Origin of the sequence: Chromohalobacter sp. HP20-39 (genome assembly GCF_033052815.1) — a bacterium.
Lineage (GTDB): Bacteria > Pseudomonadota > Gammaproteobacteria > Pseudomonadales > Halomonadaceae > Chromohalobacter.
The window spans coordinates 342923-399364 of record NZ_JAWHTP010000001.1 but is presented as its reverse complement, the minus strand read 5'-3'; the positions used below and the strand labels follow the sequence as shown (position 1 = coordinate 399364).

Genomic DNA, 56442 nt, shown 5'->3' with positions numbered 1-56442 from the left:
TCAATACGTCATCTGGTCGGGCCACGTTCTGTGCCGCGCCGCTGCCCGAGGCGGTGATGCACCAACGCATGCACGCACGCCGCGAGGATGGCTGGCTGACACTGCAGACGCTGCGTAGCCACGATCAGTACAACACCACCGTTTACGGTTACGACGACCGTTATCGAGGCGTCAAGGGCCAGCGGCGGGTGGTATTCGTCAATCCCGCCGACCTCACGCGATTGGGGCTCGAAAGTGACCAATGGGTCGATCTGGTGGGACTCGACCACGAGGGTGAGCCGCGTCGCGCTCCGGCCTTCAGGATCGTATCCTATGAGACACCTGAAGGGTGCGCCGCCGCCTACTATCCCGAAACCAATGCGTTGGTGCCCTTGGAAAGTGTCGGCGTGGGTACCGATACGCCTACCTCCAAGGCGGTCGCGGTACGCCTGGAACCGAGTCAGCGGATCGTCTGATGTGTTGGCGATACGTGCCGTACGACCAAAGTTGAGACGCATAACCGGTGTCGCGGCGCTATGCTGTTAAATACTACATAAGCGTCGCCACATAAGTTGGCATTACACAAAATATTCGGACGACGCCTTTAACGCCCCTCCTGCACGCAGGGGGCACGCCGCTCAACTCAACGGGATTGCCCGGGAGGTGCTGTCATGGAACTCTTCATCCAGACTGCATTGGGGTTTCCTTTCGTCTTTTTCCTCGGTTTGCTGGCACTGGTGGCAGTCTACTGGTTGCTAGTTGGGCTGCGCGTAATACGCGTCTCATGTTTCGACCATGACAGCCTGCGTGACGACCACCTCGCCAGTACCTTGGTTTCCTTGGGGTTTGCAGGGGTGCCAGCGTCATTCGCGCTGAGTGTCTTGATCGTCACTGCCACGCCCATCGCATTCGCGTTGAGCTTGGTGCTGCAATGGCTGCCGCTGGGGCTGGTGCGTTTGCCGCTGGGCTTTTTGGCTATTTGGGCGGCGTTCGCGCTGGCGTCATCGCCGAGTGTCGCCGCGTGTCATGCCCTGGCGCGGCGTTTCCATCATTCGCGTCGGGCTTCTCCGCGCTGGCTGCTGGGCGAAACCGTCATCGTGCGCGAGGCCAGCGACAATGAAGGGCGTTGTCAGGCGACGCTGGAAAGTGACTCCGATGTTGTCGTCACCCTGCATGGCAAGGGAGCCGGCTGCAGTGCTGGCGAGCGCCGTGTGCTGGTGAAGCATGTCGCCCGTGAGGATGCGTACCGTGCGGTGCCCGCCGAGGAGTATCTAGACGCCCATTCACGCCTGCGTAAGTTGCATTTGTTGCCGCGTCACGATATCTGAGCGCTTCACCTCCGCCGCCGCCCCTGCTCGCGGCGGCGGGCAAACGCAGAAAAACGAGCGCAGAAAAAAACGCCTTTCCTGAGGCGTGACTCGAAAAAAACCGATACCGACCAGCCCGCCGGACAAAAACTCTCCTACCCTGTGCTGCTTTATCCTATGCATATCGGATGAGCGCCATCCGCCATGACATGTCCGGGCCAATGTTTGTGAATCCTGGCCCGGTTCGCTTTTTAGGAGAAGTAGCGCATGAAACTCAACGATCCGCGTCTATTGCGTCAGTACGCTTATATCGACGGAAAATGGACCCATGGCGATGCCGGTCGCGAAGAGGCGGTCGTCGATCCTGCCACGGGTGAAGTGCTGGGGCACATCCCTTGGCTCGAGGCCCCGCAATTGCGGGAGGCGGTAGATGCCGCAGATGCCGCTTTCGCCCAGTGGCGTGCGCTGCGTGCCGATGAGCGTGCCGAGCGTCTTCAGGCATGGTATGACCTGCTCATCGAGCATCGCGAAGATCTGGCGGTCATCATGACGCGTGAACAGGGCAAGCCGTTGCCCGACTCACGCGGCGAGGTCGAATACGGCGCCAGCTTCATCAAATGGTTCGCCGAGGAGGGCAAGCGTACCTTCGGGCAGACCATCCCCAGTCACATTCCCAACGCCGCCCTGGGATCGCTCAAGGAACCGGTGGGGGTGGCCGCATTGATCACGCCCTGGAACTTTCCGCTGGCGATGATCACGCGCAAGGCCGGTGCCGCGCTGGCGGCCGGCTGCACGGTCATCGTCAAGCCCGCCGGCGAGACGCCGTTCTCGGCGCTGGCGCTGGTGGAACTCGCCGAACGCGCCGATATCCCTGCCGGGGTCTTCAACGTGGTGCTGGGCGAACCCGCCGAGGTGTCCAAGCTGTTGTGCGAAGAAGAACGCGTCAAGGCGTTGTCATTCACCGGTTCTACCCGAGTCGGGCGGCTGTTGCTGGAGCAGTCGGCCAATAGCGTCAAGCGTGTCTCGCTGGAACTGGGTGGCAATGCGCCGTTCATCGTCGGCCCCGACATGGACCCGGCCGAGGCCGCGCGCGCTGCAGTCGCCGCCAAGTTTCAGACCGGTGGGCAAGATTGTCTGGCTGCCAACCGGATCCTGGTCCACGAGTCGATCCATGACGAGTTCGTCGAGCAGTTCGTCGCTTGCATGGAAACGCTCAAGGTTGGCAACGGCTTGGTAACCAATATCGATATCGGGCCGCTGATTCATCAGCAGGCGGTGGAAAAGGCATCAAGCATCGTCGATGACGCCCTTTCGAGGGGCGCGAGGCTGGTGCATGGCGACCAGTCCATGGCACCGGGGCCCAATTTCTTCATGCCCACGCTACTGACCGGCGTGACGCCGTACATGAAGGCCTGGCGCGAGGAGAGTTTCTCGCCGGTAGCGGGCGTCACCGCCTACAAGGATGACGATGAAGTCATCAAACTGGCCAACGATACCGAATACGGCCTGGCGGCCTATGTCTATACCCACGATATTCGCCGTATCTGGAAGCTCCTGCGTGCTCTGGAGTACGGCATGGTGGCGATCAACTCGGTGAAGATGACCGGTCCACCGGTACCCTTCGGCGGGGTCAAGCAGTCCGGTCTCGGTCGTGAGGGCGGCACTGCCGGCATCGAGGAATATCTGGAGACCAAGTTTTATTGTCTGGGGGCCATGGGCTCTGTCTCCGGGAGCTAGGCGCCTGCCCACGAGCCACGAGCGAACAAAGTGCTCGTGGCTTAATAAGTCGTGTTTGACGTTCGGTTTTATCGGCGTGAGCCGAGACAGTTAAGGGAGAATGATATGAGTCAGCACCAAGACCTGATCGATCGTGATCGCAAGGTCACTTTTCATGCGTCCACGCATCTGCGCGATTTCGCGCATGGCGAGGTGCCAGGGCGCGTGATCACCAGCGGCCAGGGCATCAATATCGTCGACAAGGACGGCCGCGAGTTCATCGACGGTTTCGCCGGCCTTTATTGCGTCAATATCGGTTATGGCCGCACCGAAGTCGCCGAGGCGATCTATCAACAGGCGCTGGAGCTGTCTTACTACCACACCTATGTCGGCCATTCGAACGAGCCGCAGATACAGCTTTCCGAGAAGATTCTCGAGCTGGCCGGGCCGGGCATGTCCAAGGTTTACTATGGCATGTCGGGCTCTGATGCCAACGAGACGCAGCTCAAGATCGTGCGCTATTACAACAACGTGCGTGGTCTGCCGCGGAAGAAGAAAGTGATCTCGCGGCAGCGTGGGTACCATGGCTCGGGTATCGCCTCGGGTTCGCTGACCGGTCTCAAGGCATTTCATGATCATTTCGATCTACCCATCGACGGCATCCTGCATACCGAAGCGCCGTACTATTATCATCGAGCCGCCGAACAGGAAGGCATGAGCGAGCGCGAGTTTTCTCGCCACTGCGCGGCCAAGCTCGAGGAGATGATCCTCGCCGAAGGCCCGGACACCGTGGCGGCCTTCATCGGCGAACCGGTGCTGGGTACCGGCGGTATCGTGCCGCCGCCCGAGGGCTATTGGGAAGCGATACAGTCGGTCTTGAGCAAGTATGACGTGCTGTTGATCGCCGATGAAGTGGTCTGCGGTTTCGGGCGCATCGGCACCGATTTCGGCAGTCATCACTATGCCATCAAGCCCGACCTGATCACCATCGCCAAGGGGCTGACCAGCGCCTATCAGCCATTGTCCGGGGTCATCGTCGGCGATCGCGTGTGGCAGGTACTGGAGCAGGGCGCCGGCGAATATGGCCCCATCGGCCACGGCTGGACATATTCGGGACATGCGCTGGGTTGTGCTGCAGGGCTTGCCAACCTGGCCATCATCGAGCGCGAAGGATTGACCGCCAACGCTGCCGAGACCGGCGCTTATCTGCAGCAGCAAATGCAGCAGACATTCGGCGAGCATCCACTGGTGGGGAACGTGCGTGGTGTGGGTATGCTGGCGGCGCTGGAATTCTCGCCGGATCCGGCACGACGCGCGTTCTTCGATCCCGCGCTCAAGGTTGGGCCGCGCGTGAGTGCCGCCGCGTTGAGCGAGAGCCTGATCGCACGCGCCATGCCGCAAGGTGACATTCTCGGCTTTGCGCCGCCGTTGGTGACGACTCGCGCTGAAGTCGACGATATCGTCGCCCGCGCCAAGCGCGCCGTCGATAAGGTGACCGACGAGTTGTCTCGTTCGGGAGACTTGAAGGCCTGAGCGGATCCCGCCATCCTCGCTGTGGAGGCACTCGCTTCCACGGCGTTGCCGCTTCCTCGCCTGACATCCCGAGCGCGTCCGACACCTCGATGGGAGGTTGTATGTCCGATGCCCACTCCGCTATCGATCTCGCCTCGATCTATGCCGCGCGCGCCCGCCTGCACGGGCAGGTCGTGCGTACCCCGCTGGTGCGTTCGTCGGCGTTGTCGCGACGCTTCGAGGCCGATGTGTTCCTCAAGCTGGAAACCTGCCAGCCCACGGGAGCGTTCAAGTTGCGCGGCGCGACCAACATGATCACCGCGTTGATCGAACGTGACGGCCGCGAAGCGTTGGCGCACGGCGTGACCACGGCCTCGACGGGCAATCATGGCCGGGCAGTGGCCCACGCCGCGCACCAGTTGGGGATCCCTGCCGTCATCTGTCTGTCGCGGCTGGTGCCCGACAACAAGGCCGCAGCCATCGAGGCCCTGGGTGCCGAGGTGCGGCGAGTCGGGGAGAGCCAGGACGACGCCTTCGACGAAGTGGAGCGTCTGGTGGCTTCGGGCATGACGGCGATCCCACCTTTCGACGATCCGTTGATCGTGAGTGGGCAGGGCACCATCGGGCTCGAGTTGATGGAGGATCAGCCCGCGCTCGACCGGGTCCTCGTCGGGCTTTCCGGCGGTGGTTTGTTGGGCGGTATCGGCGCAGCGGTAAAGGCGGTTCGTCCGGCGACGCGGGTGACCGGCATCAGCCTCTCCCAAGGCGCGGCGATGTGGGAAAGCCTTCAGGCCGGGCATCCGGTCAACGTGGCGGAGGTCGAGAGTCTCGGCGATTCGCTGGGCGGCGGCATTGGGCTGGACAATCGCTGCACCTTCGCGCTGGTGCGCGAGGTGATGGATGACCATTACCAAGTCTCGGAATCCGCTATCGCCCGCGCCATGGTCGACTTGCTCGACACTGAGAAGATGTTAGTCGAGGGTGCGGCGGCCGTGGGGCTGGCGGCGCTCGACGAACATGGCCTCGACATTCGTGGCCAGCGGGTGGCATTGATCGTCTCCGGCAACGGTGTGGCGCTGGAAACGTTTGACCGCGCCCGGTCGTTGGCGGGAGCCTGATCCCACTTCCTTTCTTCATCTTTCTCTCTTCCGTCTGGAGGACGTCATGCAGCTCCATCAACGCGACGCAATCGAGGCCGCCGTTCAACTGGATACGGACGCCCTGGCTGTCATCGAAGCGGGGTTCGCGGCCCTGGGGCGTGGCGAGGCCGTGCAGCCGCCGATCCTGTCGATGACCATCGAAGAGGCCAATGGCGAGGTCGATGTCAAAACCGCACACATTCGTGGTTTCGAGCGCTTTGCCATCAAGGTAAGTTCAGGGTTCTTCGACAATCCCAAGCAGGGGTTGCCCAGCCTAAATGGCCTGATGATGATGTTCTCGGCCCGCACTGGGCTGGTGGATGCCGTGCTCTTCGACGAAGGTTACCTGACGGCGGTGCGCACGGCACTCGCCGGCGCCTTGGCGGCCAAGTATCTGGCGCGTGAAAACAGCCGCCGTGTGACGGTCCTCGGCGCCGGCGAACAGGCCGAGCTGCAGATCGATGCTCTGCGCCTGGTGCACGGTATCGAGACCGTCGATGTCTGGGCGCGTCGGCGCGAGGCTGCCGAGTCTTATGCCGAACGGCTGCGACAGCGCGACCTGACGGTCAACGTTCACGACGATGTCCACGCGGCGTGTCGTGAAGCAGATATCATCGTCACCGCGACGCCTGCGCAACAGCCGATTCTCGAGGCCGCCGATCTCCCCGAGGGCGTGCATGTCACGGCGATGGGGGCCGACAGCCCGGACAAGCGCGAACTTGACGATAGCGTGATGACGCGTGCCGATGCCTTCGTCTGCGATACCCGTGCGCAAAGTGAGCACAACGGCGAACTCAAGGCCTTCGTCAAATCCGGCGAGACGGCGGCCAACGTTCCCTTCAAAGTGTATGAACTCGGTCAGGTGATCGATCGGGAGCTAACGCTGCGTCTCTCGGACGCCGGCATCACGGTCTGTGACCTCACCGGCACGGGCGTGCAGGACACGGCGATTGCCGATTACGCCTTGCGGCGCCTGGAAGGCTGAGCCTCGAGGTAGTGGCGCGATTTCGTGCGTCGTGCCATTCAATCGTCATCCACTCGCCATGTGGTCGTCATCGTCTTGCGAGACGCTGACGTCATCATGGACATGCAGTGGAGAGTCGACGATGCGATATTCCCGTCGTGATGTATTGGGATGGGGCGTCAAGGCAGGCGCGGCATTAGGCGCAGCGTCGGTGGCGCCGTCGATCGTGCTGGCCGAGTCACGTCGCCCGCAAGTGACCTCGGGGGTGATGAGCGGTGACATGCTGCGCGACCGCACGATGCTCTGGTCGCGCAGTGATCGCCCCGCGCGGATGTTCGTCGAACTGGCCGACAATCCCGCGTTTCGTGACGCCCGCCAGGTGCGAGGCCCCGAGGTGCTGCCGAGCGATGGCTTGGTCGGCAAGCTGGACGTCGCGGGGCTCGGTGACATCGATACATTGCATTACCGCGTGCGTTTCGCTGCGCTGGATGACTCGCGTGCCTTGAGTGAGCCGGTCGAAGGGCGTCTACGCTTGCCGCCGTCCGCCAAGCGTGACGTGCGCTTCGTCTGGTCCGGCGATACGGTCGGGCAGGGCTGGGGCATCGACGAGTCGCGGGGTGGCATGACGATCTACGATACCATGCGCCGTCAGCAGCCCGACTTCTTCATTCACTCCGGCGATACCGTCTATGCCGACGGCCCCCTGGAGGAGCGCGTGGCGCTGGCTAACGGCGATACTTGGCACAATCTGGTCACCCCGGCCAAGCGCAAGGTGGCGGAAACACTGGACGAGTATCGCGGCCAGCATACCTACAATCTGCTGGATACCAATCTGCGGCGCTTCAATGCCGAAGTGCCCATGCTCGCCCAATGGGACGATCACGAGACGACCAACAACTGGTATCCCGGTGAGTGGCTCGAGGACGAGCGCTATACGGAAAAGAACGTATCGCTACTGGCGGCTCGCGCTCGCCAAGCCTTTCTGGAACACACGCCGCTACGCCAACTGCCGACATCGCCAGGGCGTATTCATCGGCGTTTTGCGTATGGGCCGTCGCTGGAAATGTTCATGCTCGATATGCGCACCTATCGCGGTGCCAACAGTCGCAACCGACAAGCCGAGCGTTCCCCGCAAACGGCGTTTCTCGGCGAGGACCAGTTCGCCTGGCTGCGACGTTCGCTGAAAGAGTCCACGGCGACATGGAAGGTCATCGCCTCGGACATGCCTATTGGCCTGGTGGTCAGCGATGGTGACGCGTATGAAGCCATCGCCAATGGTGACGCGGGCGGGCCGTTGGGGCGCGAACTCGAAATCGCCAGGCTCTTGCGGGCGATCCGCGATGACAACGTGACAAACGTGGTATGGCTGACGGCGGACGTGCACTACACGGCGGCGCATCACTATTCACCCGAACGGGCCAGCTTCCAGGAATTCACGCCCTTCTGGGAATTCGTCAGCGGTCCGCTGCATGCCGGCACCTTTGGGCCCGGCGAGCTGGACACGACCTTCGGCCCCGAGGTGGTCTTTCAAAAAGCCCCGCCCGAAGGCGAGGCGAACCTGCCGCCGTCGCGGGGCTATCAATTTTTCGGCCAGGTCGATCTCGACGGCGAGAGCGAAACGTTGACGGTGAGTCTGATGGACGCCGCCGGCAACACGCTGCATCGCCAGCAGCTGACGCCGGAGACGGCGTAATACGAGCCTCCGGCCCGCATCGCCGCGTTCCGACATTGAGGCTTGAGAACGGTAGGGAAATGCTATGAATCGATAAGCGGTAAGACGGCGTATTCATACCCGATGATCAGGCCTGTAAGAGCCAAAAGAAGCGCCAGGATACGATTGATGAGTAGCAGCAGGGCGTGATCATGAATGGCTTTTCCCATCGCGCTACCCAGTAATGCGTAGCTTCCTGGCGCGCCGGTCGCCAGTGCGCCGATGAGCAGCGCCACCATGATGAGGTCTGGCCCTTCTATATGCATTGCGGGTAGCTGGATGGTCGCGATAGGTAGTGTGGCGACGATGCCCTTGGGGTTGAGTAATTGCATCAACAACCCTTCCTTGAAGCGCAAGGGACGCGATACCGCATCCACATCGTTCCTGTGAGGAGTGGATCTGGCTATCTTGATCGACAGGTAAAGAATGTAAAACGTGCCGAGCGCACTGATGATCAGGAGTGTCTTTCCCTGGATGAACACGCCTCCCAGCCAGCCAAACAGTAGAAGCATCAACCACATCGCTGTGCCGACTCCGATGAAAAATCCTGTCGATTCCTTGGCTTGACCGTTGATTCCGGCATTCAGGCCAAGCAGGTTCACCGGCCCGGGCGTGTACATCACGCTTATGGCATAGGCGAGCATCGCGAGCATGAGGGTTTCCTGTCTTGCTAGGTAAAAATATGGGCTTGGTATTGTCGTGGTGTCATGCCGTAAATACGCTTGAAACGGCGGTTGAAATGACTGAGGTCAGAAAAGCCACAGCATAAGGCAGCCTCCATGACACTCTCGCCGTTTTCGAGGTGGCGCCGGGCGGCATTGACCCTGCAGTTCAATACATATTGGTGCGGCGTAATGCCGTACTGTGTCCTGAACGCTCTCAGGAAGTGATACTTGGAAATGTGGGCGGAATGGCTGATGTCATCCAGGCTGATATCGTATCTGGCATTTTCATGGATGAAGTCCTTCGCCCTTTCGAGCAGCGAGTCCGGCCGCCTGGCCCGCTCGTTTGGGGCAAAATTTCCGGCGCGCTCGGCCAGGTGAGCCGCAATGCGATACAGAGCATATTCTTGCTCGATCTGACTCGTCTCCTGTTCCTCGATCATGCGTGACAGGGCGATGATCTCGTCGCGCAAGGGGACATCTTTCATGAGGGTGGGGGCCAGGCGAGTGGCCTGCAGGCCTTGCACGCCCATGGCATTGGCAATGAGCGGGTCGAGCTCGTCGGGGTGAATATAGAGCATGACATAATCGAGGGCGTCGCCGCCCCCGGCGTGGCCGTCGTGCACCTCATCGGGATGCAGGGTGATCACGCTACCTGGTGGGCTGCGGTGAAATTCACCGTTGCTGAAGAAATCCTGACGTCCCGCCAGTGTGACACCCAGTGCATATTCTTCATGCGCATGGCGGTCGTACTGGAAGTCGTTCATCGTGGCATGCAATGCCGTGATGCGTGCCACATGCCGGCTTTTCATGAACCGGAAACGACTCGTGGATTGCATGTGGTGTGCTCCTTACGTCCCGGTCGTGCCATGACAACGCCACTTTAGCGCGTCACGAGGGAGCGGGCTTGAACGATATTGCGCACTTTGTGCTTTCGGCGTGCCGGATGCGCGCACCCAGGACCATGGCGGTCCTGTACGCTGCACCTCGGCATGACGAGCGCGTCCTGCTAGGCTGCAAGCTCGGTTCATGGAAGGGCAGGGGACGCGGATGGCGGAAGATCGGCGGGAGGAACTAGCGGGATTGGATCACTTGCTCGAGCGGATCGGGCAGGCGCCCCGGCGCGATGAGCGTGTCCAGCTTGGCGACATGCTGACGGCGGTAGGGCAGGGGTCGTTTGGCTCCTTGCTGCTGGTGCCTGGGGTGATCACGCTATTGCCGCTGGTGGGCGATATCCCCGGCGTGCCCACGCTCATGGCGTTGTTGGTACTATTGGTGGCGGGACAACTGTTGCTTGGGCGCCGCACGTTCTGGTTGCCGCAATGGCTTCTGAAGCGTTCGGTCTCACGGTCCAAGCTGGACAAGGCGGTGGCCTGGATGCGTAAGCCGGCCCGGGCCATCGACCGCTTGTTGAAACCGCGTCTGACTTGGCTAACCCAGCGCGCAGGCACCTATCTCGTGGCGATTTTCTGCTTTCTCATTGCCCTGGCCATGCCGCTGATGGAAGTGGTGCCTTTCTCGGCTAATGGCGCGGGCCTGGCCTTGATGATGTTCGGCTTGTCGCTGATGGCCAATGATGGCCTCTGGGCGCTGCTGGCGCTGATCCTCACCGGGGGGACGGTCGGCGGCGTGGCATACGCCCTGCTGTGATATGGCACTTTCAAAAGGCTGCTTCACCGCCATGATCGGCGTGAAATTCGTGTTGCAGCCAGTCCAGCAGTGCCAGCGTTTCCACTCTCGATTGAGCGCCTTGTCGTGTATACACCGAGAGCGCGTCGCTGAGCGGCAGCGACGCATCGACCGGGCGTACGAGCTGGCCGTTTTGCACCAGGCGCTCGGCCGTGCGCGGGCATCGGCCTGGGTCAGCAGGGCCATGTCCTCCAGGCGCTCGGTCAGTTCCTGGGTCAGGCGGGACATGAAGGCGCCACGGCAGTCTTCGTGGTTCAGGCTCTCCCGGCAACGGCTGACGCCAATCGCCAGGACGTGGGTACGGCGCAGCGCCTCGGCGGGATAGGGGTACGTGGTCTGCTGCGAGATCAGACTCAACTCGCCCAGCGTGCCGCCGCGCTCGACGCAGCGGATCGTTCCAGGTGGCCGTCGTCGGTGGCACGCAAAAGCCGCACGGCGTCAGATGGCGAATTGTGCAACGGGCAGGAATGCATAGTCGTTTCCTTCCATCACCGGCGTGTCGCCGGGCACCATGAGATAGCCGTCCGCCTGGCAGGCCGCGCCGAGCATGGCCGACCCCTGGCCGCCGGCCAGCCGGGCCATTGGTTCGAGTTCGGCATGATCGAGAACGACGCGCAGCAACTCGCGGCGCCCGTGCGTGGCGCGACGGCTGAAACCCGCCTTGACGAAAAACTGCTGAAGCGGGCGTGGATGCCGGCCCTGGCAGGCCTGTACGAAGGCTTGCCCCAGCACCTGCCAGGTCACTAGTGCGGCCACCGGATTGCCGGGCAGACCGAGCAGCGGCACGTCGCCTTCGGCCCCGTGAAGCCGGCCGAAGGCGAAGGGCTTGCCGGGTTTCATCGCAACACCGTGGAAGAGCAGTTCGCCGAGTTCGGCCAACACCGGGCGGACGTGGTCCTCTTCACCGGCCGAGACGCCACCGGTGCAGATCACCACGTCGGCACGATCGCGCGCCTGACTTAGTGTTTCGCGTAGGGCGGCGGCGGTATCGGCAACGATGCCCAAATCGATGACGGTGCAGTCCTGCTGCTGGAGCAGGGCACTGAGCATGACGCGGTTGCTGTTGTAGAGCTGACCAGGCGCCAGGGGCATACCCGGCTCGACCAGCTCGTCGCCGGTGGAGACCAGCGCCACCTTGAGGCGAGCGAAGACCTCTACCTCGACGATGCCCTGGTTGGCCAGCAATGCCAGGGCAGGGGCATCGAGACGCTGACCGGCGGGCAGTAGCGGCGTGCCTTCGAGGGACTCCTCGCCACGCCGACGGATATTGGCGCCGGCCAGCGCCTCGCCCTGGACATGAACGCGGCCCTGGTCATCGATGCGGCAGCGCTCCTGAGGGACGACGCAGTTGGCGCCGGGCGGAATCGGCGCGCCGGTGAAGATACGTGCACAACCGCCCTCGGCAAGTGGGGCCGGCGCACAGCCTGCCGGAATGCGCTGGATGATCGGTAGACCGTCGGGAGGACTGACGAGATCGGCAACCCGCAGGGCATAGCCGTCCATGGCGCTGTTGTCGGCGCTGGGTATGGCCAGGCGGGCGCTGACCGGCGCGGCGAGGACGCGTCCCAGGGCGGCATCGAGCGGGCAGGGCTCGCTTGGGGGCAACGGCCGTGCGGTCGCCAGCAGGCGCTGACGTGCGTCCTCCAGGTCGAGCAGGCCGGGAGTAAGGGTGGCACAGCTTACGCAACTCATGGCTGTTTCTCCTCGCCGTGCTCTGCGGTCACTGGCGTTGTGGTGGGCTGCCGGCTGGCACAGGGCGCGGCATCGGGGCGCACCATGGCGACAAAATTGCAGGGCCGGGTGCGGGCGTCGAGCTGCGAGGCGAGGATGCCGTCCCAGGCGGTGGCGCAGGCCCTGGGCGAACCTGGCAGGGCGAACATCAGGGTGCGGTTGGCCACCCCGCCGATGGCTCTCGATTGGACTGTCGAAGTGCCGATATCGGCATGGGAGATCTGCCGGAACAGCTCGCCAAAACCCTCGATGGTCTTGTCGAACAGTGGCACGAGAGCCTCGGGGGTGGTGTCGCGTGGGGTGAAACCGGTGCCGCCGTTGACCAGCACGGCATGGATGCCGTCACGGGCGATCCACTCGGAAACTACCGCACGGATGCGGTAGATGTCGTCGGCAACGATGCGCCGGTCGCCCAGCCAGTGACCGGCCTCGACAAGGCGTGTGCTGAGCAGGTCACCACTGCCGTCGTAGTCGAAGTCGCGGGTGTCCGAGACCGTCAGCACCGCGAGGTTGAGCGGCACGAAGGGCGCATCGACGTGTACGTGGGCCATGAAACTCTCCTCGGCCACCCGCGGGTGGCGGTAATATGATGTTACGGAACGCGTCTGTAATGGCTTACTGCATCAGCGCGCCGGCGGCGTCGTCATCCAGTGCCACGCCATTCACCCCCAGGCGCGCTTCCAGCGCCAGCAGGTAGTGGCGCAAGGCACGTCGTGTGGCCTGTTCGCGCAGGGTGTGACGGACCCGGTCAGCGGCCTCGGCATAGGGCTGGGCGTGGCCACCCTCGCGGCAATCGAGGCTCACCACATGCCAGCCGTAGCGCGAGGCCAGCGGCCGATCATGCAGTCCTTCGGGCAGGCGCTGCAGTGCGCGATCCAGTTCGGCGACGGTCTGCCCCGGTGTCAGCCAGCCTAACTCGCCGCCGTCATCCTTCGACGGGCACGCGGAGTGGCGTTGGGCGAGTTCGCTGAAGCGCTCGGGGGTCGACTGCAACTCGGCGATGAGCGTCCGGCCCAGACGGTACTGACGATCGCGGGCCTCGGCATCGTCCGGGGCGGCGGCCAGCAGAATATGGCGTACCGCCAGGCGCAGCGGTTCGCTGAAGCGCTCGGCGTTGGCCTCGAAGTAGCGTTGACAGTCGGTTTCGGCGGGCTCGGGTACCTCTAGTTCCGTGTCCAGTAGGGCGGCCAGGGCCGCCTCTTCGCCATCCTCGACGTCCCAGCCCAGCTCGTCGCAGCGCTGGCGCAGCAGCTCGCGCACGACCAGGGCGCGCGCCGCCTGCAATTGGGCTTCTTCCACGGAGTCGGCCTGATGGTACTGCATCTCCCGGGCGATCTCGTCGGCGGGGATGTTCACGTCGCCGACCCACACCGGCGGGATCGCCATGGTCTGCGCGTTGTCGGGCAGGGTTTCGAGTGAAATCAGTTGCATGGGATTGCCCTCATTCATGCTTTACGACGCACGATTTGATAACGGCGACCAATGTAGCCCAGCGGCGCACTCCACACGTGCACCAGACGGGTGAACGGGAACACCAGCACGATGGTCAGGCCGAGCAGGATGTGCAGCTTGTAGACCAGCCCGATCTCGGCCAGATGCTCGGCGGCGCCACCCTTGAAGAACACGATGGACTGCGCCCACTCGGCCAGCTCCAGCATCGCGCCGCCATCCAGATGCCCCATCGCCGGGATGATGGTCAACAGCCCCAGCGACACCTGGGCGACCAGCAGCGCCAGGATCACGATGTCGGCACGGCTGGAGGTGGCCCGCACACGCGGGTTGGTCAGGCGGCGATGCAGCAGCATGGCGCCGCCGGTCAGGCACATCAGCCCAGCGATGCCGCCGACGATGATGGCGATGATCTGCTTGCTGCCGGCGCTGATGAACGGTGCATAGACCCAGTGCGGGGTGAGCAGGCCGACCAGGTGCCCGAAGAAGATCACCAGGATGCCGATGTGGAACAGGTTGCTGGCGAGGCGCATCTGTCGCTTGGAGAGCATCTGGCTGGAGCCGGTCTTCCAGGTGTACTGGCCATGGTCGAAGCGCAGCAGGGAGCCGGCCAGGAAAATGGTGCCCGCCACGTAGGGATACAGGCCGAACAACAGTTCATTGAGATAGTTCATGACGGCAGGCTCCTGACTTAGTGACCTGGGGCGGCGTTGACGGTGGATGGAACGATGCGGATCGGCACGTCTTCCTGGAACTGGCGCTTGAGCTCCGCCTGACGACGGCCGGTGGCGGACTGCAGTGCGCAATCCTCATCGGAGGTCGCGTTGAAGCGTACGGCTTCTTCTTCCCACACCGCGTCGAGGGCGGCGGGGGTATCGTCGCGCGCTTCCTGGCTGACGGCCTCGGTGTGCTCGTCGATGGCGGCGTCAGCGCCGACCATGGCCAGCAGCGCGGTGGGCACTAGCGTATAGTCGGACTCGCGTTCGCGCAGGCGGGCGGCGAGTAACCCGAGAATGTGGGCGATGTCGCTGAGTTGCTGGGCTATGTCGGCCTCGTCACGGGTCGACAGGTATTCGAGGAATACCGGCAGGTAGTCCGGCAACTCGCGGGCGCGGAGTTCGAAGCCGGCCTGACGGTACTGTTCGAGCAGGTCGACCATGGCCTGGCCACGGTCGCGGGACTCGCCGTGGACGTGCTCGAACAACAGCAGCGAGGTCGATCGGCCCTTGTCGAACAGCGCCACGTAGTCGGCCTGCAGGTCGAGCAGGTCGGTGGCGGCGATGCGCCCGATCCAGCCATGCAACGCGGCGCGCTGAGGATGGCTCAGGTGGTCTTCGTTGGCGATGACGCTCTGCATTTCAGCGGCGGCCAGCTGCAGCTCACCGGTGGGGTAGTCGAGCAGACGGGCAAGGACGATCAGACTACGCATTGGACTCTTCCTCCGGCGCGGGACGTTTCGGTGTCGGCGTGTAATGGTTGACGGCTTCGGGCGTGGCCGGAGCCGTGGGCTCGTCATCTGGATGTGTCATCGGCTTGACCAGCGTGGCGGTTTGCTTGCGTGCGCCGAACAGGCTGGCATCGCTGTCGCCGCCGTGGCAGCCGTTGCCGAACGAGAAGCCGCAGCCGCCGCGTTCGGGGAAGGCTTCGCGGGCCTGCTCACGGTGGCTGGTGGGGATCACGAAGCGGTCCTCGTAGTTGGCGATGGCCAGGTAGCGGTACATTTCCTCGACCTGGGCTTCGGTCAGGCCCACGGCGTCGAGCACCTCCTCGGCTTTGTGGCCGTCGACCTGCTGGGCACGCTTGTACAGACGCATCGCCATCAGACGCTTGAGGGCGAGCACCACGGGTTCTTCCTCGCCGGCGGTGAGCAGGTTGGCGAGGTAGCGCACCGGGATGCGCAGCGACTCGATGTCGGGCAGCACGCCGTCGCTTTCGATATACCCGGCTTCGGCGGCGGACTGGATCGGCGACAGCGGCGGCACGTACCACACCATCGGTAGGGTGCGATATTCCGGGTGCAGCGGCAGCGCTAGCCCCCAATCCATGGCCAGCTTGTAGACCGGCGAGGCCTGGGCGGCCTTGAGCACGTTCTCGGGGATGCCGTCACGCTTGGCCTGGGCGATCACTTCGGGGTCGAAGGGGTCGAGGAAGATCTCGCGCTGGCGGTGGTAAAGGTCGCGCTCGTCGGGAGACGACGCCACTTCCTGGATACGGTCGGCGTCGTACAGCAACACGCCGAGATAGCGGATGCGGCCCACGCAGGTCTCGGAGCAGACCGTCGGCATGCCGGACTCGATGCGCGGGTAGCAGAAGATGCACTTCTCGGATTTTCCGGTTTTCCAGTTGTAATAGATCTTCTTGTACGGGCAGCCCGAGATGCACATACGCCAGCCGCGGCATTTGTCCTGATCGATCAGCACGATGCCGTCTTCCTCGCGCTTGTAGATCGCGCCACTCGGGCAAGATGCCACGCATGTCGGGTTGAGGCAGTGCTCGCATAGGCGCGGCAGGTACATCATGAAGGTGTTCTCGAACTGGCCGTAGATATCGGCCTGGATCTTCTCGAAATTCTTGTCCTTGCGGCGCTTGGAAAACTCGGTGCCGAGGATCTCTTCCCAGTTGGGGCCCCACTCGATCTTGTTCATGCGCTGACCGGTGATGGCGCTGCGCGGGCGCGCTACCGGCTGATGCTGGCCTTCGCCGGCCTTGTGCAGGTGCTGGTAGTCGAAGTCGAACGGCTCGTAGTAGTCGTCGATCTCGGGCAGGTCGGGGTTGGCGAACAACTTGGCCAGTACCCGGTAACGCCCGCCGATACGCGGCTGGATGGAGCCGTTCCTGTTGCGCAACCAACCGCCTTTCCACTTCTGCTGGTTCTCCCATTCCTTGGGGTAGCCGACGCCGGGCTTGGTCTCGACGTTGTTGAACCAGGCGTACTCGACCCCCTCGCGGCTGGTCCAGACGTTCTTGCAGGTCACCGAGCAGGTGTGGCAGCCGATACACTTGTCGAGGTTGAGGACCATGCCCACCTGTGAGCGAATTTTCATATCACGGTCTCCGCGGTAGTTATGTCTTCAACCAGTCGGCAGCGTTGCATCAGGGCCAGGCAGTTTCGCCGGCTCAGCCCGCTGCACGATGTCTCCCTGGACCCGTTGAAGCGTCTTTTCGAAAGCCACTTTGGGCTTTTCGGTGAGGCGGGTTTTTGACTCGAATCAAGTCGTCGAGCCCGCCGTTCGGTGCCGGGGTGCTGGGTACTCCCTTGGAGGTAGAATCGCCGTTCACAGCAAGTTACTGTTTCCTCGATGTTTTATGCCGGTATCTATACCTTGGGGGGTAGGCGATAAACGAGGGGAGCTCTTTGGGGGTAGGGAGAACTGCGGAAAGAGCGGGCGGGCAGCAGCAATGAAGAGAGCCGGCGGATGCCGGCTCTCTTAATCCACGCGTTTGATCAGACTGGGATCAGCACGGTGTCTCGGCATTCCTGCGGGTGTAATAGAACCAAGTCAGGCTCATGCAGATCACATAGAAGACGATGAAGCCGTAGAGTGCCGCTTCCGCTCCGCCGGTCAATGCGATGGAACTGCCGAAGGTCTTGGGGATGAAGAAGGCACCGTAGGCGGCGATCGCCGAGGTGAAGCCGATGGTTGCCGCTGATTCCTTGTCGCCCTGTTGGCGTTGCGCCGCACTATCAAGATTCGGCATAAGGCGCGCCACCTCCTGACGGAAGATCTCGGGAATCATCTGGAAGGTGCTGGCATTGCCCACCCCGGTAAAGAAGAACAGCAGCAGGAACATGGCGAAGAAGCCCCAGAAAGCGCCCGGCTGGTCCTTGATGCCGAGGAAGAACAGCACCCCGGCGACACAGGCGATCATACCGGCGAACACCCACAGTGTGACCCGGGCGCCGCCGAAGCGATCCGAGACCCAGCCGGTGCCGGCACGCGACAGCGCCCCCACCAGTGGCCCCAGGAAGGCGAATTTGAGTACGTCGACCTCGGGGAACTGATTGGCTGCCAGCAACGGAAAACCAGCCGAATAACCGATGAAGCTGCCGAAGGTACCGGTATAGAGCATGCACATCAGCCAGTTGTGCTTGCGTTTGAAGATGACTGACTGATCCTTGAACGAGGAGCGCGCGCTGGCGATATCGTTCATGCCGAACCAGGCTGCCGCGGTACCGAGCAGGATGAACGGCAGCCAGATGAAGCCGGCGTTCTGCAACCACAGGCGCTGGGTGTCCCCCAGCGTCTGCGGCTCACCGCCCAGCGCACCGAAGACCCCGGCGGTGATCACCAGCGGCACCACGAACTGCATGACGCTGACCCCCAGGTTGCCCAGCCCGGCATTGAGCGCCAGGGCGTTGCCCTTCTCGCGCTTGGGATAGAAAAACGAGATGTTGGCCATGCTGGAAGCGAAGTTGCCGCCGCCGAACCCGCATAGTAGTGCCACAATCAACATGACCAGATAGGGGGTGTCCGGGTTCTGCACCGCAAAGCCGATCCACAGCGCCGGCAGCGCCAGCGAGGCGGTCGACAGCGCGGTAAAGCGTCGGCCGCCGACGATTGGCACCATGAAACTGTAGAAGATGCGCAGTGTGGCGCCGGACAAACCCGGTAGCGCGGCCAGCCAGAACAACTGGTTGGAGGTGTAGTCGAAACCCACCTGGGGCAGTTTGGCGACCACCACCGACCAGACCATCCATACGCAGAAGGCCAGCAGCAGACAGAAAATGGAGATCCACAGGTTGCGGGTGGCAATGGACTTGCCGACGCTCCCCCAGAACTCGGTGTCCTCGGGTCGCCAGTCGGTGAGTACCCGCGACTGCTCACCTTTGTGTAGCGTGTTGTCCATGGACATGCTCGTTATCTCCTGATAGTTGCTCTTGGCGACCGGGGCCCAGCGCTCCGGTTGCACCGTTTTCGTGGTTAGGTTCGGGCATCCGTCTCCCCGGTCTTCCGACGGTTTCCGCCCGGCGATTCCTGGACTTCCGGCAGGTATCGATAGCGCTCCTCCGAGAGCTCGGGGATGCGCCGGCGCTCCATGCGCCGGATCGCCATGTGCATCCAGACCAGGGAAACGGCGACGAGCACGAACATCACCATGTAGGAGGTGGTCCACACGCCCGTGAGGTCGAGTACGATTCCGAAGGTAATGGGCAGGAAAAAGCCACCCAGGCCGCCGATCATACCCACCAGACCACCGACGGAGCCGACGTGATTCGGGTAGTAGACGGGGATGTGCTTGTAGACGGCCGCCTTGCCCAGGGACATGAAGAAACCGAGCAACACCGTGAGCACTACCACGCCCCACAGAGGCATCGCCAAACTGAACTCGATCAGGCCTTCCTTGCCCTGAATAGCGTATCGAGTCTCCGGGTAGGCGAGCAGGAACAGGCATACCAGCGAGACAATGAAGGTCAGATACATTACCGCGCGGGCACCGAAACGATCGGAGAGGTAGCCGCCAAAGGCCCGGAACACGCTTGCCGGCAGCGAATACAGCGCCGTGAGAGTGCCGGCGACCGCGATGCTCACGTCGTAAGCGCCGACGTAGTAGCGCGGCAGGTAGGAGGCGAGGGCGACGAAGCCGCCAAACACGAAGAAGTAGTAGAGCGCGAAGCGCCATACCTGGGGGTGACGCAAAGGCTCGAGTTGGGTGAGTGCGGAGGTGCCATGTGCGCCGGCACGGCGACGGGCCATCGTCATCGGGTCTTCCTTGGTGAATACCCAGAAAACCACCGCCATGATCGCCAGGACCACGGCGTAGATCACCGCCGTGTGCTCCCAGCCGAGGGCGATCAGCAGAAACGGGGCACCGAAATTGGTGATCGCCGCGCCCACGTTACCGGTGCCGAAGATCCCCAGTGCGGTGCCTTGGTGCTCTTCCTCGAACCAGTAGGAGGTGTAGGCAATCCCTACGATGAACGACCCGCCGGCCAGACCCACACCGAGCGCGGCGATCAGGAACATCCAGTAGGTCTCCACATAGGAGAGCAGGAATACGCACACCGAGGTCACGAGCATGAGGATGCTGAACACCCGGCGGCCGCCGAGTTGTTCGGTCCAGATACCGAGGAAGATCCGGCTGATGGAGCCGGTCAGCACAGGGGTTGCGACCAGGATGCCGAACTCCGTCTCGCTGAGGCCGAGATCCTGCTTGATCCTCACGCCGATAATCGAAAAAATCGTCCACACCGCAAAGCACACGGTGAACGCTACAGTGCTCAGCGACAGTGCCCGATACTGATCGGGCCTCGTTACGCCTTCCAGATTCTTCATGATAGCCTTCCTGACACGAAAGAAATGATCGAGTGGGATTCAGGACGAGAACGGATAATATGCTTGACTTGTTGGCTTGCCATCGCGAGCCCTCCCGCTGGAACCTGAGGCCACCATAGGCACGGTGCACTCGACCGTTGTTGACGCGAATCAAGGGAGCTCATGGGGCGGGCGGGGTAGGCTAGCGTGGCTACCCCCTAAGAGGTAGCCAGATATTTTTATTCATCGTTTTGTTTTATAAGCATTTTTAACAAGCATGGGGTCACGCTGAGGTCCGCTGAAGCGGTAGCGAGGCATAGGTGGTAGTCCCGTCTGGAGCGCGCATGCCTCAGTCCATTACACGTTCATTGATCTTCCGGGCCGGCCTGGCCATGGTGGGGATCGTCGTTCTCGCCCTGACTAGCATGCTGGGCTCGATCATGATCGCCGAGACCGCCGGCGGCGATGCCGCTGCCATCAACCAGGCCGGCACCCTGCGCATGCAGGCCTACCGTCTGCTGAGCACGCACCTGCAGGCCCCAGTGGATGGCGAGGTGCTGCGCCAGCGGATCGAGCGCTTCGATGCCGACCTGACCAGCCCGGTCATCACTGCATTGATTCCCGACGGTCCGCAGCATCCCCTGGCCCAGCGCTATGCCAGCGTGACCGAGATGTGGCAGGACATGCTGCGTCCGGCCCTGCTGGATACCGAGGCACGTCCTCCCCAGGCGCTGGCTGACCAGATCGTCCAGTTCGTCAGCGAGATAGACAATCTGGTCGGCCAGTTGCAGCGGGAAGCCGAATCGCGCATCCAGATGCTGCGCCTGTTGCAAGGTATCGTCCTGTTCCTGACCCTGGTGCTGGTCCTCGTGGCCATGTACAAGCTGGTCAACGACGTGGTGCCGCCACTGCGCGAGCTGTTCCACGTGGTCAATCGGGTGCGTCACGGCGACTTCGCGGGACGATTGGCTTATGAAAACAACGATGAACTGGGTCTGATCTCGCGCACTATCAATCAGATGAACGAAAGTTTGTCGCGAATGTATGCGGAACTCGAGCAGCGGGTGGAGGCCAAGACAGCCGAACTCAAGCGCAGCAACGAGTCGTTGCGACTGCTCTACGAGGCCGCCCGACAGCTCAACAGCTCGACCCCGGGCAGTGAGGATTTCCGCGACGTGCTCGAGCGTCTGGAGCAGGTCACGGGCCTCGGTCCGATTACCCTGTGCTTGTCGCAGGGCGAGGCCGAGCGCGCCTATCAGCGTATTTCCACGCAGCTGGGCGATCGCCCCGATTTCTGCCAGGCCCCGGACTGCGGCCCCTGCCTGAGTGGCGAGCGTGTTCCCCCGCGGGTGCGACCGGTGGTGGTCAGCGAGTCCGACCGCCGCTATGGCGTGTTGTTGATGCAGCACCCGGCGGGAACTCCTCCACTGCGCTGGCAGATGGACCTGGTCGAGACCGTGGCGGGGCTGATCGCCACCGCTCTCTCGCTGGCGCAAAACAACGACGAGCAGCGCCGGCTGGCCCTGATGGACGAACGTGCGGTGATCGCCCGGGAGCTGCACGACTCGCTGGCCCAGTCGCTCTCTTACCTGAAGATCCAGGTGGCGCGTCTGCAGTCGCTGATCCGACAGCAGGCTTCACCGGCCGATCAGGATGCGGTCATCGATGAGCTGCGCGAAGGTCTCAGCTCGGCCTACCGCCAGCTGCGCGAGCTGCTCAACACTTTCCGCCTGAAAATGGTCGAGCCAGGGCTCGAGGCTGCGCTCAACGAGACGGTGCGCGAATTCGCCCAGCGCGGTGAAGTGAAAATTCTGTTCGATTACGAGCTGCGGCATTGCCCGCTGACCCCCAACGAGGAGATTCATGTGCTGCAGATTGTGCGCGAGGCGCTATCTAACGTGGTTCACCACGCCAGGGCAGAGAACTGCGATATCCACTTGCAGACCACCGAATCGGGGCAGGTCAGGGTGTCTATCCGTGACGATGGGGTGGGCTTGCCCGAACAGCACGCGCGGCTCAACCACTATGGCACCACGATCATGGACGAGCGTGCGGTCGGCCTGGGCGGCACGCTCGAGATGCACAATCGCGCCGAAGGGGGCACGCAGGTAGTGCTGTGTTTCACCCCGCAGGTCACCGCCGGGAGCGAATCGGTTACTCTGCTGGGAGGCGTCCAATGAGCGAAACACGCATCCTGATCGTCGACGATCATCCGCTGTTCCGGCGCGGTGTGCGCCAACTGGTCGAGATGGACCCGGGCATGACCATCGCCGGCGAGGCATCCAACGGTGTTGAGTCTGTCGAGGCGGCAGGCCAACTCGATCTCGACCTGATCCTGATGGATCTGAATATGGCCAATATGGACGGGCTCGAAGCCCTGCGCCAGATGCGCAGCAACGGCGTCGATACGCGGATCGTGATGCTCACCGTTTCTGATGCCGACGACGACGTGGTTGCCGCGCTGCGTGCCGGCGCTGATGGCTACCTGCTCAAGGATATGGAGCCCGAGGACTTGCTTGCACGTATCAAGGAGGCCGCCGAGGGCAAGCTGGTGATCAGTCCGCAGCTCGCCGCGATCCTGGCGGGTATCGTCAGTGGCGGCCGTGCGGCGCCCGCCGATGCGTTGTCGTCGCTGACATCGCGTGAGCTCGACATCCTGCGGGCGCTGGCCCGCGGCATGAGTAACAAGATGATCGCGCGGCGGCTCGATATCACCGAGGGCACGGTGAAGGTCCACGTCAAGAACCTGCTCAAGAAACTCGGCCTGCGTTCGCGGGTGGAGGCGGCGGTGTGGGCGGTCAATCATGAGGTTTCGTAAGCCAGCTACTCCTCGACCTTGCTCAGTGCCGAGTCCTTGTGCATGGCGATGTGATCGGTCTTGTCGCTCTTGATCTCGTACTGCGGTTCGTCCTCGCTGGCATGACGCCTATGTCCCTTGTATTCGGTATCGCGGGTGTGAACACGGATGACCCGACCGCTGACATGGCCCGCCTCCGAGTTCCAGCGGACGCGATCGCCTACCTTGAAACGTTTAGCCATGTTGGCCCTCCATTGCGAGGATTAGTGGAGTCGCTGCATCCAGCATAGACCTCTGTCGGATTACTGAATATCGACGGCATCGCCACGGCGGTCGAACGCCAGGAAGTTATCGATGCTGCCCATCTGCAAGGCTTCGACCATGCGCTGAAGGGGGCGTTCGGCCTCTTCGCTGGTCGGCGGGTTCGTGCCGTCACCGGCCAGGGCGGCGACAAAGACGATGTCCCAGGCCACGCCAGTGAGTCGGGATTCCACGACCAGCGATTCCATGTCGCTCAGTTCATCCAGCGTCTTGTCGACGCAAAGGGCCGGTGTCAGCACGCCGCCTTCACCCTGTTCGAAGCGTTCGCGCTGCTGGGCGTCAGGGTTGTCGGGCAGTTCGGCCCTGGCGAAGACGAACAGCAGGCGCTGGGGAGCGGGCTGGCTGTGCACCTCGGTTAGAAGCTCTGTGTAGCTGGCAATCGCCATATGGCTTTCCTCAAGAGAATGTTGGCTGGCAGCGCTCGAGCCGATCCACCGGGAAGGTGCTCGAAGCAGTATTCTGGTGGGTACTGTGCGGCTTTCATGGAGATGAGGGATTGACTCGAGTCAACTGGTGGCCCGACGGGCGGCAAGCGCAACCTCTTGGCACGTCCCGGCCGCGTTCATTGCGGCCAGGGGCGCGTATGAATCGACTGGCTACGCCGGATCGGTGATGTCCTCGATCCAGGTCAGCGCCGCCACGGCCCGGGGGAAACCCAGGGTGGGAATCGAGAGCAGGGCGACCTGCTTGAGCGCCTCGGGAGGCACCGACTCTTCCAATCCCCGGCGCGCATGAGAGTGCACGGCGCCTTCGGATCCCGCGCCAATAGCCAGGGCCAGCTTGACGAGCCGGGTCGTCGTCGCGTCAAGCGGGCCGGCCTCGGCACAGGCCTTGCCGAGTTCAGCGTAGGCCTTCCAGATCTGCGGGTGACGTTTGGCCACGGCACCTGCTTCCGAGGGTAATTGCTGTTCATCCATGGTGTAGGCTCCCGGTCGTTTCCTGAATATTGGCTAGCGCATGGCTCGCTCCTACAGCATAGCGTTTACCATTCGACACGCGACACAGCTCCACACTGACCGGTCCGGCTCATGGCCTTGATGACTTCAATCAATATCGGGTGAATATCCAACGATACTGCGTAACAAAACACTGTTTTAGGAGTAAGATATGCAGCAATTCTCCTGCGCGCCACTTATGCGCGACAGGGGGCACCAGGGCAACGACGGCGAACGTGGCTCTCTTGGAGGATTGCCAACGGATTGTAGAGACGCCGCATGGCAGCCGAGAGCTACTGGTGACAACTTTCTTAGTGACCTATCCGGCCCCGCCAACACCATGGACATACTCAATCTCGTTTTTCTGCTCACCCTGGCCGTCGGCGTCAGCCGAATACTGGCCAACATCATCCCCTTGCCCCTGCCTATCCTGCAGATCCTGATGGGCTGCCTGCTGGCTTCACCGCTTTTCGGGATGGAAGTCGAGCTGGACCCCGAGATCTTCATGATGCTGTTCATTCCGCCGTTGCTGTTCTACGACGGCTGGAAGATTCCCAAGAAGGAGTTCACCGATCACGGCGGGCAGATCGCCGCCATGTCGCTGTTGCTGGTGCTGGTCACTGTGGTGGCGGTCGGTTACTTCATCCACTGGCTGTTGCCTTCGATTCCGCTGGCGGCCAGCTTCGCGCTGGCCGCGATCCTGTCGCCCACCGATGCGCTGTCGGTGATCGCCATCGCCCAGGGGCGCCTGCCGCGCCATATGTCGCACCAGTTGGAAGGAGAGGCGATGATGAACGACGCCACGGGGCTGGTCTCGTTCAAGATAGCCATCGCGGCCGCCATGACCGGCGGCTTCTCGTTGCTCTCCGTGTCCGGCGAGTTCCTGATGGTGGCGTTGGGTGGCCTGCTGATCGGTGGCGCGCTGAGCTGGACGGTTGGCAAGATCAAACAGTGGATGACCGCGCGCAACCTCTATGATCCGGCCACCTACGTGGTCACCATCCTGTTGCTGCCGTTCGCGGCGTTCTACCTTGCCGAGCATGCCGGCATGTCGGGCATTCTCTCGGCGGTGGCCGCCGGCATGGTGCAGAGTCGTGTCGACATGCTGCCGGTGAAAACCAGCACCCGCATCCTAAATCGCAGCATCTGGGAAATGCTCGACTTCACCTTCAACGGCGTGGTGTTCCTGCTGCTCGGGCTGCAGTTCCCCGGGATCGTCGAGCGTGTGTGGGCGGATTCCGCCACGCAGAGCTACGCGATGGGTACGCTGGTGCTCTACGCCGTCGTGCTCATGGCGCTGCTGCTGGCGATCCGCTTTGCCTTCATCTATGCCTACCACTGGATCGAGACCCGCCTGCTCAAGCCGCGAGCCAAGGGCGGAGAGAACCAGCCGCTGCTGTTGATCACCACTCTTAGCTCGGTGGCCGGCGTGCGTGGGGCAATTACCCTCGCCGGCGTGCTTTCGGTGCCGTTGTTCATCAATGGCGCGTCTTTTCCCGGGCGCGACCTGATGATCTTTCTGGCGGCCGCGGTGATTATCCTGTCGTTGCTGATCGGCGCGCTGGGCATTCCCTACTTTTTGAAATTCCTGTCGCTGAACGACCTCAAGGAGCACGAACGCGAGTTGCTGAAGGCACGGCAGATCGCCTCCCAGGCCGCTGTCGACTGGCTGGAAGAGTGGTCAAAGGCACAATCGAGCGACGAGCCCGAACCGAAAGGATCGGTGACGGCCCGGATCATCGATTCCTATCGTCAGGAAATGCAGGCGATGGCGATGGAGCGTGACGATCGGGCCGACCAGGCGCATCAGCTTCACCAACTGGAAACGGATTTGCGCATCCGAGCCATTCAAGCCCAGCGCAAGGAACTCTATCGGTTGCGCAAGCGGCGGCATATCGATGAACAGATGCTGCAGACCCTGATTCGCGAACTGGATTACGAAGAGGCTGCGCTTCAGTAGGCATGGGAAAGCCAGTCGCCATGGCGACTGGCTTTTTCGTCAGGATCAGCGGCCGTGTGTCGATGGCCGGCGAGGGGAGAGTGGCTCAAGCCGCATGAAGCGGGCGTGCCCGAAGTGCTCGTAGTGACGCCGCTCGGCGGGCACGCCGAGTTCTTGCAGCGCCTCGTCGATCGCGGTCATGAAGCCCTGTGGACCGACGAAATAGCATTCGGGCGAATCGTCGGGTAGGTAGCGTCCAGCAACTCGCGGTTGACGCGGCCGATGTGGTCGGCCCGGTCGTCCCGTTCCCCCCGTTCCCCCCGTTCCCCCCGTTCGTAGAGTGTCACCGATGTCGATGTGCCGGGGTAACTGGTCGGGTGGTAAACCGTGCCGAACGAAATTGCCCCACTGATGTGGGGCAATTCGTTGGCAGGTGAGTCGCTGGCTTCAGCCTTCCACTTTGGCCTGCACGCTGTCGTTGCCTTCGTCGTCCAGCCAGTCGATGTGGTGCATCTTGCGCACGATGACGAACTCGTCACGGTTGGAGCCCACGGTCCCGTAGTAGTTGAAGCTGTAGGACAACTGGGCGTAGCCGCCGATCATGTGGGTTGGTTTGGGGCAGACGCGGGTCACCGAGTTGTGGATACCGCCACGGGTGCCGGTCACTTCCGATCCGGGCACGTTCACGATGCGCTCCTGGGCGTGGTACATCATCGCCATGCCGTTCTTGACCCGTTGGCTGACCACCGCCCGGGCGGCTATCGCGCCGTTGGCGTTGTACAGCTCGATCCAGTCGTTGTCCTCCACGCCGATGGCACGTGCATCGTCCTCGGACAGCCAGACGATGGGGCCACCGCGCGACAGCGTCAGCATCAACAGGTTATCGCTGTAGGTGGAGTGAATGCCCCACTTTTGGTGCGGGGTGATCCAGTTCAGCGCGATCTCCGGGTTGCCGTTGCTCTTGTGCTCCGTGATGCCGGTCATCGCCTTGGTGTTGATCGGCGGGCGGTAGACCAGCAGGCTCTCGCCGAAGGCACGCATCCAGGGGTGGTCCTGATAGAACTGCTGGCGGCCGGTCACGGTACGCCACGGAATCAACTCGTGGACGTTAGTGTAGCCCGCGTTGTACGACACGTGCTCGTCCTCGAGGCCCGACCAGGTGGGACTGGAGATAATCTTGCGCGGCTGAGCGACGATGTCGCGGAAGCGGATCTTCTCCTCGTGCTTGGGCAGCGCCAGGTGGGCGTGCCCGCGGCCGGTGATCTTGGACAGCTCATTCCAGGCCTTGACCGCCACGTTGCCGTTGGTCTCGGGGGCCAGCGTCAGAATCATCTCGGCGGCATCGATGGCCGTCTCGATGTTCGGACGGCCTGCGGCCGGACCCTCGGTCTTGCGCTGGTTGAGCTTGCCGAGCAACTCGACCTCGGGCTGGGTCTGCCAACTGATGCCCTTGCCGCCGTTGCCCAGGGTGTCGAGCAGCGGACCCACCGAGGTGAAGCGCTCATAGGTCGCCGGATAGTCACGCTGCACCGCGATCAGGTGCGGCAGGGTCTTGCCGGGAATCGGCTCGCACTCGCCTTTCTTCCAGTCCTTGACTTCGGCCTGGGCCAGCTCGGCCGGGGAGTCGTGCTGCATGGGCAGGGTGACGATATCGGTCTCTTGGCCCAGGTGGCCCTCGCAGGCCTTGGAGAAGGCCTTGGCGATGCCCTTGTAGATGTCCCAGTCGCTGCGCGCTTCCCAGGCAGGGTCGGTGGCGGCGGTCAGCGGGTGGATGAACGGGTGCATGTCCGAGGTGTTGAGGTCATCTTTCTCGTACCAGGTCGCCGTCGGCAATACCACGTCAGAGTACAGGCAGGTGGTGGACATGCGGAAGTCCAGGGTCACCAGCAGGTCGACCTTGCCCTCCGGGGCATCATCGTGCCAAGTGACTTCCTCGGGCAGCGTACCGTCCGTGTCGCCCAGATCCTTGCCCTGCAGGCCATGCTTGGTGCCCAGCAGGTACTTGAGCATGTACTCGTGGCCCTTGCCGGAGGAGCCGAGGAGGTTGGAGCGCCACACGAACATGTTGCGCGGGAAGTTCTGTGGGCTGTCCGGGTCCTCGGCGGCGAAGCGCAGGTTGCCGCTCTTGAGCTGGGCAACCACATAATCGGCCGGCTCGAGGCCGGCGACGCGGGCGGCCTCGGCGAGCTGCAGCGGGTTGGTGTCGAGCTGCGGCGCGGAGGGCAGCCAGCCCATGCGCTCGGCGCGCACGTTGAAATCGACCAGGCTTCCCGTGAAGTCCTCGCGACGCGCCATGGGCGAGAGCAGCTCGCTTATTTCGAGCTTCTCGTAGCGCCACTGGCTGGAGTGATTGTAGAAGAACGAGGTGCCGTTCATGTGGCGCGGCGGACGCTGCCAGTCGAGGCCGAAGGCCAGCGGAGTCCAGCCGGTCTGCGGGCGCAGCTTCTCTTGGCCCACGTAGTGCGCCCAGCCGCCGCCGCTCTGGCCGATACAGCCGCACAGGATCAGCATGTTGATCAGGCCGCGGTAGTTCATGTCCATGTGGTACCAGTGGTTCATACCGGCACCAACGATGATCATGCTGCGCCCCCGGGTCTTGTCGGCGGTATCGGCGAATTCGCGCGCAAGGCGGATGGCCTGGGCGGCGGGCACGCCGGTTATCCGCTCCTGCCAGGCGGGGGTGTACGGACGCACCTGGTCGTAGGCGGTGGCGCCGTCGTCCTTGCCCTCGGTGCCCAGGCCGCGGTCGATACCGTAGTTGGCGACCATCAGATCGAACACGGTCACCGCCAGCACCTCGCGACCGTCGGCCAGGGTCAGGCGCTTGGCCGGCAGGTTGTGATAGAGCACGTCGTTGCCAGCGACATGATCGAAATGTTCGTGGGCAATGCCGCCGAAGTAGGGGAAACCGACCCTGGCGACGCTGTCGTGGCTCTCGTCCAGCGACAGCTGCAGGGAGACCTCATTGCCCTCGGCGTCGAGCGGCTCGAGGTTCCAGCGACCCTTGCCGCCTTCCTTTTCACCCCAGCGGAAGCCGATGGAGCCGCGCGGTACCACCAGGCGATTGCCGGTCTCGTCCCAGGCCACGGTCTTCCAATCCGGGTTGTTGTCCTGGCCCAGGTTGGCGTCGAAGTCGCTGGCGCGCAGCTGCTTGCCGGGCGCAAAGCTGCCATCCTCACGGGCCTCCAGCTCGACCAGGAACGGCATGTCGGTATAGCGACGCACGTAGTCGGTGAAATAGGCGCTGGGCTTGGCGAGGTGGAATTCCTTGAGGATCACGTGGCCCATGGCCATCGCCAGTGCCGCGTCGGTGCCCTGCTTGGGGCTCAGCCACTCGTCGCACAGCTTGGCGACCTCGGCGTAGTCCGGGGTAATGGCCACGGTCTTGGTGCCCTTGTAGCGCACCTCGGTGAAGAAGTGGGCGTCGGGTGTGCGCGTCTGCGGGACGTTGGAGCCCCAGGCGATGATGTAGCTGGAGTTGTACCAGTCGGCGGACTCGGGCACGTCGGTCTGCTCGCCCCAGGTCTGCGGCGAGGCCGGCGGCAAATCGCAGTACCAGTCGTAGAACGACAGGCACACCCCGCCGATCAGCGACAGGTAACGTGCGCCGGCGGCATAGGAGACCATCGACATCGCCGGGATCGGTGAGAAGCCGATGATGCGGTCGGGGCCGTACTGCTTGGCGGTGTAGACGTTGGACGCCGCGATCAGGGTTTCCAGCTCGTCCCAGTCGGCGCGCACGAAGCCGCCCATACCGCGAACCTTCTTGTACTGCGCGGTCTTCTCGGGGTTCTCGACGATGGAGGCCCAGGCCAGCACCGGATCGACGTGCTGGGCCAGCGCCTCGCGCCACAGCTTGATCAGGCGCTTGCGCACCAGCGGGTACTTGAGACGGTTGGCGCTGTAGATATACCAGGAGTAGCTGGCCCCGCGCGGACAGCCGCGCGGTTCGTGGTTGGGCAGGTCGGGACGGGTGCGCGGATAGTCGGTCTGCTGGGTTTCCCAGGTGACCAGGCCATTCTTGACGTAGATCTTCCAGCTGCACGAGCCGGTACAGTTCACCCCGTGGGTGGAGCGCACGATCTTGTCGTGCTGCCAGCGGGCGCGATAACCGTCTTCCCAGTCGCGGGTTTCGTCACGGGTCTCGCCATGGCCATTGGCAAATGCCTCTCGGGGCTTGCCCAGATACTGCAGTCGGTCGAGGAAATGGCTCATTATATCTTGCCTCTATGGAGTCCGGTCAGGAGTCAGGGAGTCGTCTCGGTCATATCGCCGGGGCCAATGAGGTATGGCTGCGCCAGCAGGCTTGCCATGGCGAACCTCCCATGCATGAACTGAACCCACCATAAGGAGCCTACGTCGGGTCGATTTTGATTTCAGTCAAGTTGGGTAGCGAACTCCTTCGCTTACCTCGCAATATCACCCGGACTACCTCTAAAGGGTTATCGGGGGCTAAGCGGGGGTTGGGTAACATCGTGCTCATGATGTTGCGTAACCCCCGCAGGAAGGAGAAATACGCCATGACCCGCATTGCCACGCTGAGCGAATCGCGCGATAGCTGCCACAACTGTCGTCTGCGCACGCTGTGCCTGCCCGACAATCTGCCGAAGGAAGACATCGGGAAGCTGGAAGGGATCGTGCAGCGTCGCAAGCCGGTATCCCGGGGGGGCTATCTATTCCAGGCCGGGCAGCGTTTCAACTCGATCTATGCGGTGCGCACCGGGGCCGTGAAGACGTCGACCCTGATGGCCAATGGCGACGAACATATCTCGGGATTTCACCTGCCGGGCGAAGTCATTGGCCTCGATGCCATCGTCTCGCGGGATCACCCGTCGAGCGCGATCGCCCTGGAAACGGCCAGTATTTGCGAGATTCCTTACGCCGAACTGGAAACCCTGAGCGAACGCACGCCGGCCCTGCAGCATCGGCTGATGCGCATCATGAGCCGCGAACTGCTCGCCGAGCAGAGCACCAATCATCTACTGTCGCGTCGTTCCGCTGAACAGCGCCTGGCCGTCGTGCTGCTCAAGTTCTCGGAGCGCTTCGCCGATCGTGGCCTCTCGGCGCTGCGCTTTCGCTTGCCGATGTCGCGCCTCGACCTGGGCAACTACCTGGGCCTGGTGCCCGAGACCATGAGCCGCACCTTCCGTCGCCTGGAGGAGCAGGGCCTGGTCAGCATCGCCGGAAAGGAGATCGAGATCGTCGATAGCGGCGCGATGAAGGCACTGGCATTCGGCGCAGAAGGTTCACAGACGGCGCGGACCTGAGCGGGAGCGCGATGCATCTCATGGCGGCGTGACTTCAGTCAACCTGGCCGTCCGCAGCGGGCGCTAGAGTGAGTCTGGATATACTCGCTCTGGTAATCGAAATGACCCGCTTCCTCAATCCTGTTCTTCTCGGTAAGCATGATCGTCCGGCTCCGGATTATGGGATCTTTCCCAGCCTGGTCCGCTTTCCTGCCAAGCTCACTGCAGACGATTACCGGCTGGCGGCGCATGGCAGTAACGAAGACCCCATCCCCAAACCATTGACGGCTCATGTGCATGTGCCCGCCAGGTTGGGCCACGAGGTCAATGGGGCGGCTCGCTATCTATCTTATCTCAAGCATGAAATAGCGCTTCAGGGGAGCCTGTTTGATGTCGACCGCTGCATCGAGCAACTTGTTCTGACCGGGAATGGCGCGGGGTGCCTTGGCGATGACCAGTTGGCCGGCCTGATGACCGAGCTGCGTCGCCATTTCGGGCTGAAGCGCAGCCGCGACAGGGACTTTTCGCTGCGCACCGGGCCGAACCGTCTGTCGCCGCAACGCTTGGCCGATTTGATTGCCCTTGGCTTCAACCGGTTCAATATCGATATACGGGATTCCGGGGCCGCGGCGATAGAGCGCCTGGTCGAGATCCAGGCCGCGTCTCGCCAAGCTTATCTTCACCCGCCCACTCTCGAGTTGGCGCTGCGGCTGCCTGGACGGACGCCCGCTGGTTTCTCGGCGCTGCTCGAACGCTTGGTATGCCTACGTCCCGAGCGTATTACCCTGTCTCGCGATGTAGGTCACGGCACAGCTGACTGGCCAAGGGGCTCTGGCGGTTCAGTGCCGGGCGATCAGGGCGGCACGCCCGAGCGTAGCGAGACCTTGGCCCTCCTTGTACAAGGTATAGAACGCCTGGTGGCGGAGGGCTACGTACATACAGGCATGGGGCGGCTTGTCCTTTCCAGCGATACGTTGGTAGCAGCGCAACGCCGTGGGTGGTCGCAGCGCTGCCTCGAGGGTTATCACCTCCACGGCGATTCCGACTGTATCGGGTTCGGTGTTGGTGCGATCAGCCATGTCGCCGATGGGTACTACCAGAATGGACGAAAATTACCGGACTATTATGCCCGCCTAGACGCCGGCGAGTTGGCCATCTGCCGGGGCTATGAGCTGAACGCCGATGACAGGGTGAGGCGCGATGTCATCCAACGCCTCATGGGAAGCGGCGACGTCCCTTATACGGCTATCGAGAAACGCCATCGCATCGTGTTTCGCAACTATTTCGCCCCCGAGCTGCTGGTCCTGCAGGAGATGGCCGGCGATGGTCTGGTCGACATCCGACGTGATCGTATTGCACTGACGCCGCCGGGACGGTTACTGCCGAACCGTCTCGCCATGGTCTTCGACGGCGCCTTCAGCGAATCGAAACCGCGGTACTTGCAGATGGTTTGAAGATGGTGTGATCGGCGCTGCCACGTTGACATCGTGCGGAGGGCGCCGTTGTCTTGGAGGGGACAGCGGCTGACGATGAGTTATCAATGCTCGGGGGCGCGCGGGGCCTGAAAAATGTCGCTGTTGCTATCGCCATGTACCGTCAGGAAGCCTACGAGGCCTTTCTCGACACGGGCCAGGGCATGGTCCACCAACGTATATGTACCTGGATAATCGACCTTGAACTCGACCATGGCGGTGCTGCCTGGGGGGACTGAGATGGTCTGCACATCGGTCAGCGGAGGACTGGTCAACGATCCTAGGTTGTAAACCTTGTCGAAGGTCTCACCGATGATATGGAAACTGGACGTTTTGTTGGGGCCGCCGACGCCGAAGAAGATACGCACGGTTTCGCCGACTCTGGCTTCCATCTTGTGGATGCCGGTCAATGCGCCAACCGCGCCGTTGAACGTGAAATAGTCGGGTCTTTCGGCGAGTAGTTTGTCGAGCGAAAATGCTTGAAGACCTGAGCTACCGTGCGGCTCCCGGGTATAGATTTCGCCCTGCATCACATAGAACTCTCTGTCTACCGGCGTCAGACCTCCTTCGGGCTCGACCAGGATCATGCCGTACATGCCGTTGGCGATATGCTGAGCTACCATCGGCGTCGCGCAGTGATAGACATAAAGCCCCGGCTTCAGGGGCTTGAAGGTAAAACGCCTGGATTGCCCCGGAGCGACTTGTGTAACCTTGCCGCCGCCACCGGGGCCGGTAGCGGCATGCAGGTCTATCGAGTGGATATGATGGCTGCTTGCGTCATTGGTCAGATTGACGGTGACTGTGTCGCCCACCCGAACACGCAGAAAGGGGCCGGGTACCTTGCGATTGAAGGTCCAGTATGTGTAGCTTGAGTCATCCGCAAGGTGGCCGGCGGCCTCGCTGGCTTCCAGGTTCAGTGTGACATGCTGGGGGGCGCGCGTGCCGACAGGCCGGCCCACTGCAGTAGGGGACTGTGAAATGGTGGCCGTATCGCCGCCAGGCCCTTCCTGTTTGGCCCCTTTCTGTTCTGTCTCTTTCCGTTCTCTTTCTTCCTGTTTGGGATCAACGATGAACCGGCCGGTCATGCCCATAGACTTGTGACCGGGCAGGGAGCATTGATACTCGAATGTCCCGCTGTGGTCGGCTTTGAAGACGATCGTGGTTGTCGCCCCTTGGGTACCGATACGCTCCGAATCGACATTGAATTCGGACACCACGATATCGTGAATTGCGCCATCCCCGTTGATCAGCTCGATCTGGACGATAGCGCCCTCGGGAGCGTTGAGATCGGGATTGACCTGCCCCTTGATAGCACCGCTTTCGCCGACGAAGGCCCAGTGGCCGTCGACGATAGCCGTGCGCAATGTGTAGCTTACGTCCGGTGCCGCATCGCTGGAAACGTCGCGACTTTCTTGCGCCGCGAGGCTCGTATCGAACACCAGTCCGATCAGGAAGAAAAGTATGCAAGCGATCGACTGGCGAGGGGCTGCATTCATCAAGGTCTTATCCTTGCTGAGACGAACTTGAAATATGCCCGAAAAATAACACTCCAAGGGGGCTCCATGATTGATTCGACTCAAGGAAGCTCGACTTCGGGTTCGCCGATTTTCAGACAGAGCGTAGCCAGGAAAGCGGATGGTGATTGATAGCTACCCCGACGATATACATGAAGATGGCGATCGCGACGAGTGCCGCCGCGGCGCGGATAGTCGGCGTCCTGCCGCGCTTGATGGCCAGGGTGCCAATGATGATGTAGGCCACCAGGCCGACCAGCTTGGCCGCCAGCCACGGGTGCTGGGTAGGCCAGGCTTTCGACATGACCATCAGTGTGATACCCGCCGCCAGCAGTACCGTATCGATTAGATGCGGCAACACCTTCACCCAGCGCTGCCGACGTCGCGGCGACTCCCTTACCGACCACCAGGCGCGCAGGCTGAATAGCGCCAGACTGAGAGCGGCGGCGGTGATGTGGACCTGCTTGATCAGGGAATAGTCCATACTAATTCTCAGTACGAAGGAGTGGCGGTGGCGGACGCTCAATCGCGACGGACTCGAAATACGACGCGAGTCGCGAGACCAGTAGATCCAAGGCATGGTCCGAGGGGGCGCCAGCCGGAGGCCGTGCCTGGTTCGGATTGAGGCACTTTTGAAGAACATAATGGCGTACACCGCAATCGGCCAGTGACATGGCCAGCCTCTCCAGGTCGCGCAGCGAAAAGGTACGCCAGTGTAGGGACGTGCGGCACTCCAGCTCGATCCTGCTATCCAGCAACAGTGCCAGACTCTGCATATTGCGGTGCCATATACCTTGCTTTTCGCGGGTGTGGCCGGCCTTCATGCTCCAGCCTCTGATGTCGAGTCTTACCCAATCCAGCCAGGGAAGCGCCTTGGACAGGCGCTTCGGGTAGAGGCCTGTCGTGTGTAACCCGGTGTCGAAATCGCGAGACTTGATGTCGTGTAGCGCCGTAGGTAGTTCGTGGTGAAGCGTCGGTTCGCCACCACCGATCACCACCCCATCCAACAGGCCATGACGACGATCGAGCAAAGCGCATACGTCTCGCCATTCATATGGCTTGTTGCGCTGGTGTGGCGTCATTCGCACGTTGTGGCAATACCCACACCTTGGCGAGCCGTCCCGCAGGAATATCGCACAGGCTCGACGCTTGGGAAATTCCTGTGTCGTCAGTGGTACTAGGCCAACGATCGGCAAGGAGGCGGAAGAGACATTGATAGACATGGGGTTTTCCATATGTGTCATGGCTCTTGTGGTCGGAGACGGGGGCGACTTCGAGGGAGAAGGATGAACCCTGGGGGGACTCGGAGTCCTCGATATATCAGCTGAGAGCCGCCTTCTGGTGGCTGTTGTCCATGCCGGGACGGCCGTGCCAGAAGCCGTCGCAGATATCGGCATCGACCAGAGCCAATGGGTCGGGCGTGGGTTGCTCGCCCCGTCGCGCGGCGTCGAAAGCGGCGACTACCTTGGCCATGCCTTCGGCGCGGGGGCTCAGGCGTGCCACGCCGACGCCCATATCGGCCATGTCGCCTACCTCGTGGCGCAGATCCTGGCAGGCTCCGGAAAGGGTTTGGATGCCGTTCAGCGTGAAGACCTCCTTCGACTCCTGAGAGCGCAGCGGTAGCCCTTCGGGATGCTTCTGGCACACGAACTGGCAGCGGTCCTTGGGCTTCCGGTAGCGCCGGGCGGTGAAGCAGCGCGACGACCAGGCCAACGGCAGGTGGCCGTAGGCGAACACTTCGCAGGGCTGGTCGAGTCCCTCGGCACGGCAGTCGGCGAGCAGGCGGGCCAGGTCGTCGCGCGACATCTCCACCGGGGCGTGCCAGCGCTGCATGCCGGCGCGGGCCATGACGCCGATCGTTGCCGGGTTGTAGAGGTTGAGCGCAGCCCCGGCGATGAAGGGCGCACGGGCGGCGGATAGGTGATGCAGGGCGCTCTGGTCGTTGGCCTCGATGATGAGCTCGCCGTTGTCGCACAGCTTGCGCAGGTCGCGCAGATCGGCCTCGGATTCAATCAGCGTCTGGCTCGACAGCACTACCTGCTTGCCGCTCTGGGTCAGTTCGCGGCCTAGCCCTAACCAGTCGTCGAGCTTCATGTCGCGACGACGCGAGCAGACCGACTCGCCCAGGTATACGATCTCTATCGGCCAGTCGGCGGCCTCGCGATAGAAGTTGGCGTAGCGCTCGCGGGTCCAGTAGAAGAGCACTGGGCCCAGCGACAATTGCAGCGTCTCGGGGATGGACATGACTCTCTCCTATTTCCAACTGCGTTCGTAGGCGCCCAGGGTGGTGGTCGCGCCCTCGGAGACTTCGCCGAGACCGGCTACCCAGGCGGGATCGGGATGGAAGCGCTCGGGGGTGCGTTCGAGGCGGTCGAGCGCCTGACGCCAGATATCGGCGACCTTCGAAACGTAGGCGGGGCTGCGTTGGCGCCCCTCGATCTTCACCGCACTGATGCCCAGCTCGGCAAGCTCCGGCAACAGTTCCAGAGTGTTGAGGCTGGTGGGCTCTTCGATGGCATGGTAGGTCTCGCCGCCCACCTCGAAGCGCCCCTTGCACAGGGTGGGGTAACCGGCCCGCTCACCCTCGCCGTAGCGGTCGATCAGCACGCCGTTCAAGCGCGACTCGAGCCCCTCGGTGGTTTCCTCCCAGCGCACATGGGCCGCCGGCGAGCAGACCCCGCGGGTGTTGGGCGATTCCCCGGTGAGGTAGGAGGAGAGATAGCAGCGCCCCTCGGCCATGATGCACAGGCTGCCGAAGGCGAATACCTCGAGCTCCACCGGGCTCTGCCTGGCCAGGTCGCGCACTTGGGTGATGGAGAGTACCCGTGGCAGCACGGCGCGTGTGATGCCGAACTGGTCGTGATAGAAGCGTAGCGCCTCATGGCTGGTGGCCGAGCCCTGTACCGAGAGGTGGCGGGCCATGTCGGGATGGCGCCGGGCAGCGTAGTCGAGTAGCCCCATGTCGGCCAGGATCAGCGCGTCGACGCCGAGTTCGGCGGCCTGATCCACGGCGCGGGTCCACTGCACCCAGCCGTCGGGCTGCGGATAAGTGTTGATGGCGCAGAACATCCGCGTACTACGGGCATGAGCGTAGTCGATACCCTCGCGAGCGCGCTTGTCGGTGAAGTTGAGGCCGGCGAACTGTCGGGCGTTGGTGGCGTTCTGGAAGCCGAAATAGACGGCATCGGCGCCTTCGTCCACGGCCCGTTTCAGGGCGGGCAAGTTGCCAGCCGGGCAGACGAGTTCCATGTCGCTCTCCTCATGGTTTCAAAGCCCGACCATTCTAGTCGCGTATTCGACGTCGACTGTTGATTCTGGTCATGGCGAAGTGTGGTTCGTGAATGATGGCTCAGTCGCGCAGTTCGAGCCTTTCGAAGGTGGGGCGTAGCGTCGTGAGTAGCGATTCCAGGGCCTCGCCGTCAGGGCGTCGTGGCGGTGGGGTGGCATAGCTGGGGTTCAGGCACTGTCCCGTGCGCGCCAACTGGATGGCATAGCGAGCGACGCCGCGTTCAGCGAGATCGAGCGCCAGCCGCTGCAGGCTCGCCAGGTCGAAATCGCGCCAATGCACCGTGGTGCGGCACTCGAAGGGAATGCCGCTCTCCAGCAGCAATGCCAGGCTGCGCTCATGGACGGCAGCCATGCCGGGGCGACCGACGATGCGGTCGAAATCGGCGTCGGCTCCCTTGACGTCCAGTCCCACCCAGTCGAGCCAGGGCAACAGTGCCTGCAAGCGCCGTGGATAGACCCCGGCGGTATGCAGCCCCACCTTGAAGCCCAGGGCGCGGGCCCGCTCGGCGGCTGCGGGAAGGCCGGCATGCAGCGTGGGCTCGCCACCGCTGAACACGACGGCTTCCAGCAGGCCCTGGCGGCGTTCGAGAAACGCCTCGATCTTGGCCCACTCCTCGGGGGTGGCCTTGCGCGGTTCGAGCATCTGCGGGTTATGGCAGTAGCCACAACGCAGCGGGCAGCCCTGCAGAAAGATCACACAGGACAGGTGGTCGGGGTAGTCCAGGGTGGTCATGGGCGTGAGGCCGGCCACGGGCAGCCGTGGCCGGTGAGTATCGGTGTCGGTCATGGCCTATCCCGGCCGGGCGCCTGTGGGCGCCCGGCATCGTGGTGGGTTCAGAAGGAGGCGGCGCGCTCGCTGAAGTGGCGACGCTCGCGGTGTTCGGACTGCTTGCCGCGGTTGAACTGGCTGACCGGGCGATGGTATCCCATCACGCGAGTCCAGACCTCGCAGCGTTGGCGCTGTTCGGTGGGCAGGTTCTCGATGGTAGGGTTCATGTGATGCTCCTTTTACGCTGAGGGAATGACCTCAGGCTTTCTCGGCAGCCGAGGCCTGTCTGGCCAGAAGCGCGTCGTCGCACTTCGGGCAGAACTCGTGTTCACCGGCCAGATAGCCGTGTACCGGACAGATCGAGAAGGTCGGTGTCACGGTGAGGTAAGGCAGCCGGAAACGTGACAGGGCGGTGTGCACCAGTTGCTTGCAGGCCCGTGCCGAGGAAAGTTTCTCGCGCATGTAGAGATGCAGCACGGTGCCGCCGGTATAGCGGGTTTGCAGCGGATCCTGGTGGAGCAGCGCCTCGAAGGGGTCGTCGGTGAACCCCACCGGCAGCTGGCTGGAGTTGGTGTAGTAGGGGGCCTCTGGCGTACCGGCCTGGAGAATGCCGGAAAAGCGTTTCCGGTCTTCCCTGGCGAAACGATGGGTAGTGCCCTCGGCCGGGGTCGCCTCCAGGTTGTAGAGGTGGCCGGTGCTTTCCTGGAACTCGCGCATCCGCTCGCGGACGTGATCCAGCAGTTCCAGGGCCAGTTGCTGACCTTCCGGGGCGGCGATATCGAAGCGGTCGGCGCTGAAGTTGCGCACCATCTCGTTGAGGCCGTTCACACCCAGCGTCGAGAAGTGGTTGCGCAGCGTGCCCAGGTAGCGCTGGCTGTAGGGGTATAGGCCGTCGTCCATCCACCGCTGGATGCACTCGCGCTTGATCTCCAGGCTGTCGCGGCCCAGTTCCAGCAGTCGGTCCAGCTCTTTGAGGAGCCCCGCCTTGTCATCGGCGAAGCGGTGCCCCAGGCGCGCGCAGTTGATCGTCACCACGCCCAGCGAGCCGGTCTGCTCGGCGCTGCCGAACAGGCCGTTACCGCGTTTGAGCAGTTCGCTGAGGTCGAGCTGCAGCCGGCAGCACATGGAGCGCACCATGTGCGGCTCCAGGTCAGAGTTGAGGAAGTTCTGGAAGTAGGGAAGACCGTACTTGGCGGTCAGCGCGAAGAGCCGCTCGGCGTTGCCGCTCTCCCAGTCGAAATCCGCGGTGATGTTGTAGGTGGGGATCGGGAAGGTGAAGACCCGGCCGCGGCAGTCGCCCTCCTCCATCACTTCCAGGTAGGCGCGGTTGAGAAGATCCATCTCGGCCTGCAGCTCGCCATAGGTGAAGGGCTGCTCTTCGCCGCCGATGACCGGAACCTGATCGCGTAGGTCCTGCGGGCAGATCCAGTCGAAGGTGAGGTTGGTGAAGGGTGTCTGGCTGCCCCAGCGCGACGGCACGTTGAGGTTGTAGATGAACTCCTGCACCGCTTGTTTCACTGCTGGATAGTCGAGCCGGTCCTTGCGTACGAAGGGCGCCAGGTAGGTATCGTAGGAGCTGAACGCCTGGGCGCCGGCCCATTCGTTCTGCAGGGTGCCAAGGAAGTTGACCATTTGGCCCAGGGCGCTGGATAGATGCTTGGGCGGTGCGCTTTCGGCCCGTCCCGGCACGCCGTTGAAACCCTCCGCAAGCAGGTTGCGCAGTGACCAGCCGGCACAGTAGCCGCTGAGCATATCCAGATCGTGGATGTGCAGGTCGCCCTGGCGGTGCGCTGCACCCACCACAGCAGGATAGATCTCGTTGAGCCAGTAGTTGGCGATCAGCTTGCCCGAGGCGTTGAGAATCAGCCCGCCCAGGGAGTAGCCCTGGTTGGCGTTGGCATTGATGCGCCAATCGGCGCGTTGCAGGTATTCGTTGACGGTCGAGGCGACGTCGATGGTGTGATGGCGCTGCACGGAGGGACTTGTCACCGGTTGCTCCCATATATGGTATTGATATTTTTAAAATGCACTACATGATGTGTTTTCAAGCGTAGGCGCCCCAGAGTTGAAAAGACATGATGCAGATCAGGAAAAGGACAATCGGTGGTGATACCCGCCTGAACGGGGCTGCCGGGGCCAGGTCGACCGGGGGGAGCCTGACACCACCGCGCAGCACGAAGAAAGGATGACCGCAAGGGCCATCCTTTGAGTCGATGCGGTAGGGGTTAGGGAGTATCAGGTCGCAACGCTGCCCTTGGCCTCGCTGTCGGCGCTCTCGGTCGACTGACGCCGTGCGCGCCCGCACAAGGCGGAGACGACCTGCCAGGCCACGGCCAGGGCGCCGACGATGAACACCACATCTCCGACGGTGCGGATCCAGCGCAGTGTCTCCAGCAGTGGCTGTTGCATGAAGGCTTCGCTGCGGGCGTACCACAAGCCCTCGCTGGCGCTGGCAATGAACTGGATCACACCCACCGGCAGCAGGCTGGTGAACAGCATCAGTGCCAGGCCGGCGTTGAGGCAGCAGAAGCCGACCTTCATCAAGCGGTCGTTGAATACTAGGCCCGGCCTGATGTAGCGCAGCACCAGCAGGGTGAAGCCCAGTGCCAGAAAGCCGTAGACGCCGAACAGGGCGGCGTGGGCGTGGGTCGGCGTGGTGTTGAGTCCCTGTATATAGTACAGCGCGATCGGCGGGTTGATCATGAAGCCGAATACCCCGGCGCCGAGCATGTTCCAGAACGCCACGCCGACGAAGAACAGCAGCGGCCACTTGACGTTCTCCATCCAGGGGGCACGCTGCCTGAGGCGCCAGTGCTCCCAGGCTTCGTAGCCGAGCACCACCAGCGGCACGACTTCCAGGGCGCTGAAGGTGGCGCCGACCGCCATGACCGGCGTAGTGGTGCCGGCGAAGTACAGATGGTGGAAGGTACCTGGAATGCCGCCGAGCATGAACAGCGAGGCCGAGGCCAGGCTGGCGGTGGTGGCGATGCGGCGGGAGACCAGCCCCATGGTGCAGAAGATGAAGGCCAGCGCGGTGGTCGCGAACACCTCGAAGAAGCCTTCCACCCACAGGTGGACGATCCACCAGCGCCAGTACTCCATCACCGACAGATGCGTACGCTCGCCATAGAAGAAGCCGGCGCCGTAGAACAGGCCGATGCAGGCCACCGAGGCGGTCAGCAGGGCCAGCAGGTGCCTGTCGCCGGGCCGACGCAGGGCGGGCACGATGCCGCGCAGCATCAACACCAGCCAGAAGGCGATGCCGGTGAACTTGCCGATCTGCCACAGGCGGCCCAGGTCGACGTACTCATAGCCCTGATGGCCCAGCCAGAAGTTGAGGTCCGCGGGCATGACCTGGGCGATCGCCAGGTAGTTGCCGATGAAGGAGCCGGCGACCACGACGATCAATGCCCAGAACAGGATGTCCACGCCCAGCTTCTGGTACTTCGGATCCTTGCCGCCATTGATGATCGGGGCGAGGAACAGGCCGGCGGCGAGGAAGCCGGTGGCGATCCAGAACAGCGCACTCTGGATATGCCAGGTACGCAGCAGCGTATAGGGGAACCAGCGGGACAGCTCGATGCCGTAGAAGCTCTGGCCTTCGATGGTGTAATGCGCGGTGGCGCCGCCCACGAACACCTGGAAGACGAACAGGCCGACCACCAGCAGCAGGTATTTGCCCAGCGCCCGCTGCGATGGTGTCAGCGCGATGCCGGTCAGCGGATCCTTGATGGGGGGCTCGGGTTCGGCCGCGTTCTCCTTGTGCAGGAACGCCCAGGTCCAGATCAACAGGCCGATACCGGCGATCAGCAGCACCACGCTGGCCAGCGACCAGAAGATGTTTTCCGCCGTGGGAACGTTGTCGATCAGCGGCTCGTGCGGCCAGTTGTTGGTATAGGTCGCCACGCTTCCCGGGCGCTCGGTGGCGGCCGCCCAGGCCGTCCAGAAGAAGAAGTGGGTCAACTGCTCGCGGCGCGCGGCACTGGGCAGCGTATCCTCCTTCATGGCGTAGCTTTCGCGAGTGCTCTGTAGCGCGGGATCGTCGCTGAACAGGCGGCTATAGTAGTCGGCGGTCTGGGCCATGGCCCGGGCGCGTCGCTCGGAGACGGTCACCGTGTCGCTGGTGGCATCCAGGGTATTGGTGCGATACGCCTGTTTGAGTTCGAACTCGAGCTGGTTTTGCTCGCTCGGACTCAGAGAGGCGTAGGACGCGCTATAGGTCTCCTCGGCAGCCAGTTCCAGCCAGGCCATCAGCTCGCGATGCAGCCAGTCGGCCGTCCAGTCGGGGGCCTGATAGGCGCCATGTCCCCAGATCGAGCCGAGCTGCATGCCGCCGACGGACTGCCAGGCGGTCTGGCCGTCGAGGATGTCGTCTTCGGTCATCAAGAGTTCGCCATTCGTCGCCACCACTTGGTCGGGGATCGGGGGCGCCTGGCGGTAGACCTCCTTGCCGAAAAAGCCCAGCAAGGCGAAGGTGACGCCCAGGACGATCAGCAGCAGGCCCCAGAGCTTGCGGTAATTAGCCATGCCGAGCCTCCTGCACCAAGGCCTGTTCGAACAGGACGTCGTTTTCCAGCTGCATGTGTTGGACCAGGTCCTCGCGGAATTCGCGCAAACCGTCGTATAGCGCACGCCAAGTCGTGCAGGCGTCCGCGGGCGCCTGGAGATCGCGCGTCAGCACCATCACCTGATCCAGCGCTTCATGGTGTTCGTCATGCTCGAAACGCATGACGGCAATGGGGCCACGGGCGGTGCCGCCACGCTTGATCCTCGGGAACAGCACGCTCTCTTCCTTTTGCATATGGCTTTCCAGTGCCTGATGCAGCTCTTCGAGGTGATCGGCCAGGCCGCGGGGGCACTGGACATGCGTGTCATGGACCTGTTCGACGCGCCGCGCCAGGCGGATGAGTTCGGGCAGCTGCTGGCGATGGATGGCGTGATAACGGGCCAGGATATGATCGATCAGTTCGCTGGGAGATCGCTCCGAAAGCGTCATGGCGTGCTCCTGTAACGGTAAATGACGCTCCTTCATTGCAGGTTGCATGCCAATCTTTAACCGGTTGATTTGACTCGAGGAACGTTGATTGAGGTCAATTCGACCCAGCGATGTCGGGGTAATAATGACCAGGCCATGGTGGCGAATACCCGTGGTGTCATTATGAGCGCTCAGGAGCCTACCCATGCTGGAAGAAACCGTGCTTGCCGATCTCACCGCTGAATTGCCCAGTGCGGTACGCCTGCAACGCCTGGTGAAGACGCTGCGCGAATACTTCCGCTGCGGGGCGGTAGGCCTTTTACGTCTCGACAGCGAGGCGTTATGCCCGGTGGCGGTCGAGGGGCTGACGCGCGAGGTGTTGGGGCGGCGCTTCATCGTGGCTCAGCATCCACGCCTGACGGCGATCCTCGCCCAGCGAGAGACGGTGGCCTTTCCACCTGATTCGACCCTGCCCGATCCTTACGATGGCCTGGTTGACAATCACATCGGTGCCCCCTTGCCGGTGCACGATTGCATGGGCATCAGCCTGTATGTCGAGGGCAACCTGTGGGGGGCATTGACCCTGGACGCGCTCACCCCCGGAACCTTCGACGAACGTGCCCACAGTGACCTGCAGCGTTTCACCTTGCTGGTCGAGGCTGCCGTGCGCTTGACGCGTCTGGAGCAGGACGTGCGTCGCCTGCGCCTGTCGCGAAGCGATGCCGCCAAGGACATCAGTGAACGTCAGGAGGGCGAGATCATTGGGCAAGGTCCCACCATTCGTCAGTTACTGGATGAGCTTGAAGTGGTGGCGGATTCCGAACTGCCCGTGCTGCTCACGGGCGAGACCGGGGTCGGCAAGGAGCTATTCTCACGCTATCTGCACCAGCATTCTCGACGTCGGCAGCACCCGCTGATTCAGGTCAACTGTGCGGCGTTGCCGGAGTCGTTGGCCGAGAGCGAGCTGTTCGGTCATGTGAAGGGTGCCTTCTCGGGGGCGGGCAGCGCCCGCGCGGGGCGCTTCGAAGCAGCGGACGGCGGCACGCTGCTTCTCGATGAGGTCGGCGAATTGCCACTCGCTATCCAGGCCAAGTTGCTGCGGACCCTGCAAAATGGCGAGATCCAGCGCTTGGGCGAAGACGAACCGCGCCATGTCGATGTGCGCGTCATCGCCGCCACCAACCGCAATCTGCACGACAGCGTGCGCGCCGGCCATTTTCGCGCCGACCTCTATCACAGGCTCTCGGTTTATCCGGTGCCGATTCCACCGTTGCGTGAGCGGGGCAACGACGTACTGATATTGGCCGGCCATTTTCTCGAACTCAATCGAGCCCGCCTGGGGGTACACAGCCTGCGATTATCGCCCGACGCCGAGGATGCGCTGTGCGGTTACGACTGGCCGGGCAATGTCCGCGAACTCGAGCATGTCATCAGCCGGGCGGTGATCAAGGCACTCAGTCAGGGCGCGCGCCGCGAGGATATCGTCACGCTGGAGCCCGAGCTGCTCGACCTGCCGCTGGCCGTTTCCACCTTCTCGACTATGACGGCTTCGGAGGCGGCGGTGACATCGCGCCGGGATACCCCGGCGGGGTCGCTGTACGACAGCGTGACGCGCAGCCAGCGTCACGCCATTCGTCACGCCCTAGAGCGTACGGGCGGCAATTGGTCGGCGGCGGCGCGGCTGCTCAAGGTCGATGCCAGCAATCTACATAAGTTGGCGCGCCGCTTGGGGATAAAGTAATCGGGCGTTAGCTATTTTGGTGCCTGCCTCTCCCCATTACACGTTTCACAGAAGCGAGGCTCGGGCGGGCGGTAGGGCGGACGCCTCGGTCGCCTCGGGCAAGTTTTCGGCCTCGGGTAACATCGTCTGCTGCGTATCCGGGCGATATTTGCGCATGATATAGCGCAGTCGTTTCATGACATCCAGGTTGGCGGACTCCATCCGCGACAGGGCTGCCATCGCGTCGTCCATGCGTCCTTCCTGATGATGCGTCACGGCGTCGATGGCTTGTTGGTGGACTTCGCGATGCGGGACTTCCAGCGCTTGAAAGTCCTTGTCGCTGTAGAACTGCTGGCTACCCTTTCCCTCGTAGTACCAGCGGCCCAGGGCGCACTGGGTTTCATCGGGCAGGTCGTCGGCCGTCTTGTCCGAAATCCCTATGACAATGCGATAGACCTCCAGCTTGATTTCCAACTCCTCCAGGTTGGCGAGCTCGACCTCGCTGAGCATGGCAGAGAAGGAGAGCGTCGGGCTGCTTTCACTGGTCAGGTCCAACAGTTGCTCGGTACGCTGCATCACGTGGCTGGCTTCGGCGCTCAGACGTTCGGCCTTGCGGGCATTGTCGACCATCACGCCGTCGACCTGGTCGACCTGGTCGGCCTGGCTCAGGATGCTGCCGTTGAACCCGCTAATCTCGTCGGTGGCATCATTGGTGCGCGAGGCGAGCTGGCGTACCTCGGGCCACCACGGCGACACCGCGCCCCGCATCGCCGGCCCGTGCCGCCTCGATGCGAGTTTGAAGTCGGTCGCGCTCGGCACGCAGCGTTTCGGTATGTGCGCTTTCGGTGTGTTGACGAGATCTGCCATGGCGAAAGGCGAGAAGGGTCATGGTGGCGTGCTCCTGTGGTAACGCGTGTACCTCTCTATGGCAGGAAGCGTGCCAACTTTAACTGTTTGATCTTTCGATAATTAATACGGAGTAGGTCGATTTTACCCGGTGTAATGAGGTGATGATGACCGTCTCCATGGTCGTGAGAACCTGAACGATATCGATGGTTTGCCCATGATGGACCAGTGATGGACGGAGAAGAGGCGGGACAAGAGACAACGGCTTTCGCCATCGGGAAGACGTGCGACAACCTTGATATCAGTCAGGCTTGCGGTGTTGCTTCAGTGGCATGATGGGTGGCTACCGATCGTTGAGGAGGGTCACCATGCCATTGTCGTTACCGCCACCGTTGCTTCTGTTGCGGGCTCTCGATCATGGAGCTCCGCTGGCACTCAAGCGTCGCTTGGTCGAGCCGTTGCTCAACCGAACTTTCGCCGAGCCGCTGGTCGAAGGCGAGTTCGATGCCCTCGACGGACGCCGCATCACGCTGAGGGTCGAGGAGTTGGATGCGGTACTGACCCTGGGGTTGGAAGCAGGGCGGCTGGTGCTTTGCCGCGAGGCCGGCGAGGCGACCATTCGTGGTGGTTGGCGTGAGTTCCTGTGCCTGGCGACCCGCCACGAAGATCCCGATGCCTTGTTCTTCCAGCGCCGCCTGCTGATCGAAGGCGACACCGAGTTGGGTCTGACGGTCAAGAATCTGCTCGACGGTCGCGAGGAAGGGCTTGCTCAGGGCCGCCTGGGCAAGTGGCTGGAACGCCTGGAGCGGCTGGTGCGTCACGATCGCGGTGCCCAGTCATCCCGGACGTCTCCGGAGACGCCAGGGGGAGAGGATAGGCTTTCCTGATTGAAGTCAAGACGTCTGCGTTCTCGTTCTGGCCTGATGGCCTTACCCCCGCCTAGATCATGGCACTGGGCCCGGTAACCTCGGGGCCGGTGCCCGAAGGAGACAGAATGAGCGAGTATTCTCCCCACCAGGACTGGGATCCCCGCGCCGAAGCCGTACCCAATGCCATGGACCCGCCGGAGCATGCCCGCTTCCGGCGCCTGATCGAACCCTACTTCGCGCCGGGCCCCATGCGCGATTTCGAGCCTCTTTACAGTGATATTGCCGACAAGCTGGTCGACGCGCTACCGGCGGAGGGGGAGATCCTGCGTATGGATGCGCCCTTGATGTCCAATCGGCGTATTGCCACCTGCCCGGTAACGCTCGGCGGGCGACGTATCGAGGCGGGAGAGCGTCTGCAGAGTCCCGAGGATCCTTTCAGTGTCTTTCGTTGTCGCCAGATCGGTAACTGCAAGTGGGTCTGTCCTAAAGGATTGAACCCGAAGAAGGCCATCGGCCGTATTCGGGAAATGCTATTGAAAGAGGGTGTTTAAGTGAGCTTCCGCCATAACGACGGGCCCGTGCTGCTCGCCTATGCGTTCCGGCCCTTCTTCCTGCTCACCGCGCTCTACGCGGCAAGCTTGGTAGCGGCATGGACTGCCTTCCTGTTCGGCGGGCTGCCCCTGCCGCTGGGTGTGAATCCGGTCCAGTGGCATGCGCATGAGCTGCTCTTCGGCATGATGCCGGCAGCCATCGCAGGGTTTTTGCTCACCGCCATGTGCAACTGGACGGGAGCGCCACCTCTGAAGGGTGGCGGTCTGCTGGCGTTGATTTTGTTGTGGACAGCTGGGCGGGTAGCAATGTGGCTGTCGGGCTGGCTGCCGCTGTGGCTGATCGCGGCGATCGATCTGGCCTTCTTGCCGGCAATGGCGGCATATGTCGCACAAGTGCTGCTGCGCCACGGCAATTACCGCAACCTGGTGCTGGTTGCGCTGCTCTCTCTACTCACCGGAGCCAACCTCGCAATGCACCTGGGGTTCAGTGGGCTTTGGCTTATCGGGGGGCGGCTGGGTGAAGTCCTGGCGCTGGATTTGATTGCCACGATCATGGTCGTAATCGGCGGTCGGATCACACCGGCGTTCACTGCCAACTGGCTACGCATGCAGGGCAAGGATCCCACCCAGGTGAGACGCTCGGAGGCGCTGGATCGTGCGGCCTTCTGGAGTATGGTCGCTATGGTGCCGGTCGACCTGGCGATGCCTTTTCCTGTGCTGGCTAGTCTCATGGCATTGTTCGCCGCACTCGTCAATGGTTGGCGACTCCATGCCTGGCGGGGTTGGAAGGCCTCGGGGGAGCCCCTCATATGGATTCTTCACTTTGCCATGGCCTGGATTGTCGTTGCCCTGCTTCTCAAGGCGATGACGCCTTGGTTGGCGCTATCTCCCAGTGTCTGGATGCACGCGATGGGGGCCGGAGCAGGCGGTACCTTGATACTGGGCGTGATGACCCGTGTAGCGGTGGGGCATACGGGGCGGCCAATGCGTCTGCCGCGTTTGGCGATATGGATCTATATCGCTGTCATCACTGCGGGGGCGGTGCGAGTGATTGCGGCCTTCGTGCCGCAACTGGCCTATCCTGCGCTCACCGTCTCGGCAGTGGCCTGGGTGGTTGCTTTTCTACTTTTCGTGCTTATCTACTGGCCGATCCTGAGCCGACCACGCGCTGACGGGCGCCCCGGCTGAATGCAAGCTCGGAATATGGTGAAACCCATTGCCGTCTGGGATGTTCATATCCAGAACCAGCCGTGGCTACCTGCCACCGCCCCCGCGATCGTAATCAGGCTGATGACGAGCAGGAACCAGTGCAGCCCCTGGACGAGCCGAAACGTGGATCCGGGGGCGCGTTCGGCGCGTGCATGGAGCCAGCGGTGCAGGAATAGCGGCTCGAACACGAACAGCATCAGCGTGAAGATCAGCCACACCACGATCATGGCGTGAATCCACCAGTACTCGATCATCGTCAGGCGCTGCCAGCCGACGACATCCAGCATGTAGAAACCACTGAGTCCCGCCAGCAGCGTGGTGATGCGTGCCTGCCAGGCAAAGCGTGCTTCCACTTTCTCGAAGAATGCCACGCGCTCCGTATCGCTTTTGAAGCGCTTCACTGCCGGTAGCAGGACGGTGGTCACCATCGCTACGCCGCCGATCCATAGCACGACGGCCAGCACATGCACGACCCGGGCCAGAAAGTAGTATTCCATGTGTCACACGGTTCTCGAAAACAGGCCGCGCTGGCCCTCGCCCAAGTAGGCGTCGAAGGCCATGGCTACGCTGCGCATCATCAGTTTCCCCCGGGGCAATAGCCTCACTGCACCTCCCTCGATCGCCACCAGGCCATCGGCGATATGCCTGGACAGCTGATCCAGCGAGTCGGCGAAATAGTGGGCGAATTCGATATTGTACCGGTACTCGAAATGGGCCATGTCGATGTGACCATGGCACATCAGGGCCATGATTACATCACGGCGCAGACGGTCGTCGTCATTGAGTTGGTAGCCGCGCTCGACCGGCAGGCGGCCGGCATCGAGGCAGGCATAGTACCGAGAAAGCGTCTTGGTATTCTGACTGTAGCTGTCGGCTACCTTGCCGATGGCGGAGACACCCAGGCCGATCAAATCGCAGTCGGCATGTGTGGAGTAGCCTTGGAAGTTGCGTTGCAACGTGCCGTTTTGGCGGGCCTGGGCCAGTTCGTCATCGGGCAGCGCGAAGTGATCCATCCCGATGTAGACGTACCCCGCAGCGGTCAGGCGCTGGATGGTCAGCTCGAGCAGTTCCAGCTTGCGCTCCGGCGGCGGCATGTGCTCCGGGCGAATCAGGCGCTGAGCCTTGAACATGCTGGGCAGGTGGGCATAGCTGTAGGCAGCGATGCGATCTGGCCGAATATCGATAATCTTGGCCAGGGTGGTATCGAAGCTCTCTACGGTTTGCAGCGGCAGGCCATAGATCAGGTCGACGCTGATCGAATCGAAGTCGGCCTCGCGGGCTGCCTCGACCAGAGCGCGAACCTGGCCTTCGCTCTGGATGCGATTGACGGCGGCCTGCACGTCAGGATCGAAATCCTGAACGCCGAAGCTCAAACGGTTGAAGCCTAGTTGGCGCAGGCCGTGAACTCGCTCGGGCGTGACCGTGCGTGGGTCGACTTCCACGGAAAATTCGTAGGCGCTGCGGGTATCGACGCGAAACGCCTGGCGCAAGGCATCCATCAGCTCGGTAAGCTGTTCGTCGGTGAAGTAGGTCGGTGTGCCGCCGCCCAGGTGGAGTTGGGTCAACCGACGGTCGGCGTCGAACAGTTCGGCATGCAGGGCGATCTCGCGCTTCAGATAACCAAGGTACTCGGCTGCTTTCTCGGTCTTCTGGGTAATGATCTTGTTGCAGGCGCAGTAGTAGCACAGGCTCATGCAGAACGGAATATGGACATAGACCGACAGGGGCTTGGGTAACGGGTCGCCGTTGCTCATCTCGGTGGCTTGCCGGTAGTCGTCCAGCGCGAAGGACTCGTGGAACTGCGGTGCAGTCGGATAGGAAGTGTAACGTGGCCCGGGGAAGTCGTACTTGTTGACCAGGGCACGGTCGAAGACCTGTGTTTGACTCATGGTCATGTCACCAGAAGGGAGTGATGAGTGCACTATACGAGGTCTTGCTGTCACGGAAGTTGCTTTCGATCATTTTCGAGGCGATCGAACGAATCGTCAGCGCTCAAAGGCAACCGCAAGGTGTCGGCTTGAGCGGGAAGGTCTGCCAGCGCACCGGCACCTGCCTCGTGGCGCTTTTCTGCTTTCTCATTGCCCTAGCAATGCCGCTGATGGAAGTGGTGCCTTTCTCGGCCAATGGCGCGGGGCTGGCCTTGATGATGTTCGGCTTGTCGCTGATGGCCAATGATGGACTCTGGGCGCTGCTGGCGCTGATCCTCACCGGGGGGACGGTCGGCGGCGTGGCATACGCCCTGCTGTGATATGGCACTTTCAAAAGGCTGCTTCACCGCCATGATCGGCGTGAAATTCGTGTTGCAGCCAGTCCAGCAGTGCCAGCGTTTCCACTCTCGATTGAGCGCCTTGTCGTGTATACACCGAGAGCGCGTCGCTGAGCGGCAGCGACGCATCGACTGGTCGCACGAGCTGGCCGTTTTGCACCAGGCGCTCGGCCGTGCGCCGCCAGCCAAGGGCAATACCATGCCCGGCAAGCGCCGACTGAAGAACCAGCGGATAGCTATCGAAAATCATGCCATTTCCCTGGCTGGGCACGAAATTCCCCATGGCGCGTAGCCAACTATCCCACTCGAACCAGTCCGGTGCATCGGCCCTGTGGTGCAGCAAACGGTGTTCGGCGAGGTTCGCCAGCGTGATGGGGCGCTGCTGTGCGGCGAGATAGTCGGGACTGCAAATCGGAAAGATCTCGTCGGATGCGGTGAAGGACAGCGTGTGACTGCCGCTGGGGCGCCCGCTCGTCTGCAGTGCGACATCGAAATAGTCGTGATGCTCGACCACGGGGCGCGTCGAGGTCACCAGGCGTACCTCGATTTCCGGATGCCGCCGGTTGAATGCGGCGAGGCGCGGCATGACCCAGTAGAAGGCTTCGCAGAGCTGGCAGAAGAGCACCACCACACCGTCATGCACTTCCTCTCGCAAGGTGTTGGCATGCGTTGAGACGCTCTCCAGAGCGGTACTCACCGTGCGCCCGAACTCGCGGCCGGCGGCGGTGAGGAAGACGCCTCGGTTGCGACGCTCGAATAGCGACACGCCGAGGTTTTCCTCCAGGGCGCGAATTTGGCGGCTGACGGCGGCCTGGGTGAGATGCAACTCCTCGGCGGCACGCGAGAAGCTTTCCAGCCGAGCGGCAGCCTCGAAGGGCATCAGGCTGGCGAGTGGGGGCAAGGCCTTGCCTAGTCGGTTCATATAAGATCCATAATCACAGCTCATGGAAAGTGACGTATAACTCGTTTGTCGTGCATGCCTGGCGCGCGCACCCTTGAGCGGCTTCTTGCTCAGGGAGAACGTTCATGAAGCCGATAATTGGTGCACAAGCCGCGGCATGGCAAGGCATCGCTTGTATCGTCGCCTCGGTCTTTTGTCTCTCGATGTCTGACGCTCTGGTTAAGTATATCAGCGATGACGTGGGTATTTGGCAGCTGTACGTGCTGCGTGCGCTGTTGGCGTCGCCGCTTTTGGAGTTGTTGCTCGGAAGACGTGGCGTGATGCGTCTGGGTCAAGCGCTGCTACGCCGCTGGGTGCTGGTCAGAACCGGTTTGTTGATGTCGATGTGGTTGGCCTTCTATGCGGCGCTGCCGACGTTGACGCTATCCATGGCAGCGGTGGCGCTTTACACCTCGCCGCTGTTCATTGCCTTGTTCGCTGCCTGGTTGGCCGGCGAGCGGCTTTCGGCAGGAGGCTGGTGGGGAATCGCCTTGGGCTTTGCCGGCGTGGTGCTGATATTGCGCCCGGGGACGATGCATTTTACGCCCACGGTGGCACTGCCGCTGCTGGCGGCAGTGTGTTATGCGCTGGCCTGCGTGGTGACGCGTATCCATTGTCGTGCCGAGGCGCCGCTGGTGCTTTCCGGGGCGCTGAATCTGGGCTTTCTGTGTCTGGGCGCGGTGGGCTGTCTGTGGATGACGCTGTACGGGCAGCCGCCGGCAGGTGGTACCACGCCGGTCTTCCTGACGGCACCCTGGCGTTCGCTTCCAGCCGAGACCTGGTGGCTACTGGCGGTGCTGGCGGTGCTCTTCGTGCTGGCCAGCAGCACGGTGGCCAAGGCGTATCAAATGGCCCCGGCCGCGCTGATCGGCGTGTTCGACTATGCCTATCTCGTCTTCGCGGCGGGATGGAGCTGGTGGCTGTTCAGCGAGACGCCGGATATTGCCACGGCGGTGGGCATGTTCTGTGTGGGCGTGGCGGGGGTGTGCGTCTGGCGCTGTGCGCCCGGACGATCACGCCTTGGTGGCGCTCCAGCGAGCCGCGTGACTGCTCCTTTCCCGCCAACCTGTGGGCGGGGATCAGGTTGAGTCAGACGCGATCCTTCCCTATACCTAAGGGGCAAGTTTCTATTTCAACACGGACAAGGAGTTGTCGCATGTTGGCTTGCCATTGTGTGCGTTGCTACTGATTAGCTATCGCTGCTTTAGTTGCACGTGGGCAGAAATTGCACGTGTTCAGGTGGCGTTCAGGACCGTTGTCTAGTCTTTGAAATCGAGTGTGCGCAAGTGCAAGGCCAGGGGCATGGCCAAGGTTCGTTTGAATCAGCGACGCGAGGGATTCGCATGGAGCTGTTCGCTCTTCTCATCATTCTGATTTTGGTACTGGGGGCCGGGCTGCTGTTGCAGTGGCTGCCCATGCGTCACCAGCCTCGACCCAGCTGGTCTCAGCGGGTGCCGTTTCTGGGCGGGGGGACGCCCGATAGCCACGCCTGGAGCCGCTACCACGTTCGCTATTACCCTATGACACTGCTGCTCATCGCCTTCGAGATGGAGATGATGTTCATGTACCCATGGGCGGTGGTCTTCGTCGAGACGGGCATGAAGGCCATCATGGAGATGGGCATGTTTCTCGCCATCCTGTCGGTGGGCATCGTCTATGCCTGGCGTGAGGGGGTGTTCAAGTGGCAGTGAACTGGCTGCACAAACTCGCCGCGCGTGGCAGCGTTCCCGTGTTTCCCGTGCTGGGCAAGCAGGGCGATAGCGCGCTGCGGCACCTCGCGCTATCGCCGCAAATCGAACTGGTCGACTCGCCGCGCCACGCCAGCGTGCTGCTGGTGGCAGGCGAGGTGCCGGCCGACCGCTTCGAGCCCCTGCGCCGGGTGCATGACCAATTGCCATACCCGTTCACGACGCTATGGTTTCGTAGCGAACCCTGGCCCCATCTGGAGCGCGTGGCCCGTATCGACGAACTCGACGATCTGCCCGGTGCACTGGTCACGGCGCATCGCGAACTGATGGAAGGACGCCGCGGCAGTGCCCATCGTCTCCTGCCGGATGAGCCGCCCAATTCCTGGGAAGGCGAGGGCGACTTTGGCCAGGGCGGCGAAGGCATGATGGGCGGGGTGCCTTACGGGCGGCCCATGGCCATGAACATGGCAGATGACATCCGCGACGGGTTGACGCTGGATTCACTGACTTTCCGGTTGGGGCCGTTCTTTTGCGCGTTTCCGCCCGGCATGGCGGCGGAGATCACCCTGCAAGGGGATCTCGTGCAGACATGGAAAACGCAGCTGGCGCCGTATCCACAGCCTCTCGACGAGGTGTTTTTCGACGCTCGCGAGCGCCCCGTCCCCATTGCGGAGGTCGAGCTTGCCCGGGCTCGCCATCACCTTCACCGGCTGTTCCATGCATTGCACCTGGCGGGTCTGGAGAACGTGAGCCTGCGGACCTTGCGTCTGGCGCATGGATTGTCGACGTCGAGTACCCTCGATGGGTTGCGGCGCGCACTATCACGTAGCGGCTTCTTTCGCCTGACGGCGGGCGGCGGCGTGCTCGACCCCGAGCAGGCACGCATGATCGGCGGGCCCGCCGCCCGAGCTGTCGGACTGGATGATGATCTGCGCGCGGAGGATGCCGGCTATCGACGACTGGGATTCTCCCCCGTCTGTCAGATCGCGGGCGATACCCATGCTCGCTGGCGACAGCTTCTGGACGAAATCGGTCAGTCCCTCCATCTGGCCCGCTTGGCCGAACGTGACAACGTACACACGGAGCGAGCAGGCAGCATCGAGACGCCGCGTGGCCCCTGGACCGAGCAGCGACCGGCAGATGCGAGTGCGCTCTTCGACGAGCTGTTACCCGGACTGGAGTGGGGCGATGCTCTGGCGACGGTCGCCAGCCTGGATGTCGCGGCGTTGGCCGACCAGGCTGTCGGTGAACAGCCATCCGGAGAGTCCCGGGCGGCAGAGGGAGGCACCGGAAGCGATGTTTAGCGAGCTATTTCTGCCGGTTCTCATGGTGATCTGCATGCTGGTTGTCGGCGGTTATGCCGTTGCCGTGCTCGATCGCCTGGTTGCCAGCGCACTTGGCACCTCCCAGGCCGGGCGTGTCTGGCTGGCACCGGTGGCACGCGGCGCCTGGTTGCTGACTCAGCACGCCAATGCCACCGAAGCGCCGGATTGGCGGGCCTGGCGGCTGGCACCGGCCCTGTATCTGGCGTTGGCGGCGAGCGGGCTGGCGGTGGTGCCATGGTCGGCCTCGCTGGTCGCCACGGACCTGGTCACCAGCGTGGTGCTGTGGGGCAGCGTGGAAGCGCTGGCGACCGTCGTCATCTTCTTGCATGGCTGGTCGGCGAATTCGTTACTGGCGTTGATCGGTGGGTACCGGTATGTGGCGCTGGGGCTCTCCTACATCCTGATCAGCATGTTCGTGCTAATCGGTGTGGCATTGCCGGCCGAATCGCTGCAGTTCACACAGGTGGTGGCTTCGCAGGAAGGGCTGTGGAATGTCATCCGCCAGCCGCTGGGACTGCCGCTGTTTCTCATCGTCGGCCTAGGCATGACCTTCTGGGGGCCGCTGAACCTGGCCGATTCGACGGACCTGGCCGGCGGCACGGCCTCGGAGATCTCGGGGCCGCCACGGCTGGTCTGGGACATGGCCCGGGCGGCCATGTTGGTCGCGTTCAGCGGCGTGGCAGCGACTGCCTTCCTGGGGGGCTGGCTGGGGCCCTGGCTGCCCGGCCCGTTATGGATGTCTCTCAAGATGCTGGCGGTACTGGTCGTGCTGCTATTGCTCGGGCGGCTATTGCCGCGACTGGCGCCGGAGCGCTGCGTCACCTTGATGTGGGTCGTGCTGCTGCCGCTGTCGTTTATCGATCTGGTGTGGGCCGGGATAGGAGCGCTGTTGTGATGGAAAGCATGAATCACGGCATTGGTGTCGATATCGCGTTTGTGCTGCTGGCCACGCTGGCGGTGGTTACCGGATGGCGCGTGTTTCGCACCGACTCGATGGTGCGGGCCTCCTTTTTCCTGTTGGTGTCGTTCATTGCCGTGGGGGTGATCATGATCCTGTTGGCGGCGGAATACCTGGGCGTCGCCATGTTCTTCATGATGGCCGTGGAAATGACGGTCATGGCGCTGTTCATGGTCATGTTCATGATGAACCCGGCCGGCCTGAATCCCATGAACATGGTCCACCAGGAACGTATCGCCATTGGGGCCGGCATCGTCGGTTTCCTGGTACTGGGCATCATGGCCCTGTTGGCGACCTTTCCCGACCAGCCGGTGCCGGCAAGCCTCGATCCCGTCAGGTCACTGGGCAACGAAATGCTCGGTGACTCGATGCTGATTTTCGAATCGGCGGGCCTCGTGCTGCTGACCACCATGATCGGCGTGGTGGTGCTGTCGAGCCATCGCGGGCGCTATGGCGCGGCGGCGGAGGGGTCGATGCCGCCAGGGCTGGAACCGGGCGGCGACCCGGCAGGCAAGCCCGAGGAGGACGAAGAGGGCGAGAGTGGTCATCAACATCACCATCATCACCACTGATCAGGACAGACAGGTAGGGAGGCTTGCATGACACTCACCACACTTTTGCTATTGGCAGCGGCACTGATCGGTATCGGGATCTATGGCGCGCTTTCCCAGCAGTCGTTCGTGATGCTGATGATGGGTCTG

At 62.6% G+C, this 56442-nt stretch carries 54 protein-coding genes and 1 pseudogene (2 of these 55 only partly in view); 25 read left to right on the top strand and 30 right to left on the bottom strand.

What is annotated here, in order from left to right; genetic code table 11:
• From RVY79_RS01840 to RVY79_RS01810, 7 genes are all read left to right on the top strand, one after another.
• A protein-coding gene (locus tag RVY79_RS01840; protein WP_317462292.1) for an FdhF/YdeP family oxidoreductase crosses the window boundary here: on the top strand, window positions 1–455 show its 3' portion. It extends 1972 nt beyond the left edge of the window; only the last 455 of its 2427 coding nucleotides appear in the window; its start codon lies beyond the left edge, outside the window; its stop codon occupies window positions 453–455.
• Window positions 456–650: 195 nt separating this feature from the next.
• Window positions 651–1307, top strand: coding sequence for a hypothetical protein (locus tag RVY79_RS01835; RefSeq protein ID WP_317462291.1), 657 nt, complete (start codon window positions 651–653; stop codon window positions 1305–1307).
• A gap of 246 nt (window positions 1308–1553) precedes the next feature.
• Window positions 1554–3023 carry an NAD-dependent succinate-semialdehyde dehydrogenase gene (locus RVY79_RS01830; protein ID WP_317462290.1) on the top strand — a complete coding sequence of 490 codons (1470 nt, stop codon included), beginning with the start codon at window positions 1554–1556 and terminating at the stop codon, window positions 3021–3023.
• Between the two features lie 105 nt (window positions 3024–3128).
• On the top strand, window positions 3129–4535 hold the full coding sequence (locus RVY79_RS01825; protein WP_317462289.1) for an aspartate aminotransferase family protein: 1407 nt from the start codon (window positions 3129–3131) through the stop codon (window positions 4533–4535).
• Window positions 4536–4636: 101 nt separating this feature from the next.
• Window positions 4637–5632 (top strand): hydroxyectoine utilization dehydratase EutB, encoded by a 996-nt coding sequence (eutB, locus tag RVY79_RS01820; protein WP_317462288.1) that lies wholly within the window; start codon window positions 4637–4639, stop codon window positions 5630–5632.
• Between the two features lie 46 nt (window positions 5633–5678).
• A complete protein-coding gene (locus RVY79_RS01815; protein ID WP_317462287.1) occupies window positions 5679–6638 on the top strand; it encodes a cyclodeaminase in 960 nt (319 codons plus the stop codon).
• A gap of 121 nt (window positions 6639–6759) precedes the next feature.
• Window positions 6760–8310: an alkaline phosphatase D family protein gene (locus RVY79_RS01810; protein ID WP_317462286.1), complete on the top strand. Its 1551-nt coding sequence runs from the start codon at window positions 6760–6762 to the stop codon at window positions 8308–8310.
• Between the two features lie 62 nt (window positions 8311–8372).
• On the opposite strand, the gene RVY79_RS01805 is transcribed toward RVY79_RS01810, so the two are convergent.
• Window positions 8373–8981, bottom strand: coding sequence for a LysE family translocator (locus tag RVY79_RS01805; RefSeq protein ID WP_317462285.1), 609 nt, complete (start codon window positions 8979–8981; stop codon window positions 8373–8375).
• 17 nt (window positions 8982–8998) lie between these two features.
• Window positions 8999–9829 (bottom strand): AraC family transcriptional regulator, encoded by an 831-nt coding sequence (locus tag RVY79_RS01800; protein WP_317462284.1) that lies wholly within the window; start codon window positions 9827–9829, stop codon window positions 8999–9001.
• A 211-nt stretch (window positions 9830–10040) separates the two neighbouring features.
• Here RVY79_RS01800 and RVY79_RS01795 point away from each other — a divergent pair, with 211 nt between their 5' ends.
• The gene (locus tag RVY79_RS01795; protein ID WP_317462283.1) at window positions 10041–10640 is read left to right on the top strand and encodes an exopolysaccharide biosynthesis protein; all 600 of its coding nucleotides are present in this window, start codon (window positions 10041–10043) and stop codon (window positions 10638–10640) included.
• Between the two features lie 10 nt (window positions 10641–10650).
• Here the strand turns inward: RVY79_RS01795 and RVY79_RS01790 are convergent, their stop codons facing one another.
• The 9 genes from RVY79_RS01790 to RVY79_RS01750 form a co-directional block, all read right to left on the bottom strand.
• The gene (locus RVY79_RS01790; protein WP_317462282.1) at window positions 10651–10818 is read right to left on the bottom strand and encodes a hypothetical protein; all 168 of its coding nucleotides are present in this window, start codon (window positions 10816–10818) and stop codon (window positions 10651–10653) included.
• 299 nt (window positions 10819–11117) lie between these two features.
• Entirely contained in the window at window positions 11118–12371 is a 1254-nt protein-coding gene (gene glp / locus RVY79_RS01785; protein WP_097021971.1) for a gephyrin-like molybdotransferase Glp, read from the bottom strand.
• Window positions 12368–12961 carry a molybdenum cofactor biosynthesis protein B gene (gene moaB / locus RVY79_RS01780; RefSeq protein ID WP_178999278.1) on the bottom strand — a complete coding sequence of 198 codons (594 nt, stop codon included), beginning with the start codon at window positions 12959–12961 and terminating at the stop codon, window positions 12368–12370. The genes glp and moaB overlap by 4 nt, the downstream gene beginning before the upstream one ends.
• A gap of 64 nt (window positions 12962–13025) precedes the next feature.
• Window positions 13026–13841: a peptidylprolyl isomerase gene (locus RVY79_RS01775; RefSeq protein WP_097021969.1), complete on the bottom strand. Its 816-nt coding sequence runs from the start codon at window positions 13839–13841 to the stop codon at window positions 13026–13028.
• A gap of 14 nt (window positions 13842–13855) precedes the next feature.
• The gene (narI, locus tag RVY79_RS01770) at window positions 13856–14533 is read right to left on the bottom strand and encodes a respiratory nitrate reductase subunit gamma (protein WP_097021968.1); all 678 of its coding nucleotides are present in this window, start codon (window positions 14531–14533) and stop codon (window positions 13856–13858) included.
• Between the two features lie 17 nt (window positions 14534–14550).
• On the bottom strand, window positions 14551–15288 hold the full coding sequence (gene narJ, locus RVY79_RS01765) for a nitrate reductase molybdenum cofactor assembly chaperone (protein WP_097021967.1): 738 nt from the start codon (window positions 15286–15288) through the stop codon (window positions 14551–14553).
• Complete coding sequence (gene narH, locus RVY79_RS01760; RefSeq protein ID WP_097021966.1) at window positions 15281–16903, bottom strand: nitrate reductase subunit beta; 1623 nt, start codon at window positions 16901–16903, stop codon at window positions 15281–15283. The genes narJ and narH overlap by 8 nt, the downstream gene beginning before the upstream one ends.
• Before the next feature lie 412 nt (window positions 16904–17315).
• On the bottom strand, window positions 17316–18713 hold the full coding sequence (locus RVY79_RS01755; RefSeq protein WP_075368173.1) for a NarK family nitrate/nitrite MFS transporter: 1398 nt from the start codon (window positions 18711–18713) through the stop codon (window positions 17316–17318).
• Window positions 18714–18781: 68 nt separating this feature from the next.
• Window positions 18782–20134: a nitrate/nitrite transporter gene (locus tag RVY79_RS01750; protein WP_317462281.1), complete on the bottom strand. Its 1353-nt coding sequence runs from the start codon at window positions 20132–20134 to the stop codon at window positions 18782–18784.
• A 323-nt stretch (window positions 20135–20457) separates the two neighbouring features.
• On the opposite strand from RVY79_RS01750, the gene RVY79_RS01745 reads away from it, so the two are divergent.
• Both RVY79_RS01745 and narL read left to right on the top strand, forming a co-directional pair.
• Window positions 20458–22293, top strand: coding sequence for a histidine kinase (locus RVY79_RS01745; RefSeq protein WP_097021964.1), 1836 nt, complete (start codon window positions 20458–20460; stop codon window positions 22291–22293).
• Window positions 22290–22931 (top strand): two-component system response regulator NarL, encoded by a 642-nt coding sequence (narL, locus tag RVY79_RS01740; RefSeq protein ID WP_075368170.1) that lies wholly within the window; start codon window positions 22290–22292, stop codon window positions 22929–22931. The genes RVY79_RS01745 and narL overlap by 4 nt, the downstream gene beginning before the upstream one ends.
• A gap of 5 nt (window positions 22932–22936) precedes the next feature.
• Here the strand turns inward: narL and RVY79_RS01735 are convergent, their stop codons facing one another.
• The 3 genes from RVY79_RS01735 to RVY79_RS01725 form a co-directional block, all read right to left on the bottom strand.
• The gene (locus tag RVY79_RS01735; RefSeq protein WP_097021963.1) at window positions 22937–23152 is read right to left on the bottom strand and encodes a DUF2945 domain-containing protein; all 216 of its coding nucleotides are present in this window, start codon (window positions 23150–23152) and stop codon (window positions 22937–22939) included.
• Between the two features lie 60 nt (window positions 23153–23212).
• The gene (locus RVY79_RS01730; protein WP_178999282.1) at window positions 23213–23617 is read right to left on the bottom strand and encodes a ribonucleotide reductase subunit alpha; all 405 of its coding nucleotides are present in this window, start codon (window positions 23615–23617) and stop codon (window positions 23213–23215) included.
• 210 nt (window positions 23618–23827) lie between these two features.
• Window positions 23828–24148 carry a carboxymuconolactone decarboxylase family protein gene (locus RVY79_RS01725; protein WP_097021961.1) on the bottom strand — a complete coding sequence of 107 codons (321 nt, stop codon included), beginning with the start codon at window positions 24146–24148 and terminating at the stop codon, window positions 23828–23830.
• A 358-nt stretch (window positions 24149–24506) separates the two neighbouring features.
• On the opposite strand from RVY79_RS01725, the gene RVY79_RS01720 reads away from it, so the two are divergent.
• Window positions 24507–26126 (top strand): Na+/H+ antiporter, encoded by a 1620-nt coding sequence (locus RVY79_RS01720; protein ID WP_178999319.1) that lies wholly within the window; start codon window positions 24507–24509, stop codon window positions 26124–26126.
• 105 nt (window positions 26127–26231) lie between these two features.
• On the top strand, window positions 26232–26354 hold the full coding sequence (locus tag RVY79_RS01715; RefSeq protein WP_261505577.1) for a hypothetical protein: 123 nt from the start codon (window positions 26232–26234) through the stop codon (window positions 26352–26354).
• Between the two features lie 198 nt (window positions 26355–26552).
• Here the strand turns inward: RVY79_RS01715 and RVY79_RS01710 are convergent, their stop codons facing one another.
• Complete coding sequence (locus RVY79_RS01710; protein ID WP_317462280.1) at window positions 26553–30320, bottom strand: nitrate reductase subunit alpha; 3768 nt, start codon at window positions 30318–30320, stop codon at window positions 26553–26555.
• 305 nt (window positions 30321–30625) lie between these two features.
• Between RVY79_RS01710 and fnr the strand changes: the two genes are divergently transcribed.
• Together fnr and RVY79_RS01700 are read left to right on the top strand one after the other, a co-directional pair.
• The gene (gene fnr, locus RVY79_RS01705) at window positions 30626–31372 is read left to right on the top strand and encodes a fumarate/nitrate reduction transcriptional regulator Fnr (protein ID WP_075368164.1); all 747 of its coding nucleotides are present in this window, start codon (window positions 30626–30628) and stop codon (window positions 31370–31372) included.
• A 68-nt stretch (window positions 31373–31440) separates the two neighbouring features.
• Window positions 31441–32805, top strand: a complete 1365-nt coding sequence (locus RVY79_RS01700; protein ID WP_317462279.1) for a hypothetical protein — start codon at window positions 31441–31443, stop codon at window positions 32803–32805.
• Window positions 32806–32888: 83 nt separating this feature from the next.
• On the opposite strand, the gene nirK is transcribed toward RVY79_RS01700, so the two are convergent.
• The 10 genes from nirK to RVY79_RS01650 form a co-directional block, all read right to left on the bottom strand.
• A complete protein-coding gene (gene nirK, locus RVY79_RS01695; protein WP_178999320.1) occupies window positions 32889–34319 on the bottom strand; it encodes a copper-containing nitrite reductase in 1431 nt (476 codons plus the stop codon).
• A gap of 112 nt (window positions 34320–34431) precedes the next feature.
• Complete coding sequence (locus RVY79_RS01690) at window positions 34432–34821, bottom strand: SirB2 family protein (protein WP_178999287.1); 390 nt, start codon at window positions 34819–34821, stop codon at window positions 34432–34434.
• A 1-nt stretch (window position 34822) separates the two neighbouring features.
• The gene (locus RVY79_RS01685; RefSeq protein WP_178999288.1) at window positions 34823–35560 is read right to left on the bottom strand and encodes a radical SAM protein; all 738 of its coding nucleotides are present in this window, start codon (window positions 35558–35560) and stop codon (window positions 34823–34825) included.
• Window positions 35561–35657: 97 nt separating this feature from the next.
• Window positions 35658–36581 carry a U32 family peptidase gene (locus RVY79_RS01680; RefSeq protein WP_178999289.1) on the bottom strand — a complete coding sequence of 308 codons (924 nt, stop codon included), beginning with the start codon at window positions 36579–36581 and terminating at the stop codon, window positions 35658–35660.
• Window positions 36582–36590: 9 nt separating this feature from the next.
• Window positions 36591–37586 carry a peptidase U32 family protein gene (locus tag RVY79_RS01675; protein WP_178999290.1) on the bottom strand — a complete coding sequence of 332 codons (996 nt, stop codon included), beginning with the start codon at window positions 37584–37586 and terminating at the stop codon, window positions 36591–36593.
• A gap of 100 nt (window positions 37587–37686) precedes the next feature.
• Window positions 37687–38412, bottom strand: coding sequence for an anaerobic ribonucleoside-triphosphate reductase activating protein (locus tag RVY79_RS01670; protein WP_178999291.1), 726 nt, complete (start codon window positions 38410–38412; stop codon window positions 37687–37689).
• Between the two features lie 47 nt (window positions 38413–38459).
• Window positions 38460–38621, bottom strand: a complete 162-nt coding sequence (nrdD, locus tag RVY79_RS01665; RefSeq protein ID WP_075368156.1) for an anaerobic ribonucleoside-triphosphate reductase — start codon at window positions 38619–38621, stop codon at window positions 38460–38462.
• Between the two features lie 31 nt (window positions 38622–38652).
• On the bottom strand, window positions 38653–40383 hold the full coding sequence (locus tag RVY79_RS01660; RefSeq protein WP_178999292.1) for a ribonucleoside triphosphate reductase: 1731 nt from the start codon (window positions 40381–40383) through the stop codon (window positions 38653–38655).
• A 246-nt stretch (window positions 40384–40629) separates the two neighbouring features.
• Window positions 40630–42921: a nitric-oxide reductase large subunit gene (locus RVY79_RS01655; RefSeq protein ID WP_178999293.1), complete on the bottom strand. Its 2292-nt coding sequence runs from the start codon at window positions 42919–42921 to the stop codon at window positions 40630–40632.
• The gene (locus RVY79_RS01650; protein ID WP_245846339.1) at window positions 42914–43390 is read right to left on the bottom strand and encodes a hemerythrin domain-containing protein; all 477 of its coding nucleotides are present in this window, start codon (window positions 43388–43390) and stop codon (window positions 42914–42916) included. The genes RVY79_RS01655 and RVY79_RS01650 overlap by 8 nt, the downstream gene beginning before the upstream one ends.
• 184 nt (window positions 43391–43574) lie before the next feature.
• Here RVY79_RS01650 and norR point away from each other — a divergent pair, with 184 nt between their 5' ends.
• Window positions 43575–45110 (top strand): nitric oxide reductase transcriptional regulator NorR, encoded by a 1536-nt coding sequence (gene norR / locus RVY79_RS01645; RefSeq protein WP_317462278.1) that lies wholly within the window; start codon window positions 43575–43577, stop codon window positions 45108–45110.
• A 45-nt stretch (window positions 45111–45155) separates the two neighbouring features.
• Here norR and RVY79_RS01640 read toward each other — a convergent pair whose 3' ends face one another.
• On the bottom strand, window positions 45156–45845 hold the full coding sequence (locus tag RVY79_RS01640; RefSeq protein ID WP_317462277.1) for a CZB domain-containing protein: 690 nt from the start codon (window positions 45843–45845) through the stop codon (window positions 45156–45158).
• A complete protein-coding gene (locus RVY79_RS01635; RefSeq protein ID WP_317462276.1) occupies window positions 45796–45978 on the bottom strand; it encodes a hypothetical protein in 183 nt (60 codons plus the stop codon). The genes RVY79_RS01640 and RVY79_RS01635 overlap by 50 nt, the downstream gene beginning before the upstream one ends.
• A gap of 325 nt (window positions 45979–46303) precedes the next feature.
• Here RVY79_RS01635 and RVY79_RS01630 point away from each other — a divergent pair, with 325 nt between their 5' ends.
• The 3 genes and pseudogenes from RVY79_RS01630 (at window position 46304) to RVY79_RS01620 (ending at window position 48543) form a co-directional block, all read left to right on the top strand.
• Complete coding sequence (locus tag RVY79_RS01630) at window positions 46304–46822, top strand: SCP2 domain-containing protein (protein ID WP_075368150.1); 519 nt, start codon at window positions 46304–46306, stop codon at window positions 46820–46822.
• Window positions 46823–47208: 386 nt separating this feature from the next.
• Window positions 47209–47355 (top strand): annotated as a pseudogene (sdhB, locus tag RVY79_RS01625) (succinate dehydrogenase iron-sulfur subunit); the annotation flags it as partial.
• A complete protein-coding gene (locus RVY79_RS01620) occupies window positions 47356–48543 on the top strand; it encodes an NnrS family protein (protein ID WP_247620462.1) in 1188 nt (395 codons plus the stop codon).
• A 44-nt stretch (window positions 48544–48587) separates the two neighbouring features.
• On the opposite strand, the gene RVY79_RS01615 is transcribed toward RVY79_RS01620, so the two are convergent.
• Together RVY79_RS01615 and hemN are read right to left on the bottom strand one after the other, a co-directional pair.
• Complete coding sequence (locus RVY79_RS01615) at window positions 48588–49061, bottom strand: hypothetical protein (protein ID WP_075368147.1); 474 nt, start codon at window positions 49059–49061, stop codon at window positions 48588–48590.
• A gap of 3 nt (window positions 49062–49064) precedes the next feature.
• A complete protein-coding gene (gene hemN, locus RVY79_RS01610) occupies window positions 49065–50453 on the bottom strand; it encodes an oxygen-independent coproporphyrinogen III oxidase (RefSeq protein WP_317462275.1) in 1389 nt (462 codons plus the stop codon).
• Window positions 50454–50476: 23 nt separating this feature from the next.
• Between hemN and RVY79_RS01605 the strand changes: the two genes are divergently transcribed.
• Window positions 50477–50812 (top strand): exopolysaccharide biosynthesis protein, encoded by a 336-nt coding sequence (locus RVY79_RS01605; protein WP_317462274.1) that lies wholly within the window; start codon window positions 50477–50479, stop codon window positions 50810–50812.
• 10 nt (window positions 50813–50822) lie between these two features.
• Here the strand turns inward: RVY79_RS01605 and RVY79_RS01600 are convergent, their stop codons facing one another.
• Entirely contained in the window at window positions 50823–51752 is a 930-nt protein-coding gene (locus tag RVY79_RS01600) for a LysR substrate-binding domain-containing protein (RefSeq protein ID WP_178999298.1), read from the bottom strand.
• Window positions 51753–51856: 104 nt separating this feature from the next.
• Here RVY79_RS01600 and RVY79_RS01595 point away from each other — a divergent pair, with 104 nt between their 5' ends.
• From RVY79_RS01595 to nuoK, 6 genes are all read left to right on the top strand, one after another.
• Window positions 51857–52858, top strand: coding sequence for a DMT family transporter (locus RVY79_RS01595; protein ID WP_317462273.1), 1002 nt, complete (start codon window positions 51857–51859; stop codon window positions 52856–52858).
• Window positions 52859–53113: 255 nt separating this feature from the next.
• Window positions 53114–53461 (top strand): NADH-quinone oxidoreductase subunit A, encoded by a 348-nt coding sequence (locus RVY79_RS01590; RefSeq protein ID WP_261506636.1) that lies wholly within the window; start codon window positions 53114–53116, stop codon window positions 53459–53461.
• Window positions 53452–54762 (top strand): hypothetical protein, encoded by a 1311-nt coding sequence (locus RVY79_RS01585; protein WP_317462272.1) that lies wholly within the window; start codon window positions 53452–53454, stop codon window positions 54760–54762. Before RVY79_RS01590 ends, RVY79_RS01585 begins: the two co-directional genes overlap by 10 nt.
• Entirely contained in the window at window positions 54755–55678 is a 924-nt protein-coding gene (locus RVY79_RS01580; RefSeq protein WP_317462271.1) for an NADH-quinone oxidoreductase subunit H, read from the top strand. Before RVY79_RS01585 ends, RVY79_RS01580 begins: the two co-directional genes overlap by 8 nt.
• The gene (locus RVY79_RS01575) at window positions 55678–56313 is read left to right on the top strand and encodes an NADH-quinone oxidoreductase subunit J (RefSeq protein ID WP_317462270.1); all 636 of its coding nucleotides are present in this window, start codon (window positions 55678–55680) and stop codon (window positions 56311–56313) included. Before RVY79_RS01580 ends, RVY79_RS01575 begins: the two co-directional genes overlap by 1 nt.
• Before the next feature lie 27 nt (window positions 56314–56340).
• Window positions 56341–56442, top strand: partial view of an NADH-quinone oxidoreductase subunit NuoK gene (gene nuoK / locus RVY79_RS01570; RefSeq protein WP_040242694.1) — the beginning only. 204 nt of this gene lie beyond the right edge of the window; the window shows 102 of its 306 coding nt (coding positions 1–102); the start codon lies at window positions 56341–56343; the stop codon falls past the right edge of the window.

What these genes read in the sequence shown, in the direction of transcription:
- RVY79_RS01775 (WP_097021969.1), bottom strand. Translation starts at nt 13,841, where the DNA reads ATGCAACTGATTTCACTCGAAACCCTGCCCGACAACGCGCAGACCATG.
- narJ (WP_097021967.1), bottom strand. Translation starts at nt 15,288, where the DNA reads ATGCGTAGTCTGATCGTCCTTGCCCGTCTGCTCGACTACCCCACCGGT.
- RVY79_RS01605 (WP_317462274.1), top strand. Translation starts at nt 50,477, where the DNA reads ATGAGTGCACTATACGAGGTCTTGCTGTCACGGAAGTTGCTTTCGATC.
- RVY79_RS01655 (WP_178999293.1), bottom strand. Translation starts at nt 42,921, where the DNA reads ATGGCTAATTACCGCAAGCTCTGGGGCCTGCTGCTGATCGTCCTGGGC.
- RVY79_RS01795 (WP_317462283.1), top strand. Translation starts at nt 10,041, where the DNA reads ATGGCGGAAGATCGGCGGGAGGAACTAGCGGGATTGGATCACTTGCTC.
- RVY79_RS01710 (WP_317462280.1), bottom strand. Translation starts at nt 30,320, where the DNA reads ATGAGCCATTTCCTCGACCGACTGCAGTATCTGGGCAAGCCCCGAGAG.
- RVY79_RS01745 (WP_097021964.1), top strand. Translation starts at nt 20,458, where the DNA reads ATGCCTCAGTCCATTACACGTTCATTGATCTTCCGGGCCGGCCTGGCC.
- RVY79_RS01725 (WP_097021961.1), bottom strand. Translation starts at nt 24,148, where the DNA reads ATGGATGAACAGCAATTACCCTCGGAAGCAGGTGCCGTGGCCAAACGT.
- RVY79_RS01690 (WP_178999287.1), bottom strand. Translation starts at nt 34,821, where the DNA reads ATGGACTATTCCCTGATCAAGCAGGTCCACATCACCGCCGCCGCTCTC.
- eutB (WP_317462288.1), top strand. Translation starts at nt 4,637, where the DNA reads ATGTCCGATGCCCACTCCGCTATCGATCTCGCCTCGATCTATGCCGCG.
- RVY79_RS01815 (WP_317462287.1), top strand. Translation starts at nt 5,679, where the DNA reads ATGCAGCTCCATCAACGCGACGCAATCGAGGCCGCCGTTCAACTGGAT.
- RVY79_RS01800 (WP_317462284.1), bottom strand. Translation starts at nt 9,829, where the DNA reads ATGCAATCCACGAGTCGTTTCCGGTTCATGAAAAGCCGGCATGTGGCA.
- RVY79_RS01730 (WP_178999282.1), bottom strand. Translation starts at nt 23,617, where the DNA reads ATGGCGATTGCCAGCTACACAGAGCTTCTAACCGAGGTGCACAGCCAG.
- RVY79_RS01670 (WP_178999291.1), bottom strand. Translation starts at nt 38,412, where the DNA reads ATGACCGACACCGATACTCACCGGCCACGGCTGCCCGTGGCCGGCCTC.
- fnr (WP_075368164.1), top strand. Translation starts at nt 30,626, where the DNA reads ATGACCCGCATTGCCACGCTGAGCGAATCGCGCGATAGCTGCCACAAC.
- RVY79_RS01650 (WP_245846339.1), bottom strand. Translation starts at nt 43,390, where the DNA reads ATGACGCTTTCGGAGCGATCTCCCAGCGAACTGATCGATCATATCCTG.
- norR (WP_317462278.1), top strand. Translation starts at nt 43,575, where the DNA reads ATGCTGGAAGAAACCGTGCTTGCCGATCTCACCGCTGAATTGCCCAGT.
- RVY79_RS01720 (WP_178999319.1), top strand. Translation starts at nt 24,507, where the DNA reads ATGGACATACTCAATCTCGTTTTTCTGCTCACCCTGGCCGTCGGCGTC.
- RVY79_RS01805 (WP_317462285.1), bottom strand. Translation starts at nt 8,981, where the DNA reads ATGCTCGCGATGCTCGCCTATGCCATAAGCGTGATGTACACGCCCGGG.
- RVY79_RS01830 (WP_317462290.1), top strand. Translation starts at nt 1,554, where the DNA reads ATGAAACTCAACGATCCGCGTCTATTGCGTCAGTACGCTTATATCGAC.
- RVY79_RS01595 (WP_317462273.1), top strand. Translation starts at nt 51,857, where the DNA reads ATGAAGCCGATAATTGGTGCACAAGCCGCGGCATGGCAAGGCATCGCT.
- RVY79_RS01615 (WP_075368147.1), bottom strand. Translation starts at nt 49,061, where the DNA reads ATGGAATACTACTTTCTGGCCCGGGTCGTGCATGTGCTGGCCGTCGTG.
- nrdD (WP_075368156.1), bottom strand. Translation starts at nt 38,621, where the DNA reads ATGAACCCTACCATCGAGAACCTGCCCACCGAACAGCGCCAACGCTGC.
- RVY79_RS01735 (WP_097021963.1), bottom strand. Translation starts at nt 23,152, where the DNA reads ATGGCTAAACGTTTCAAGGTAGGCGATCGCGTCCGCTGGAACTCGGAG.
- RVY79_RS01575 (WP_317462270.1), top strand. Translation starts at nt 55,678, where the DNA reads ATGGAAAGCATGAATCACGGCATTGGTGTCGATATCGCGTTTGTGCTG.
- RVY79_RS01635 (WP_317462276.1), bottom strand. Translation starts at nt 45,978, where the DNA reads ATGACCCTTCTCGCCTTTCGCCATGGCAGATCTCGTCAACACACCGAA.
- RVY79_RS01835 (WP_317462291.1), top strand. Translation starts at nt 651, where the DNA reads ATGGAACTCTTCATCCAGACTGCATTGGGGTTTCCTTTCGTCTTTTTC.
- moaB (WP_178999278.1), bottom strand. Translation starts at nt 12,961, where the DNA reads ATGGCCCACGTACACGTCGATGCGCCCTTCGTGCCGCTCAACCTCGCG.
- RVY79_RS01600 (WP_178999298.1), bottom strand. Translation starts at nt 51,752, where the DNA reads ATGAACCGACTAGGCAAGGCCTTGCCCCCACTCGCCAGCCTGATGCCC.
- narL (WP_075368170.1), top strand. Translation starts at nt 22,290, where the DNA reads ATGAGCGAAACACGCATCCTGATCGTCGACGATCATCCGCTGTTCCGG.
- RVY79_RS01590 (WP_261506636.1), top strand. Translation starts at nt 53,114, where the DNA reads ATGGAGCTGTTCGCTCTTCTCATCATTCTGATTTTGGTACTGGGGGCC.
- nirK (WP_178999320.1), bottom strand. Translation starts at nt 34,319, where the DNA reads ATGAATGCAGCCCCTCGCCAGTCGATCGCTTGCATACTTTTCTTCCTG.
- RVY79_RS01750 (WP_317462281.1), bottom strand. Translation starts at nt 20,134, where the DNA reads ATGAAGAATCTGGAAGGCGTAACGAGGCCCGATCAGTATCGGGCACTG.
- glp (WP_097021971.1), bottom strand. Translation starts at nt 12,371, where the DNA reads ATGAGTTGCGTAAGCTGTGCCACCCTTACTCCCGGCCTGCTCGACCTG.
- RVY79_RS01810 (WP_317462286.1), top strand. Translation starts at nt 6,760, where the DNA reads ATGCGATATTCCCGTCGTGATGTATTGGGATGGGGCGTCAAGGCAGGC.
- RVY79_RS01675 (WP_178999290.1), bottom strand. Translation starts at nt 37,586, where the DNA reads ATGGAACTCGTCTGCCCGGCTGGCAACTTGCCCGCCCTGAAACGGGCC.
- RVY79_RS01680 (WP_178999289.1), bottom strand. Translation starts at nt 36,581, where the DNA reads ATGTCCATCCCCGAGACGCTGCAATTGTCGCTGGGCCCAGTGCTCTTC.
- narI (WP_097021968.1), bottom strand. Translation starts at nt 14,533, where the DNA reads ATGAACTATCTCAATGAACTGTTGTTCGGCCTGTATCCCTACGTGGCG.
- hemN (WP_317462275.1), bottom strand. Translation starts at nt 50,453, where the DNA reads ATGAGTCAAACACAGGTCTTCGACCGTGCCCTGGTCAACAAGTACGAC.
- RVY79_RS01755 (WP_075368173.1), bottom strand. Translation starts at nt 18,713, where the DNA reads ATGTCCATGGACAACACGCTACACAAAGGTGAGCAGTCGCGGGTACTC.
- RVY79_RS01580 (WP_317462271.1), top strand. Translation starts at nt 54,755, where the DNA reads ATGTTTAGCGAGCTATTTCTGCCGGTTCTCATGGTGATCTGCATGCTG.
- RVY79_RS01825 (WP_317462289.1), top strand. Translation starts at nt 3,129, where the DNA reads ATGAGTCAGCACCAAGACCTGATCGATCGTGATCGCAAGGTCACTTTT.
- RVY79_RS01685 (WP_178999288.1), bottom strand. Translation starts at nt 35,560, where the DNA reads ATGTCTATCAATGTCTCTTCCGCCTCCTTGCCGATCGTTGGCCTAGTA.
- RVY79_RS01630 (WP_075368150.1), top strand. Translation starts at nt 46,304, where the DNA reads ATGCCATTGTCGTTACCGCCACCGTTGCTTCTGTTGCGGGCTCTCGAT.
- narH (WP_097021966.1), bottom strand. Translation starts at nt 16,903, where the DNA reads ATGAAAATTCGCTCACAGGTGGGCATGGTCCTCAACCTCGACAAGTGT.